This window comes from Cohnella baijiui (assembly GCF_020731285.1).
Taxonomy (GTDB): Bacteria; Bacillota; Bacilli; order Paenibacillales; family Paenibacillaceae; genus Cohnella.
Genome location: NZ_JAJFOW010000046.1, coordinates 1 through 51686, shown reverse-complemented (window position 1 = coordinate 51686; position 51686 = coordinate 1). Strand labels below are relative to the sequence as shown.

Below are 51686 nucleotides of genomic sequence, written 5' to 3'. Positions count from 1 at the left end.
GAGCGGTTTACTTGTAAAAGTACATCTAATTTAGCGGAAATCCGTCCTATTAGCAAAAATGGACGAATTAGTTGTACGATTGCAACTAAATGATCGTTTAGAAGGAATATAGCAAAATTAGATGTACATTTGCATCTAAATCATGGGATGCGGGATAGGCAATACGGAAAGCGGATTCCGGCGTTTGCTGCTTCGCGTCATGCGGAAGGTAAGCTTGGAGGTCGGATGGCTTTTGCTTGCCCATCATTTATTGAAGATAGTGGATAGAAAGCGAGAATTGGCGGTGCAGGGATCATTTCCCCAAACACCGCCATTGCTTCGTTTTCATACGTTTAGGGATGGAGGAGAGCTGTCTGTCGCGTGAACAGACTTACATTACATTTGAGACACCCTCTTTTTACTTGCGATGAAAATCGGTGCTGCGCGGGGCTCTTAAAAGTCACGGAATGACTTTGGGGCAGCCCCATTTTCGCGCTTCCCGCCGTTATTGGCCATCCGCCGCCGGCGCCGGAGGCGCGATGTATTTGCCCTGGGCGACGAACGCGCCTTTGGCGTCGATCAGCCCTTCGACATCGCCCTTGACCGCATGGGCGAGCCCGCGCTCGAACCGGTCGGCGATATCGAACTGCGCCGGGATGACGACCTGGCCTTTCTTGTTGATGTAGCCGTACTTGCCGCCTTGCTCGAAGGCCGCGAGGCCGTCGCCGAAGTCGCCTACGTCCGTATAAGCCGTCTGCAGCGCGACCTTGCCGGATTTGTCGATGTACGCGAAGCCGTCGTCCAGCTCGACTGCCGCCAGACCGTTGCTGAAGGCGTAGCCTTGGCTGTATTGGGCCGGGATGGCGAATTCGCCTTTCGCGTTCAGATAGCCGAAGACGCCCGTCGACTCCTCGACCGTCTCGCCCGGCTGGGTCAGCAGCGTCTGAACGAGCGCGAGGCCGTCCCTGAAGTCGGACACGGATTGATACTTCGCCGGGATGACCAGCTTTCCGGTTTTGTCTATATAGCCGTAGCTGCCGTCGATCTGCACAGCCGCGAGCCCGCCGCTGAAGTAGAACGCGTCTTCGTACTGCGCCGGTATGACCAGCTTGCCGGTCTTGTCGATGTAGCCGAAGCTGTCGCCCTGACGGACGAGCGCAAGCCCTTCGGAGAAATCGAACAATTCGTCATAGGCCGGGCTCAGGACGATTTGGCCGGTGCGGTCGATATAGGCCGGTTTGCCGTCCTTGTGCACGACCGCGAGGCCTTCGGAAAAGTCGTAGGCGTCGTCGAACTGGACGGGAATCGCCAGCTTGCCGCTGCGGTCCAGGTAGCCGTAGGCGTCGCCTTGCTTGATCCGGGCGAGTCCGCCGCTGAAGTCGCTGGCGATGCCGTAGGTCGAAGCGATGACCGACTCCCCGTACACGTTGACGAACGAGGTATGATCGCCATCCGCGAATGCGTGCAGGCGGGTATCGATCTCGTACGCGGGCTGGGCGGCGTTCCAGGCGAGGGAGGCGCCGAGCGACTCCGCGACGAAGCGCACCGGAACGTAAGGCGCCTTGTCGATCAGCAGCGCGGGAGACGCGAGTGCACTCTTCTCTCCGTTTACTTTGGCGCTCTTGACGCCGATCTGCAGGACGACGGTACGCTTGCCTTGCTGGATCGAGATCGTCTTGGCCGCGGCGTCGTATTTGCCCGTCGCGCCGAGGCTCGCGCTCAGGCCAGCCAGCGGCGCGTACAGGGCGCCGTCCTTCAAGACCGGCGTCCATCCGCTCTGGCTGACGCCGTCTACCGTGACGGCCGAGGCCGAGGCTTTGGCCGCCGCCAGCGCCGGCGGCGCGGCGCCGAAGGCGGCGATCTGCGCGCCGAGCGTCGCGGCAAGCGCGACTTGGAGAATGCGATGCTTCCAATTGCGTCTATGGGACATATTGGTTGCTCCTGTCAAAGGGGGGATTTTATCGCGCGTTTCGGCTTACTTTCTCAGATAGATCTGGTCGAAGGTGCCGCCGTCCGCGAAGTGGGTGGCCTGCGCTTTGTCCCAGCCGCCGAAGTCCTTAATGGTCACCAGATTCAGCTTGGGGAACTGCTTATCGAACTCCTTGGCGATTTTCGGGTTGATCGGGCGATAGAAGTTCTCCGCCGCGATGCGCTGGCCTTCCTCCGTGTAGAGATAGTCCAGATAGGCGGTAGCGACTTGCCGCGTATCGTGCTTTTGGACGTTTTTCGTCACGACGGCGACGGTGGGCTCCGCCAGAATGCTGAGCGAAGGCGTCACGATCTCGAACTTGTCGCCATATTCTTTTTTCGCCAAATACGCCTCGTTCTCCCAAGCCAGCAGCACGTCGCCGATCCCCTTCTCGACAAACGTCGTCGTGGCGCCGCGGGCGCCGGTATCGAGCACCGGAACGTGCGTGAACAGCTCTTTGACGAACGCCTTGGCCTTGTCTTCGCTGTTGTTGTTATGTTTGAGCGCGTAGGCCCACGCGGCCAAGTAGTTCCAGCGGGCGCCGCCGGACGTCTTCGGATTCGGCGTGACAACCTTGACGTCGGACTTGATCAGATCGTCCCAGTCCTGGATCTTTTTCGGGTTGCCTTTGCGTACCAGGAAGACGATCGTCGATTTGTACGGCGCGCTGTTGTTGGCGAGGCGATCCTGCCACCCCTTCGCGATAAGCCCCTTCTTCTCGATCGCGGTGACGTCGTATTCGAGGGCGAGCGTCACGACGTCCGCTTCGAGACCGTCGATGACGGAGCGGGCCTGCGCCCCGGAGCCTCCGTGCGACTGCTTGATGGTGACCGTTTGACCGGTTTTCTTTTTCCAGTACTTCGCGAACGCTTCGTTGTAGCTCACGTACAGCTCCCGCGTCGGATCGTAGGAGACGTTCAGCAGCGTGACGCTTTTCTTGTCGTTCTTTTTGGTTACAGCCGCGAATGCGCTCGTGGCGGACAGCGCGAATGCCAGAACCACGAGGACTGCCAGTTTGAATGTTTTCTTCAAAACCGCTCTCTCCCTTTGTGCTGCTCGATTTTGGGGCGGAACGCCGAAGAGGCCCGGGCCGTCCCCGCCGCGCGGCGCGCCTCGCCGGTTCGCGCCCCGGGGGGGTAGGGGCGAACGTTCCGGATGAGACCGATGCCGTGCGGCGGGTTCCAGCGGGCCTCCGGCTGTCCGGTAGGGTGTTGGAACCATTTCTTGGCATGATCATATCGCGCAGTTTTCCAACCTGTCAACTAGGAATATTTTTAAATCTTTTTCCATTTCGCTCTTGACACTCTCTCGGAGCGGTTGCTACAATCGCTGCATTAACCCTATTTTTCCAATTTGAAATTAAGTATTTGGTTGCACCGCCATTCCTCCACCGAAGGGGCGTTATCCCGATGTTCAAAAAGAAAACGACGGCCGCCGCCACCCTGCTCGCGTTTTCCCTCGCGCTGGCTGCCTGCGCGTCCGGCGACGGCAAGCCCATGGACGCGTCCGCGGACGATGGCGCCTCGCCCTCGGCAAGCTCCGACTATGCCAAGCCGATCGCCCTGACCGGAGCTTCGCCGGACGGGACGGCTCCGCTCTTTCAGGCGCTGAACGACGGATTCGTCTCGTTTTGGAAAGAGAAGACGGGCCAGTCGGTCACGATCGACCAGACCACAGGCGCGTCCGACCGGCAGGAAGCGGCGATCAATGACGGGAAGCTCCAGGCGGATTTGGTCACGCTCGGCATCGGGACCGATATCGACGCGATTCAGGCAAAGGGGTTGATCGGGGAAGGCTGGCAGCAGCGCTACGACTACAACAGCTCGCCCTTCTTCACGACGGTCGCCTTCGCGGTGCGGAGCGGCAATCCGAAGGGCATCAAGACGTGGGACGACCTCGCGAAGCCCGGCGTCAAAGTCGTCGTCGCCGATCCGAAATCTTACGGCGACGCCCGCTGGTTCTATGTCGGCGCCTGGGCGCATGCGCTGGGCAAAGACGGGGACGAGAACGCGGCCAAAGCGTTTGTCGGCGCCGTCTACAAGAACGCGCCCCGGCTCGAAGCGGACGAGGCGGCGGCCCGGGCGAGATTCGTAGATCGGGCCGACGGAGACGTCTGGATCACGACCGAGGCGGAGGCGCTCGCGCTCGCGAACGGCGACGCCAAGGGCAAGCTCGACGTCGTCGTGCCGCCGACGACGCTTGCGGTCGAGCCGATCGTCAGCGTTGTCGACCGGAACGCCGACGCCCACGGGACCCGCGAGGCGGCGAACGGCTACGCCGATTATCTGTTCACCGAGCAGGCGCAGAAGATCGCCGCCCAGCACTTTTACCGTCCGCGCTTCGCCTCCGTCGCGGAGCAGTTCGCGAGCCGGTTCCCGGAGACGACGCTGCTGACGGTGGACGACAGTCTGGACGGCTGGGAAGATCTGAACGCGCGGCAGTTCGCGGACGGCGGCAACTTCGACCAACTCGTCGGCGCCGGGCGCTGACGCCGATCGGCGAATGGCCGTCGGTCGAGAAGGAACGGTTCATGCCTGCAGCCAAGTAAAAACGGATCCGCCGTCTTCAAGGATGATGGCGGCACGTTTTTATCGGAGGTCATACAGAAATGGAGAAGGCTAAAATTTTACATTCTGTATGACAAAAAAGGGCGATTCCCTCTGCCGACGGATCGGCGGGGAATCGCCCTTTGCGCGTTTCTACCTGCGAGGGAGCGTCGCCCCTTCGAGTCCTTGCGCCTTCGTTCGCCGCTCCGCCCATTGCGCCAGTCGATGCGCGCAGCCGACGGTCGCGATCAATCCTGCCAACGCGCTCATCGCCCGCGTGACGAACAAATAGCCGAATGCGCCGATCGTCGGGAAGAACAGCATATGCATCCCCTCCTGATTGCCGGAGATCCAGTAGAGCAACCCGATATAGCAGCAGACGGCGATCGCTTTCATTTTCATAAGATCCGCTTTCCGTCTCGATGTACTTAACGGCACATTAGATTGGATTCACGCGTACCGCCACCTGCTTGCCGCTAACCTGGATGCCGGTCTCCCGCCGACCGACGGCGGCGAGATCCTTCAGCATCCGCTCGGTCAGCTCTTTGGCGCGCGGCCCCTCCTTCGCGCCGGTCAGCTTCACGACAAGCTGCACCGCGTCTCCCGACGCCAGCAGCTTCTCCGACTGGCGGAGCTTCGTCTCGTAGTCGTGGTCTTCGATATGAGCGGTCAGCCGGATTTCCTTTACCTTCATCGTCTGCGACGCTTTGCGCTCCGCCTGCTTCTCCTTCATCGCCTCCTGCTTCGCGCTGCCGCCCGCAACGAGCTTGCATGGCGGCGGGCTGCTGAAAAGCGACGTGCAGACGAGATCGGCCTTCAGCCGCTTGGCCATCTCCAAGGCTTCCGCGCGCGTCACGATGCCGAGATCCTCGCCGTCCAAGCCGGTTAACGCAACTTCCGCCGCTTTGATCTTTTCGTTCATGATGATCATGATTCCGTTCCCTCCATGCGCTTGCTCCCGCTCCCCGATTCCGCGCCGGCGCGAAGAGGCAGGCATAGGGAGCTGAGAGAATTGAAGTTCCAGACGAGCATACCACTCCCTCCCGCTTCCTAGCAAAGCCGAATGCGAAACCGAAGCCTACTCGCGTCCGTCCGGCAGGCCGGACCGGATGATCCCCGCGGTCAGCAGGAGGAGCGGCACGACGGCGCCCATCACGAGAATATAGGGAATATATACGGTAGCATCCCAATGCTGCATATAAACGACGTTAGGATAGACCACGAGGGAATACAACACCATCAGAATTCCCATCGGCCAAGTCAGCGACTTGTAGTCTTTGAGGTTCAGCATCTCGGCGACACCGGTCGCGAATCCATAGAAATAGAGACTCGTCTTGTAATAGGTTGAAACGAACCAGAGGCCCGCCATGATCACCTCGATACGCTGAAAAAAATTACCGATGTTGATCTTCTTGGCAAGCTCGTAGCTGGGAAACATGTTGCGCGACGTCACGTCGGCACCTAGGACCCCTATGCTGAACAACGTGACCAGAAAGACGCATAGTCCGCCCGCGACATGGACGATCAGCATCCCCTTCCGCGCTTGATCGGCCATTTGGACGCGCGGGAACAGCATGAACAGAAAGACCAGCGGCAGCGAAGCCGTTCCGGCAAACGAAAGGGCCGCTCCGATAATCTCATTCGGTCTAGCTTCCATCACGGGTTGGAACTGCTCGATCTTCAAATCCGGACTCAGCGACAAAATCAGGACAAAGAATAAGCCGATGAACCAGGGCAGGATGATCTCGGCAGATCGGGCGAGCGCTTCGGCTCCCATGCGGACCCCCATCACCACGATCACCGCAAAGAGCCCGTTAATGAATTGAATGGGTGTCTCCGGCATGATCTGCGTCGTAAAAAAGTTGCCGACGTAGTACAACACTGTGGTCGAGCCTATAAAGGCGTAAAAGACGAATGCCAACGTTACGGCTTTGCCGACAACCTTCCCGAGCACCCGCTCGCAGATCCCTGCGAAGGATAGATTCGGATATTTGCCCCATAGCGTTCGATACAGCGCCGCGACGCCGAGGCCGATCAGGACGCCGGCGAGCGCCCCGATCCAAGCATCTTGCCGCGCGACGGTTGCGAGGCCGGACGGAATGACCAGGATCGTCGTCCCGATGGTATACAGGAAAAGCAGGACCAAAAACTGTCGAGCGGATATTTTCCCGTCGTTCCCCATCGTTATCCCTTCCCTCCCAAGCTGTTCGACATCCACTCCCCCAGCGGCCCGAATATGGCGGCGATGCCGTCCAAAGGATTCGGGATCGTTGCATGATACACCTGCCGCGCGATATACAGACCGCACCCGGCGACGAGGAGCAGGATGAACAGGATCAACTCCTTTACGGCCCTTCGCTTGCGCAAAGACGGCATCTCTCCCGCGGTTATCGCGCCGGCCAGCACTGCAATTCCCAAAAACGTCCACATCCTGTCTACTCCTCCAGCTTGCTCAGAAAGGATTGGTTGATCGTACCTACGCGATCGATGACGGTCTTCACATCCAGCTTGACCTGCATGTCGGCGAAGTTTCGATCCCAATCGCGTTTCAACCGGCGCCACGCGGCGGGGTCCGCCCGGTGAATCGCCTGGCCGAACCCGAAGATATCCAGCTGGTACTCGGTCTGCATTTTCCGGATGGTCTTAGACATCGCCTCTCTTAGTCGATCCTCCGATCGTCTCTCCAATTCGTCAACGACGGCGGTCTTGTTCAAGTCGATTCGGCATTGAATTTCGCCCACGTTCTCCTCCACCCGCAGCCGAATCTCGACCTGGGGCTCCCCACGGCGCACATGCCCCTTAACATTCGCTTTCGTACGAATAATCTCGAGCGCCAATTCTCCGCCGTTCGGGCACGACTGGTTCTCCAACGTGCTGCGAACGTTCCCGAGAATGAAGTTGTAGGATTTGCTCTCTTCCTCGTTTAACCAGCCGACCAGCTTGTCCTTTCGGAACACCGCCATCCCGGAGAACTGCAATTCGGCAGCGGGACGAATCCGTTCCACATTGCGGGTATTGGATCCTTCCTCGGCGTCGCCGTTCAAGCCGATGCCGGTAATGACGGGTTGTTTGCCGTCGCTGCCCAGATCGGTGACGAACTTGCCCAGGGTGATCCCGAAGATGGGCGCCCAAGCCTTCTCGGCCGTGGCATTCGATGCATACAAGTCGTTGGCCGGGATGCGTTCCATCGGCGTCAGAACGTTTAGGATGCTGCTCGCGGTCGTCTCTTTGGCGACCATCAGATAAAAGTCGGAGCGGACTTGGTGGTCTCTTTGCAGAAAGTCCAAGGCCGTTCCGATCCCCTGCCTCGCCAGCGCCTCGCCGATGACGACAACCCGAAGATGGGATGCGTAAATTTTTCTGGGACTGACGGTGGTCATCTTGCGTAAAGCTTCGAAGATCGTGCGCCCGCTAGCTTCATACATGGCAACCGGAGAACGCAGGCTCTGTCCTCCGCTTTTCGCCGCCACTTCGCCTGGTTGAACGACTTGGACCGAGACGCGGAACCGGTCCCCGTCCCGATCGATTCCCATCGCGACCACAATGCCCAGTTCGTTGAGCTCCTGCCGGTTCCAGCAGCCGGTTGCGAGTAGGAGGAGGAGCGTTGCCGCCGCGAGGATCGCAAACCCTTTGATCCTCATCGGCGACCGCCCCCCCTTCTGCGCGATTGTCGGACCGGATTGCGCTTGCCCAGCAGACTCGGTCTCTTGCGCATGCTCGGATGAGGCGCCCGAAGAATGACGTCCTTGAGATCACCCGTATGAAAGGGACCTACCGGAGACATGTAGGGGACCCCGAACGATCTCAGCCCGGACAAGTGTAGCAGGAGGGCGAACCCCCCGATGAACAAGCCGAACATCCCGAAGGAAGCGGTTAGCGCCATGAGCGGGAAGCGCAGGATGCGGATGGAGATGGACATGTTGAATTGGGGAACGACGAAGCTGGAGATGGCCGTGATGGAGACGACGATGACCATGGCCGGCGACACGATCCCCGCCTCTACGGCCGCTTGGCCGATGACGAGCGTACCGACGATGGAGACGGCTTGGCCTACCGCCCGAGGCATGCGGATTCCGGCCTCCCGCAAAATCTCGTAGGTAATCTCCATCATAAGCCCTTCGATGAATGCCGGGAACGGCACGCCCTCTCTCTGCGCGGCCAGACTGATCAGCAGCTGCGTCGGCAGCATCTCCTGGTGGAACGTCGTAATGGCGATATACAAGGCGGGGCCGAACAAAGCGATGAAAAGGCCGATATAGCGAATGATCCGTATCAACGTGCCGATATCCGATCGCTGATAGTAATCTTCGGAGGCTTGCATGAACTGAATGAACAACGCGGGAACAACCAGTACGTGGGGCGTTCCGTCGACAATGAGGGCAACATGCCCTTCCAGCAGCGCTGCGGCGACCGAGTCCGGGCGTTCCGAATTTTGGACGGTCGGAAAGACGGTGATCTTCTCGTCCTGGATGAACTCCTCGATATAGCCGCTCTCCAGGATGGCATCCGTATCGATGCGATCGAGCCTTTGCCTGACTTCGCGAACGACGCTGTCGCTGGCGATGCCCTGGATGAACATCATCGCGACGGCCGTCTTCGTTCTGCGGCCGATCTTGCGCTCCTCCAGCGTCAATGCCGGATCCTTGATTTTGCGGCGGATGAGCGCGGTGTTCGTGCGCAAATTTTCGGTGAACGATTCCTTCGGCCCGCGGACGACCGTCTGGTTGGTGGGTTCGCTCACGTTGCGCCTCTCCCAGCCGGCCATCGCGATCTCGAAACCAAAGTCCCAGCCTTGAAGCAGCAGCGCCGCTTTTCCGCTCAAGATCGATTCCGCGAGCTCATCCAAGGACCGGATTTCGCCGATTTGACCGACCGTCAGCAGCGAATCCTTCAGCCGCCCGGGCAGCGATGCGCCGGACGCCATCGGCGAAGCGCCCTGCAACATCAGCGGCTCCAGGATGAACTGATGAATCGAGTGGGAATCGGCCAGCCCATCTATGAAGAAAAGCGCCGCGCCGGCAGGGGCGGAGCTTCCGATTAGAAATTCGCGAACGATCAGATCGCCGCTGTTGTTCAATTTTTCCCGTAGAGCCGCAATATTGGCTTCCAAAACGGCGTTCAGCGCTGTTGAATTCATGAACTCACTCGCCATTCTAAAAGTTTGTTACGTTCAGTTATCGGCCGCGAGCAAAGATCCTATACTTTTCGGGGCTGAAGAAGGGGGAAGCAGCGGTCGAATGGCGCATGAAAAACGAAAAACCGCCCGAAGGCGGTTTCGATTGGTCTCGTTATCATCCTTGACCCAGCACGGAATGCTGCGCGGCCGTGTGGAGATCGCGCCATGCCTTGTTGGCCGGCCGGTCCTCCATCAGCACCGACATGCCCAGATGCGGAAACGCCAGATGCGCCGAATCCACAGCCGTTCGCGCCGCTTCGCAGCTGGCGAGGCTCACGAGCCTGGCCTCTTCCTCCGTCAGCGCTCCCTCGCGCAAAAACGCGGTCCAAGTCGCGTCGATCGTGCGGTAAAAGCCTTCGACCGCCGCCGCAAGCCGCTCCTCGCCCGTCGCGATCGCCGCGATCGCCCGCTCGAACCGGCCCGAGCCCGAGGCGGTCCACTCCGCCTCTCGCGGCAGAACGAGCGCCCTCGCTTCCGCGAGAAACCGCCGGCCGATGCCGATGACGACGGGCGCGAACGATACCTGCGCAAACGCGAGGAACGGATACCGGTAAACCGGGTACCCGTAGCGCGGCTCCGTCCGGATGTCGAACGTGCGCGCCTCCGGGACGAAGACGTCCCGGACGACAATCGAATGGCTCTCCGTCGCCCGGAGGCCGAACGCCCGCCAGTCGCGGTCGATCGCTACCTCCTCCGGCAGAAACGCGAACGATCGGATCTCGGGCTCGTCCCCTTCTCCGCCATCGCCCTCGACGACGCAATTGGCCGTGAAGAACGTCGCGAACGTCGAGCCGCTGCAGTACTTCCACCTGCCGCTTACGACATATCCGCCCGGCGTCCGAATGGCCCGTCCGGACGGATGCCCGCTGCCCGCGACGAGCGCCTTGCGGTCCGTATAGAGGCGACGAGCCTCCGTCTCGGGCAGCGTCGCCGCGAAGAAGCCGCCGCCCGCCCCGATGGCGAGCAGCCAGCCGAACGTCCCGTCCGCCCAAGCGGCCCGCTCGAAAAGGCGGGCCGCCTCGGGGAGCGGGGTCATGCGCCCCTCCAGCTCGTCGGGAACGAACAGCTTGAACAAGCGTTCCTCGTAAATAAACGTCAGCAGCTCCTGCGAAGGCGTACCCTCCGCCTCGGTCCGCAGCGCTTCCGTCCGGATCCGGTCCACGACCGCTTCCGGAATGATTCGTTCCGCCAGCATGTGATCACCTTTGTCCTCTCAAGATCTCTCCATTGTACAGGGGAGATCCGCCGGAGGACAATCCGGGCAGAGACTTCTCCGTGCCTAATGCGTAGGCGCCTTGCCCGCGTCTTCGGGATGCTCCGCTCCCGTATCCGGCAGCTCCTCTGCCGCAGGACCGTCCGCCGCATCCGCCGCGACGTCCTCCTCCGCACGCTCCGCAGCGGGCTTTCCAGCCCCCGCAGCCGCTTCCTCAGCCGTGTCCCCGACAGTCTCCGCCGCCGCAGCCGCTTGGGCCGCCGCGTCCGCCTTTTTCCGGCGGCGCCTCTTCCGCAGCAGCAGGAACAACGCCAAGATCGGCAAAGCGCCGAGGAAGATATAAAGCGAGACGTCCTTCACCATGTGCTCCGCCGCGCGGCCGTACAGATAGAAGAGTAGACCGACGGCGTAAAACTTGACCGCGCGGCCCAAGGCCGCATACAGGATCAGCCGCCACAGCGGAAAGTTCAGGCAGCCGGACAGAATCGTGAACACTTTGAACGGTACGGGGGTAAACGATCCGATCAATATCGCGGTTTCCCCGTTTTTTTCGAACATGCGGTTCGCGGCGTCGATCCACGATTTCTTCAGCCATTTGTACAGGACGGCATTCCCCAGCACCTTGCCGATGCCGTACCCGACGGGGGTGCCGAGCAGGCACCCTACATAGCCGATGGTCGCCAGCCACAGCGCATTGGCAGGGTCGAGCAGACTGAGAGGCACTTGGAGAAACAGGGCGGGAATCGGGAAGATGACTGCGTCGGCGAACGCGTGGATGAACAAACCCAAGGCGCCGAAATCCATCAAATAATCGATGATATTCCCAAGCTTCGCACCTGCTCTCGTAACTTGATGTCAACCTACGTTTACGTGTCAGAAAAGGATTCGTTTCAAACGATCCGTCGCTCGACCCTTTGCTGATCGGCTTCCGCCTTCGTTTTCGGACCTCTTTGCGGAGCCGACGATGCCGCGTTTACTTAGGTTTAATCCCAGCTTACGCAATCCATGACGACTTCGCGAGAAGTGGAAGTCCAGTTTGCGCTTAGACCTAAGACCTGTTCGATTCACGCCGGGGGTCTATTCTCCTCCGCATGTCATCATATGTAAGCTGGTTCTATTCGGACTGCCCGTTTGCGCAGGCGCAAGCCCGCCGAAGATCGGCTGATGGAAGGAGGAAGAAGGATGCACCCGCTGGATTGGGTCGAGCTGTGGTTCGCCAAGTTTGGCTATCTCGTGCTGCTCGTCGGACTGCCGCTGGACGCGATCGCGCTCCCGCTGCCGCCCGGCAACACGACGTTAACTTATACGGGATACTTGGCCTCTCAAGGCGTTCTTCGCCTGCTGCCGGCCGTGCTCTGCGCCTATGCCGGCGCGATCGTCGGCATGACCGCCACCTACGCGATCGGGTACAAGCTTGGACAGCCGCTCCTCGTCCGATACGGCAAATGGCTGTTCCTGAAGCCGGAGCATTTGGACAAGGTCCGAGCCGCCTACGACAAATACGGCAACAAAATCTTGCTGTTCAACTATTTCATGCCGGGCGTCCGTCAGTTTATCGGTTACGGCGCGGGCATAATCCGGGTGCCCTACCGCACGTTCGCCTGCTACGCGTATACCGGCGCCGCCTTATGGGTGGCGGCTTTCGTCGGGATCGGCTATGCGTTCGGGGACCGTTGGCAGGATATTTTCCGCCTGGTAGAGCGGTACCTCAAGTTCGGGTGGATCGCGGCGGCGGCGATATTGATCGTCATATTGGCCCTTCAATGGCGAAGACGGCGCATCCGCCAAGCAGCGGACCGCCGTCTCCCTTAATCGTATCGCTTTGGCTAATCTTGTCAGATGAGCAGGTTGACGCCCTCCAACGCGAGGCCGATCAAAAACCCGCACACGGCGCCGTTCACGCGAATCCACTGCAGATCGGAGCCCACTTTTTCTTCCAGCATGCGGATCAGCGATTCGTTGTCGAGCTTGTCGATGTTTTCTTTGACCAGCTTGCCGATCTTCCAGTGATTATCCTCCACGAACTGCGCGATCTTGGCCTGAAGCCAGGTCTGGATGCGCTCCACGACTTCCGGCTCGTCCCGCAAGCGGGCCAGCAAGCTAGTCAACGCGGGCCGCACGAACCGTTCGGCGTAGGCGGGGTCCCGAACGAATGCCGCCGCCTTCGCCTTCAGCTCGGCCACCCAGTCGTACAGATACCCCTCCAGCTTCTCGCCGTCCGCCAGCTTCTCTTTCCAGCGATCCAGCTCCGCCAGGACGCCCGGCTGCTCCGACAGCCCTTGAATCGCGGCCCTCATCTCGCCCAGCAGCAGCTGCCGCAGCGGATGTTCCTCGTCCGCCCGCATCTCTCTCAACGTCGTGAGGATTGCGCCCTGGAGCATCGTTCCGAGCTTCTCTTCGCTCATGAAGCCGACGAACGCGTTCACGGCGAAGCCCATGAAGGCGCCGGCTTGCATATTGCCGAGCGCGGCCGCGGCCATCGATCCGAGCTGCTGCCGGATTTGCGGCCGGGAGACGAAGCCGTCGGCTTTGTCCAGCAGGAACGCGAGCGCCTGCTCTTCGTAGCCCCGGACGAGCGCCGTCTCCGCCGCCTTGCGCAGCGCCGCCGCGGTATCGATCGCTTCGATCCGTCCTCCGATCTCCCGCGCGACGAACGGCACGACCCGCTCCACGGGCACGTGCTCCACCAAATATTCGCTGACGCGAACGACGACGTTCGTCGCGTCGTCCAGATGAGACTCGACCATTCCGACCATCCGCTCGCCGATCCGGAACTCCGCCGTCTTTTGAAGGATGCTGTCCTTGGTGAGCAGCTCGTTCTCCATCGCGGAGACGAGCGAACGCACGACTTTGTCCCGATTGCGGGGCAGAAGCGCGGTATGCGGGATCGGGATGCCGAGCGGGTGGCGAAATAGCGCCGTCACGGCGAACCAGTCGGCGAGCCCGCCGACGAGGCCCGCCTCGAACCCGCCGTGCAGGAGGGCGCCCGGCCATCCCCCGAGCGGGAATGTCGCGAGGAAGCCCGCCCCCATGATGCCGAGCGAGATCGCAGCTGTATGTTTAGCTTGTCCAGGCATGGTTAGCTCCTCTAACTATGTATGATGATAAATACTTGCTATGTTTATTTTACCCTCGATGCAGCCGGAACAAAAGCGGACGGCCGGCAGCGCATCCGCCCTGTCCGGCCGTCCTTGATTTGCCGCTGTCTGGGCGCTTCTCGCCCGCTTACTCTTTTTTCGCTCCGTTCGCCGGTCCGGACGATTCCTGCAGCGCGGGCAGCTGCGTCGCATAGCTGTCCGACAGATTCAGCAGCTTGAGCGCCCGGTTGTATTCGTCCTCGGTGGAGCCGCCCTCCAGCACGCCGTTGTCGCGAACGTCGAAGTTCGTCCCGTCCTCGTAGGCGATGCCCGGCAAAAAGACGCTGCGGTCGTTGATAAACGATCCCGTCGGCAGAAAATGGCGCATCGGCAGCAGATTCGCATCCTGGTTGAGCAAATCCTCGCCGAAGTGAATCTGGTCCTTCAGCGATACGCCGAACAGATTGGCGACGGTCGGAAGGATATCGACCTGGCCGCCCGTCTTGTCGTAAACCGCCGGCGATGGCAAGTTCATGCTGGCGTGGTTCGGCCAAATGTTAAACACGCACAGGGCGGCCGAAACGAGAAACGTACCGAACAGCGCCGAGCGGTTCGCCTTGCGGCGCATGCCCAAATGCTTGAGCTTGGCGATCGTCTTCGGGCGGATCATAAAGAGGCCGAAGACGACGATGTCGATGAAAATCAGAAGATAATACGGATCGAGGAGGGAGTAGGTGCTCTCCCCGACCTGCGCGACTTTGTCCGCCTGCTCCAGCGCATGATACGTCACGATGATGCCATAATATTTGTAGTACATGAGGACGGCAAAATACAGGATCGTGATGAGCAGGTTGACGAGCATGTAATAAAGATACTTTCGCTTCGAGGCGAACCATTCGATGGCGATGAACACCAACAGGATAAACGGGATCTCCGTAAGCATCGTCATCCAAGAAGGACCGCCGTCGAAGATGACGAACCAGACCAATGCCCCCTTGAGGAGCAGAATCAGCGTGAAGGGAATGATGGGCCTGCCTCGAACGAATGACCAAATGCGCATGGCGAATCGCTTTCCTTTCCTTTCCTTTCCTTCCTTCCGCATCAAATAAAGGGCTGCCGCGAAGTCGATCAGCCCCCTCTGCAATCCCATGGCAAACCTGCCGCGAACGCTTGCGATATCACGTACGGAAACGATAGTGATCATTATGCAGGGAGGGTGCAGGGGTGTCAAAAGACACAAGATTGCTGATTTCGCCGCATCCGGCGATCAGTCGCCGCCCCGTTCGCACAGCGCTTGGGAATCTCCGAATTGCTTAGGGAGGCGGCGTTTTAGAGCTCATGATTCCTTACCCGTAAGAAAACGGGATGAAAATAGGCAAAAGCGGAATTTCCTGGTTTTGGATCGCCCGGACGGGTATAAAGTCACAAGACGGGAAAGGGGAGAGGCGAATGTACCGTAAACTGAAACAGGCGCTGAACGCCAGCGATCCCGCCGCGTTTACCGACTTCGTGACGAGGCTGCAGCCTTACGATCTGGCCGAGATATTCAAGCTGCTGGAGCCCGACGAGCAGGTCGAAGCGACCGGGCGACTCCCGACGCCGCTCGGGGCCGAGATTCTTGAGCACCTCGAGCCGGATTCGCAGTACCGCATTCTGAATCGGCTCAGCCATGAAACGGCCGCCGCCCTGCTGAACGAGATGTCGAGCGACAGCGTTGTCGACCTCTTGCTCGCCATCCACCCGCACCAAGCGGACAAGATGATGGACGCCCTCCCGCCGGATTACCGGGAGAAGATCAGCACCTTGATGACGTTTCCGCCGGATTCGGCGGGAAGCTTGGCCACGGTCGACTATCTCGCCGCGAGAAATGCCTGGACCGTCGATCAGACGCTTCAGCATATACGCAAGGTCGGCCATGAGGCGGAGCTTGTCTCTTACATCTATGTCCTGGACACGTACGGCAAGCTCGCCGGCGTCATCTCGCTCAAAGAGATGATCCTCGCCCAGCCGGAGACGCTGCTCGCGGAAATCATGCGGAAGGACGTCGTCGCCGTCCCCGCGGAGATGGACCAGCAGGAGGTCGCCTCGATTCTGTCCCGATACGACTTGTATGCGATCCCCGTCGTGACGCAGGATCGGCGGCTCATCGGCATCATCACCGTCGACGACCTGATCGACGTCATCCACGAGGAAGCGACCGAGGACATCCAGAAGCTCGGGGGGAGCCAGCCGCTGGATGTGCCCTATTTCAAAAACTCGATTTGGGGACTGTTCCGCAAGCGCATCGGGTGGCTGCTCGTGCTGTTCGTCGCGGAAGCTTATACGGGGAATGTGCTCCGGCATTACGAGACGACGCTGGAGGAAGTGGTGGCGCTGTCGTTTTTCATCCCGCTGCTGATCGGAACCGGGGGCAACTCGGGCACGCAGATCGTCACGACGCTCGTACGGGCGCTGGGCATCGGGGAAGTGAAGGTCCGAGATCTCTGGAGGGTGCTCCGCAAGGAGGTGCTCACCGGGCTTTTCCTCGGCCTTAGTATGGGCGCCATCGCTTTCTTGCGGGCGCAGCTGCTCGGCGTCGGCTTCGACATCGGCGCGGTAGTCGCCACTACGGCGCTCTTCATCGTCATCTGGTCTTCGATCGTCGCGGCGATCCTGCCACTTCTCCTTCATCAATTCAAGGTGGACCCCGCTGTCGTTTCCGGCCCCTTGATTACGACGCTCGTGGACGGCACCGGCCTGATCATCTACTTTACGATGGCACGAATGATTTTGCATATTGGGTAGCGATCGATAACGCATGGCCTAGCGCGAATGGATGAGTCCCTGTTGGCTTTATGGTCGCCCACCTAAAGCTTGCATCCTTCAATAGCGATCCCGAACTTTTGGAGATGTATCTCCTTCCGGTTGCTGATCCACCCCACAAAGTGATGTATCGCTCCGAAGCGGTATCTGATACTTTGCGGGGACCCCGGGATGCCGCCACGAAATCCGAAATGGCAACCCCGTCATAAGGGGATTTCGCGGCGGCAAAAGGCAAACGCTTCGCTCCTCCAGGAGATACATCCCTTCTTTTTCTCATCGCTACTTCGAGAATGAATATCCAGGGCTAACCTAATAGAGCCTTTTTGCGCTAATCCATACGATGTATACGATTTTTCGAATACAAAGGCACCCTTTACGGCAATCGAGCTGGTTTTTATTCGATTTTTCATATATCTTTTGCGATCTTTCGTCGTCGGCACTCCTTTCTGTATGAAATTTCGAATACAATCCACGCTTCGACTTCAAGTCGGGGCTCGGCCAATCCGTGGCCGTCTGTTCTTCACCGGTCAGAGAGGGGAGCGGCCAGACACGCGACGTATCCAAAAAACGGACCGTCCCTATCGGAACGGCCCATTCGGGCAAAACGGCGGCGGTTACAGCACCTTGGAGAGGAACAGCTTGGTCCGCTCTTGCTTCGGCTCCGCGAATATCTCGCGCGGGACACCCTCCTCGACGATGGCGCCCTGCTCCATGAACAGGAGGCGGTCGCCAGCCTCGCGCGCGAAGCCCATCTCGTGGGTGATGACGACCATCGTCATCCCTTCCGCGGCGAGCGTCTTCATGACGGCGAGCACCTCGCCGACCATTTCGGGGTCGAACGCGGAGGTCGGCTCGTCGAACAGCAGAATCTCCGGCTCCATCGCCAGCGCGCGGGCGATCGCGACGCGCTGCGCCTGGCCGCGCGCCAAAAACCCCCTGCGGCCTTCCTCGGAAGGGCAGGGGGTTCGGCATTACGCGTCTCCTATTCGTCCTGGAACAACGGGGTGGACAAGTACCGTTCGCCCGTATCGGGCAGCAGCGTCACAATCGTCTTGCCCTTGTACGCCGGCTGTTTGGCGAGCTGAACGGCCGCGTACGCGGCGGCGCCCGAGGAGATGCCGACGAGCAGCCCCTCCGATTTGGCCAAGGCGCGCGCCGTTTCGAAGGCATCCTTGTTTTTCACCTTGTAAACCTCGTCGACGACGGACGGATCGTAATTGTCGGGCACGAATCCGGCGCCGATGCCCTGGATCGCGTGCATCCCTTTGACGCCGCCCGACAGCACCGGGGAGTCGATCGGCTCGACGGCCACGATCCGAATCGCCGGATTGCGCGACTTGAGCGCGGAGCCGACGCCGGAGATGGTGCCGCCCGTCCCGACGCCCGCCACGAAGACGTCGACCCGACCTTCGGTATCCCGCCAGATCTCCTCCGCGGTCGTCGTCCGGTGAATGTCCGGATTCGCCGGATTGCTGAATTGCTGGGGAATATACGAGCCGGGGATTTTGGCGGCGAGCTCCTCCGCTCGCCGGATCGCGCCCGCCATCCCCTCCGTCGCGGGCGTCAGCACCAGCTCGGCGCCGAGGGCGGTCATGAGCTTGCGGCGCTCGACGCTGAAGCTCTCGGGGAGCGCGATGATGAGCCGGTAACCTAGGGCGGCTGCCGCGAAGGCGAGCCCGATGCCCGTATTGCCGCTGGTCGGCTCGATGATGACGGAGCCCGGTCCGATGAGCCCCTTCTCCTCCGCGTCCTTGATCAAAGCATAGCCCAGCCGGTCCTTGACGCTGCCCGCCGGATTGAAGTGCTCCAGCTTGGCGATCAGACCGCTTTCGCTCTCCACGCCCTGCTCCCGGGCGAACCGCGAGAGGGCGAGCAGCGGGGTATTGCCGATCAGTTCGGTCAAATTTCCCGCGATTTTCATCGCATGGCACTCCTTTCGCACCTTCGGAATTCCAATCAATTTAATGGGGAATATTCCTCTATCCTACTTGGAATGGATTGGAAATGCAACCGAACGCGGCACCGGCAGCCTCCTCGGACGATGCTATGGAAGGAGCCGATCGACAATCGGGGCGAGCTCGCGCAACTGCCGAATCGTCCAATCGGCATCGGCCGGCGGCTCGCCGTAGGCGTTCTCTTTCCAAATGGCACCAAGGCCCGCCTGCCGCGCCGCTTGGACGTCGTTTTCCGCATGATCGCCTATCATGAGCGCCTCTTCGGGCCGCGCACCCAGACGCCGCAGCGCCAGATCGAAGATCAAGGGGTCCGGCTTGCGCAGCCCTTCCCGCTCCGAGATGACGATGTCGTCGAAGTACGCATGCAGGCCCAGCGCGCGGATATTGCCGTCCTGAAAAGCAGTGAAGCCGTTCGTGACGATGCCGAGCTTCAGCCCCTTGCCCCGCAGATGCTTCAGCATCTCGTACAGTCCGGAGAAACCGACGCAGTGGCGGGAGAATGACGTGACATAGTCCGCGAGCAGCGCCTCCCAGTCACCCTCCACGCCGAACTCGTGCAAGAGCGACTGGTAGACGCGATCCTTCCACACATAGCCGCGCTCGTCCAATTCGAGAAATCGGCGCACGAAAACCGGCTTGTCCACATGATGGAAAGCCGGCGTTCGGTCGTATTGGTCTGCCGCATAGGCCCGCAGCGAAGCGTCGCGATCGAGCAGCGTGCCGTCGAGGTCGAACAGAATCGCCTTGAGCATGGAGTTCCTCCCTGGGGTCGAGATTTGCTTGCTTATGTATGTACGCGCCTTCATCCTACCGCCGGGAATTGCATCGCTACCTGCGTCCCTTTCCCCTTCTCGCTTTGGTACGTAATTTTGCCCCCCATCGACTCGACGATCCGAAACACGACCATCGTGCCGAGTCCGGTCCCTTTCTCTTTCGCGGAAAAATACGGCGTCCCGAGCCGTCCAAGCTGCTCCGGAGTCATGCCCTCGCCGTCGTCCAGCACCTTCACGATGACTTCGGCTTCCTGCCGGAACGATTGGACCTCGATGATCCCGCCTTCCGGCATCGCTTCGATCGCGTTTTTCACGACGTTAATGATCGCCTGCTTGAACCTGACGGTATCGCCAAGGACGAAATGCCCCGGTTCGCACAACGCTCTCAGCTCGATGTTCTGCATCGTCGCGAACGGCGTCATCGTCTGCACGGCCGTCTCGATCAAGTTGCTGACGTCGAGCGGTTCCCGATGCTCCTCCGGTTGGCCCTTGGCCATGTTTAGATAGTCGCTGATGATGAATTCCGCCCGGTCGAGCTCGGCAATCGAGGTCGTCATGTAGAGTCGGGTCCGCTCGTCCTTGGAGGTGCTTAACAGCTGCAGGAAACCTTTGACGACGGTGAGCGGATTGCGGACCTCGTGCGCGATGGACGCGGCCATCTCGCCGATCATATTCAGCCGCTCCGCCTCTCTCAGACGCTCTTGATAGGTCGATAAAATGTACATCTGCTCGATGAGGAATGAGACGATGGGCAGCGTAATGATCGTGACAACCTGGAACACGATGAACGTCCATCGGTCTTCGCTGAGATTGGCATCGAACGTATGCGACAAATACAGCACCAGATTCAGCGTCACGAAGTAATGGGCGATCGAAGTCCCGAGCCCCCCTATCAGCTTGAGCGTCAGCGACGAGCGCTCATAGCGGCGGGCCCAGCCAAACGGGTACGCCAAGGCGGATGCGAGGGAAAGCATCTCGGCCCCGAACTGCCCTTCCGCGCCGGAGATGCTGAACGCCGCATAGATGACCGCCGCCATCGCTCCGGGCAGCCGGCCTCCGTACAGGATCGCGACGACGATCGGAATCGCGCCCAGATCCCACCGGAAGCCGCCCGCGTTCACGACCGGGAGCGTCATGCAAAGCACGGCGGCGCCCCCGCAGACGAGCGCGATCGCGTACCGATATAACGGCATCTCCGGCCGAATGCGATATCCAGAATATAGTAGCAGAATCGCAAAGAAAACAACCGGAATCTTGATGATTATTAGGTTAAGAAGCAGGTTTTGCAGCAACCGTTACACCTCGCTTACCGCGCATAGTCCTTATGGTCCAAGCTATTTTTACTATAAAAGATATGGTGATTATTTACAACGAAACACACGGCTTAATCGGCGGTTTCGAAAACAAAAAAAGGCTTCCCGCGGTCGGTCGGAACCGCGGAAAGCCATGGCAAACGATCACACGAGGAACATGCAGACGACGGTCGTCGCGTCAAGGCCGATCGGCACCGGCTTCGGACTGCGCCGCGCCGACGCTGATCGCGGCACGGAACACGCGAGCGCGTCGCCTCAACCGCATTAACGCTGCCGGGTAGTGAAAATTTGAAAGGTAACGCCGAACTTGTCCGTTACCACGCCGTAGGCAGGACTAAAATAAACCTCTTGCAGCGGCATGTTCACTTGACCGCCTGGCTGTAATGCTTCAAAAAACCGTTTTGATTTTTCAAGATCGTCCGTCGTCATGCAGATGGAAACTTGATTTCCGCCCTGATGGGGCTGTCCGGGCACAATATCGGCGACAAAAAGCTCACCTTCGCCTGCCTTCAGTACGGCGTGTGCAATACGTTCCTTCGCATGTGCCGGCAAAGGATGATTGGGATCGTTAGGCGCATCTCCAAAAGTTTGCTTAAAGACCACTTTAGCATCCAACGATTTTTCGTAAAACGAAATCGCTTCGCCGGCATTTCCGTCCAAGAATACGAACGGAATCAATTGTACAGTCAACCTAACCAGCTCCTTTGGTTTTTTCTCATGCTTTAGACTTCAACTGAATTGTAATCGTTAATAGTGACAAGTATTGTCATAAAATCGCAGCAAATTGACGGTTGAAACTTTCGGCGAAATGGTTATACTATTTAGAAAATACTGCACATTCGATGACGGGGACAGTAGCGATTGACAGAAGTTCAAGCGAGCCGGGAGGGTGGGAGCCGGTACGGCGTCAACCCGCGAAGCGCACCTCCGAGAAGGACTTCCGAACGCGATCAGTAGGAAGCCCCGGCCCCGGCCGTTAACCGGCGAGCGGCTAGACCCTTCCGTCTAGCAACGAGAGTGGTACCGCGAAGATCAGCCTTCGTCTCTTTGACAGAGACGAAGGCTTTTTTGATTTCCGAAGGAGGCGCAATCATGATTAGTCAAACGCTTGTCGCGCACATCGAGCAGTCCGTAAAAGGCTGGCTGCGCGAGCTCGGCCTGGAATACCCCGGCCATCTGACCGTCTATGTCGAACAGCCCGCGCATCTGGAGCACGGCGACTATGCGACCAATATCGCCATGCAGCTCGCCAAGGTGATGCGCCGGCCCCCGCTTCAGATCGCCGAAGGTCTGAAGGAGCGGCTGGAAAAGAACGGCCTGCTGGGCGGACTGGCGCGGTCCGTCGAAGCGGCACCCCCCGGCTTTCTCAATCTGCGTCTGGATTGGGGGCAATGGGCGCGTACCGCATTTTCGCTGCCCGCGAACCCGGACGGCAAGGCGGTCGTGGAGCATACGTCGATCAACCCGAACAAATCGGCCCATATCGGCCATCTCCGGAACGCCTGCATCGGCGATACGCTCGTGCGTCTCCTAAGGCGCGTCGGACACGAGGTGGAGGTGCACAACTACATCGACGACCTCGGCAACCAGCTCGCGGACACCGTGGTGGGCCTGCTGCACGTCCCGCTCCAACGGACGCATACCCGTTTCGGCGACTACTGCTGGGATCTCTATGCCCAGGTGAACAAGGCGTACGAAACCGACACGGAGTTGGCCGGCCGAAGAGCTGAAGTGCTGCACGCGCTCGAAGAGGGAGACGGAAATGTATCCTGGGTCGGTCTTACGGTCGCCGAGCGGATCGTCAGAGAGCATCTGGAGGAGATGGAGGCGTTCGGCATCCGCTACGACCTGCTCGTCTGGGAGAGCAGCATCGTGAGGGAGGGTTTCTGGGCTTCGGCATTCGAATTGCTGAAGTCGACGCCGCAGTTTTACCGGGAAACGTCCGGCAAGCTCGAGGGGTGCTGGGTACTGCGTCAACCTGATAGCGAAGCGGAGGATCGGGAGGCCGAGCATCAGACGGACAAGGTGCTCGTCCGCTCGAACGGCATATTGACGTATACCGCCAAAGACATCGCCTATCATCTGTGGAAATTCGGCCTGCTGAACAAGGATTTCCGGTACAAACGCTTCTCGGACGCCCTGTCTTCCACGCACCTGACGGGGACCGAAGCCGCGTACGGCCATGCGGATCTCGTCATCAACGTCATCGATTACCGGCAGCAGTATCCGCAGGCGATGGTCAAGCAGGCGCTCGAGGTGCTCGGGTACCCCGAGCAAGCGGGCAAGCTTCGGCATGTCAGCTATGGCGTCGTGTCGCTGAGCCCATCCGCCGCCGAGGAGCTCGGCATCGACACCTCCTCCGGCAAAGCCTCCTATGCGATGTCCGGCAGACAGGGCATCGGGATCAAAGTCGCCGAGCTGCTGGACTTGATGGAGGGCGTCATCGAAGACAAGCGTCCGGAGCGGGAAGGCCTGCCCGGCAGGCAAATCGCGGCGGCGGCGATCCGCTATTACCTGCTGCGCTTCGCCCTGTCGACGGAGGTCGTCTTCGACATTCAGCAGGCGACGGAGATTACCGGCAATACCGGGGTTTATCTGATGTACGCGCACGCGCGGGCGGCGAGCATTCTGAGCAGGGCAGAAGCGGATGGCGTCGATGCGTTCGCGCCCGGAGCGCTCGATCGGATCGAGAAGGCCGAGTATGCACTGCTGCGGCACGTGGCGAACTGGCAGGATGAATTGCTGGCCGCCTCGCGCGACTTGGCCCCGAACGCCATTTGCAACTACGCGCACGAGCTGGCCACGCTGTTCAACAACTTCTACGCCGCTTGCCCGATCCTCAAAGCGGAGGGAGACATCCGTGCCGCTCGTCTCTGGTTGACCTCCCGCTTCCGGGAAACGATAGCCGACGCGCTGGACGTGCTGGGCCTGCCTGCGCCGATCCGGATGTAAAGGGCTACGGTGTCGGCTAGGGAGATCGGGAACGAATGGTTCCTTCCGCACTCCCGGGCTGACGCTCGGTCCAGCCCAAATCGAAAGGCCTGCCTTCGCGCATTTGCAGCTAAGGCAGGCCTCTTCATTTTAGAATCCCATGCGCTCCGCTAGTCCTCGTAGGTTAGCAGCAACGATTGGAGGTCGATTTTCTATCGGGATCGCTTACCATCTCGCCTTCACGCTTCCGCGACGGACAGCCTTGCCTCCGCCTCCGAAGCCGCTTTGCCGAACCATTCCTCCGCCTCGCGAATTCGTACCGCGATGTCCGCCGTCGTCGTCACGCCGTACAAATGCGCCAGGGTGGCCGCCGTTTCGGGCGGAAAATCCCGCGAAGCATGTACCAGCCACGCGTCCGCTTGGATGGGCGTATGCAGGATGCGCAGAACCTCTACCAGAGGATCCAGCACGTATTTTTGATAATAGATGAGCGATTCCAGGAAAAGCCCGCGGGCCGTATACTTCACCGCCCGGCTCCGCTGGCCGTACAAGCCTCGGGCATGAAACAGCCGCTCGAGCAATTCCTGGCGAAGCGCCTCCCGATCGACATTCCGGTACTTCACGATTCCCGCTTTATCGAACAAGACGACAGGGACGACCGTGATGTCCTCTATAACGAACGGCGCAGGGATACCCTCGCTCTGAACCGTCACGTCCAGAAAGAGATGCGCAGGCGAATTCTCCAGGTGGTAAACCTTATAACGATTGTCCGCCGGTCGGCCAGGCTGCTCGTAAGCGAAGTCCAAGGAACCCATTTGTTTCAGACATGCCTCCAGCAGCCCAAACGCTTCGTCGGCACAGCCTTCGCGCGTGCAAATCACCAGATCGATGTCCGAATACGGGTCCACGCTCCCGGTCCCGTCGGCGCCTTCCAGCCACAGGGCGAGCATGCGCGGCTCTTTTTCGAGCGCAGGCACGATTGCGCTTAAGATTCGTTCCCGGCCGATCGTCATCCCGACCACCTGGACGATTCGGCGATGTAAAGCAGCGGGTTAAAATACTCCTGCTTGGCGGCCGTCGCTCCGAATGGCTCGATGTCCGTGCTGAATGCCGTAAAACCGGGCCTGCTCCTCCATTCCTCCATGACTGTCGTCTTGCCGGCTCCGCTCGCTCCCGCATCGACAAACAAAGGCAGCAAATGCGCCAATCGGAACCCCTCCCCCTCCACTTCTTCTGGTCTCCATCGTATACGGCGCAGGAACGGAACGTAAAGGGAAAGAACCGCTATAGCCGTTCGGAACTTCGGGCGCATCGTCTGTGCGGCCGCCCGGCAGCGCCGCCGGGAACGCCGACGCCGGCTTCGGCGCCGTCCCCCCCCTTCGTCCGGACCGTGCGTCTCCTTCGCGCGGCGCAAGTCGCGCCACAGCAGCCAGAACATCCACGCCAGCAGCGCCACGTTGACGGCGGCCACCCACGTATAGCCGTCGCCCAGGACGTTGCTGCTCGCTTGGCCCCCGCGAAAGCCGCCGAATCTCCCGATTGCATCCCAGCCGCGGCCTCCGCCGTCGGGAGGCGCGCCACCGCCCCCCTGCCACCCGCCGCTTCCGCCGCCGCTGCCGAAGCCGTTCCTGTGCGTTTGCTGAATGCCACCTCAGGCTGAAAAGCCGGGAAGCGAGGCACGGCGGTTTCGCGTCGGGAGTTGAAAAGAGGCAGGCGAACGTTTATCGTAATCTCATAATAAAACAGCGCGCGCGGTTCCCCGCTCGCCAGCAACGGACGAAGGAGCACGACAAAAATGGCCATCAACCGCAGACTCACGACGGACCCCGACTTCCAGGAAGCGCTGGACAAGCAGCTGCGCGTCCGGGTTTTTCAAGACGACCACATCATCGAAGCCGGCGGCATCCTCCTGCGCTTCGACGAAGATACCGTCGTCATCCAATCCGGCGTCAGCGATATCGCCTACCATGCCCGGAAGGCTTGCGAGTTTTTTGAACTCAAACGGCGTTAAGGCTCCCCCGGACGGGCCGACGCAGATTTAAGCCCATTTTGATCCATACCCGGCTCTGCCTCCGCATATTTATGTGCTATGACAAGGAGGCGAGCAACATCAGGAAAGCCATGGCACTGTACGCGATGATCGCGCTGCTGCTTCTTTTTTCGTTCCCTTCGGGCGCCAGGGCGGCTGCCGCATCCGGGCACAAGCTGGAGGCCAAGTATGCGAGCGAAGCCCAGTTCATCGTGATCGACAAGTCGGACAATACGCTCTCGTACTACGAGAAGGGCAAACTGATCAAGACGTTCCCCGTCGGGACGGGCAAGAAATCCTCCTACACGCCGGAAGGGCTTTTCACGATTCACGAGAAGATCAAAAACCGCCCCTACTACAAAGAGAAGATCAAAGGAGGCGACCCGAAAAACCCGCTCGGCGACCGCTGGCTGGGACTTCTGGTCACGCTCAAGAACGGCTCCGTCTCCTACGCCTACGGCATCCACGGCACGAACAACGAGAAATCGATCGGAAAATACGTCTCGGCCGGCTGCATCCGCATGCATAACAAGGACGTCCGTTGGCTGTACGACAAGGTCGAGACCGAAACCGCCGTGCTCATCCGCAAATAGCGTATTTATAGGCTTTTCTAGGCCTAATGCAGGCTTTGTTAGGACTTCTTTTTTTTGATCCGACCCGCTTGACGCCCCTCGAAAGGGTGGTGTATAGTTGACGCACATCGATCGTATTCCATACTTGCTCGACAGTGGGAAGCACCCGCGAGCGAGGCCTTCGGCCTCGGCTTGCCGGGTGCTTTTTTGCGCTGTCGACCCCATTCCCCGCAAAGGAGAGATTCGCAATGAGAAAGGCATGGAAGTGGAGTTGGATGGTGCTGTTGATCTGGATGTTCGCGCTGCCCGGAACGGCGGGCGCGGCCACGTACGAGCTGAGCGCGACCGCGAAGACGAACTTCGCCAAGATGAAGGCGGCTGCGGCGGCTCCGCTCGCCGCCAAGCTGCAGTCACAGTACGACGAGCTGCTCGCGCTGCAGAAGCAGGCGGACCAGTGGGACGCGCAGATCAAGGCGCTGCACGACCGCAACGAGGCGGCCGCGGCCGACGTTCGCAAGCGCGCCGCCGCGATCGACGCGGACAAGGTCGCGAAGCTCGACGCGCAGGTTAAGCAGGCCAAGGAGAAGTACAAGCCCTTGTTCGCGAGCTATGCCGCCTTGAACGACAAAATTTCGGCCGTCCGCCCGCTGAAGAACAAGGAGCTGAACGCGCTGCTGAAGCTGCAGGCAAGCACCATGAAGGTGACCGTGCAGCTCGCGCGGGAGGAGATCCGGGCCAAGGAAGCCGCGCTCAAGGCGGCCAAGACGACCGCTGCCGCCAGCGCCAAGAAGGTGCGGGCCGCCCTCGCCGAGACCGATCCGCTGAAGACGCGCATTCAGGCGGAGAAGAGCGCCTCCAGCACCGCGAAGAAGTCGCTAGCCGCCGTCTGGAAGACGTTCAACGCCGCCGTCAAGCAGCAGGACGCGAAGGGCGCGAGCGACACGCTCGCCACCTTGGGGACGCTGGCCCGACAGACGAACGACGCCAAGGCGAAGCAGCATGGGCTGGAGCAGAAGATCGCCGATGTCGTCGCCAAGTCCAAGTCGCTTCTCGCTTGACGCAGCAAGGCCGCCCGCTCCTGCGCATGCGGAGCGGGCGGCCTGTTGGAAAACGCCGAGATCGGACGCGGGACCTTAGTTGTATGGTACAATATTGTACTATACAACTTTTAGGGTGAGGAACAATTCCTATTTTTTGGTTGCATACGACAAAGCCAACCAGTAAGCTGTAGAAAAGCAAGACAAGACCGGAGGGTACGCCACATGACCGACCAAGATTCGGAGGCCGTCTTTCGCTCGCTGGAACGGGAGATCGCCGTCTTCGTTCGGCAGGCCGAGGCGGCGCGCATCGCGCATCTGAACTACAAAGACTTCGACCGTTCGACCTATTTGCTGCTCAGCTATTTGGAGGAGCGGGGGCCGCTCGGCATCAAGGCGCTCGCCGACGCGTGCCAGCTGGACGTCTCGACCGCGAGCCGGCAGACCGCCGCTCTGGAGGCAAAAGGATACGTCGAGCGCAAGACCGATCCGAAGGACGCCCGCATCAATCTGCTGCAGATCACGACTCCGGTTCCCGCTCTTCTGCAAGAGATCCGAGAAGCGCGGGCCGCCTTTTACGGAAATCTGCTCGAGGGCTGGCCGGAGGCGGACTGCCGGGCGTTCGCGGAGCTGCTCCGGCAGTTCAACCGGACGACCGAACGCCGCATCCAGCGCAAGAACGGCGGATGATTCAGCGCCCCCCACTGCGGCGGCAGCCGGACGCTACCGCCATTCTCCGCGTTCCCGCGCCATCACCTGCTCGACGAACCGCTCCATGAGCTGCGGATACGCTCGATGCGTCTTCCGCCCGAGCGTCAAGCCGTACAGCCAGCCGAGCGGGCCTCGAAAATCCAGCACGTGCGCGATTTCCAAGCCGTTCCCCTCCGTTTCGCGGAACGTCCTGCGAAATTCCAATCTTGCCCCAGGCAGCGGCACGATGCATGTATAGCCCCTAGCCGGCTCGATGCTCGCAATTCGGAACCCGGTCCACCTGCCGCCATTCTTCGCCTTCATCCTGCCCTCGGCGCCGACGGCAAACGCGCCGTCCAGTACCGCCTCTTCCAGCTCCGTATCCCACTGCGGCCAGGCGGACACGTCCGCCCAAGCTTCCCACAACGCCCGCTTCGAGGCGACAACGTTCGCTTTTGTCGTAAATTTCATCTCATGCTGCCTTCTTTCGTAAGAAATCGTGTGGGGACGGAAGACGCGGCCGTGCCGAACGCTTCAACCCGGTACGTATTGGGCAAGGATTCGCATAGCTCCGCGCATCTCCATTTTTTCCTTCGGCTTGTCCATCCTCGCTGCAGGTCGTATGATGGAGGGATAACTACGAAGCCTACAGGAGATTTGGACAAGCATGCGCATCCGCAACTGGGATACCAACCTGAAAATCCGCCTTGGCGGAGAGTTTGCGATTAACGTTTTATTTTGGACTTTCTTTCCTTTTCTCGCAATCTACTTCAGCGAAGCGTTCGGCAAAGGGCCGGCCGGCATGCTGCTGATCCTGTCGCAGGTCTTGTCCGTCGTGGCCAATCTGCTCGGCGGCTACTGCGCGGACCGCTTCGGACGCAAGCGCATGATGGTCGTCGCAACGTTCGTGCAGGCTGCGGGATACGGCCTGTTCGCCGTCGCCGCGACGCCATTGCTGCACGCGCCCGCGCTCGCCTTCGCCGGCTTCAGCGCGGCCAGCGTCGCCAGCTCTCTCTATTGGCCGGCGAGCCAGGCGATGGTGGCCGACGTGGTCGAGCCACAGCATCAATCACAAGTTTTCGCCGTCTTCTATTCTTCGCTCAACATGGCCGTCGTCATCGGTCCGCTGCTGGGATCCCTGTTCTTTTTGGACCACCCGGCGATCGTCCTCGCGGCCGCGGGCGTCTGCTGCGTCGGCCTGGCGGCGCTGCTCTCGGGCAAGCTCCGGGAAACCGCGCCTACGGCGAAGCGGCAGTCGCCCGAGACGAGCGGCCCGTGGTACCGATTCGTGCTGAAAGAACTGGGCCAATATCGCATTATCGCGTCGGACCGCGTATTCCTTCTGTTCATTGTCGCCGGCGTGCTGGTCGGGCAAACCTTCTTGCAGCTCGATCTGCTTTTCCCCGTCTTTATCAAGGAGACCGTCGCGCGTACGACAGTCTTCGCGTTCGGGGACTGGTCGTGGGAGCTGACCGGCCAGCAGCTGTTCGGCGCGATCGTGTCGCTGAACGGACTCCTGGTTGCGCTGTTCACCGTCGCCGTGACGAAGGGACTCGAGAAGCTGCGGGACCGGTATGTCTTCGTATTCGGAACGGCGATCTATGCCGTCAGCATCGTGCTGTTCGGCCAGATGACGACCTTCTGGGGCTTTGCCTCCGTGATCGCGCTCTTCACGCTGGCCGAACTCATGTCGGCCGGGCCGCAGCAGACGTTCATCTCCCGGCTCGCGCCGGAGGACATGCGCGGACAGTATTTCGCGGCTTCGAGCCTCCGCTACACGTTGGGCCGCACGATCGCCCCGCTGTCGATCCCGCTTAGCGAATGGATCGGCTATAAGTGGACCTTCGGGCTCCTCGCGATTCTCGCCTTGTTGGCCGCCGCGATTTACTACCTGATGTTCAACTGGTACGAGCGGCCGGCTAAGCGAGCAGCGTAACGCCGGACAGATCGGCACCGGCGGCTTGAAGCTGCGCGAAAGTCGCCTCGTCTATTCGCGCGCCGTCAAAATCGGCCTGATCCGCCCGGGGATCGAACCGGGCGACGACGAGGCCTTTGCTGCGCCGCACAAACAGGTGCCCGTGACGCCGCAAAAAGCGAAACGTCACGTGCAGCAGCGTCGCGCCGCGAAAGGTGGCGCCCATCAGTCCGGCGTGCTCGAAGACGGCGCCCGTCAGCGTCTGGCCGTCGAAGCGGACCCCGCTCAGATCGGAAAAGATGAACTGCGTCCGGTCCAGCCGACTGCCCTCGAAAATCGCCCCCTTCAGGCTCGACCGCACGAAATGCGCCGCGGTCAGATCGGCTCCGCCGAAATTCGCGCCGCGCAGGTTGGAGCCGTAAAAGGTCCCTTCCGCGAGGTGCCGCCCGGCGAAGTCCGTGCCCTCGAGATTGAGGCGATGGTAGATGCGCTCCAAAGCCCCGGCTTCCGGGCCTCCGTCCCGGGACGAGCCCGGCGCCGGAGGATGTGCCGGAAGGCGGAGCAGGCTTTCTCTCGCCCGCCCAGGCAGCTCGTTCATCGTGGGTTCCACCTTTCTGTGCGTACGATCTGGCTGAAGAATTCTCCTAAAGTATACTACTTCGCGGCGCCATGAAGCCGCTTTCGCAAGCTTTTGGGACTATTTAGCTACGGATTCCCCGGCTTTCATCCGTTAGGATAAGAAAAGAATAGGCCATACGAAAGGATAGGAAGATGAGCAAGCAACGCACTCTATCATCGATGTTCACGGCAGTCGTGCTTGGAGCCGGCTGCCTCCTGTTTGCGGCGGCGCTCGCCGCCTCCTTCGTGAACGGCGCCTCCGCGTGGGGCTCGCCGCTCAAGATCGGCTCCGCCGTCATTGCCGCAGCGGGCGTAATGCTCTTGGCCGGCTACGCGGCCGACCGTTATCTGAGCCGGCGGCAGTATCTCGCGCTGCTGGCGGCGTTGGGTTTCGGCTTGCGGCTAGTCTGGGTGCTCTGGATCGATACGCCCCCCGCCTCGGACTTCGCCTTCATGCATGCCGCCGCGCTGAACGCGGCGCACGGCGATTTCTCGTTCGGCGCGGACGAGTACTTCCGCGGCTGGGTTTACCAGCTTGGATTCACAATGTACGAAGCCCTGGTCATCAAGCTGTTCGGCGGCTCGCTGCTCGTACTGAAGCTGCTGAATGTCTTGTACGGCGTCGGAACGTCCTTGCTCGTCTACGCGATCGCCGGCAAGCTGTTCAACGAATTCAGCGCCAGGGCGGCCGGACTCCTATATGCGTGCTATATCCCCCACGTCCTGATGAGTTCCGTGCTGACCAATCAGCATCTGTCGATTTTCCTGTACCTGCTCGGCTGCTGGCTGCTCCTGAATCGCGGGCTGGCGGCGAAGTGGCGCTGGATCGGCATCGGTCTCGCCTTCGGGCTCGGCCATATCATCCGCCCGCTCGGCCCGATCTTCCTGATCGGCTTCGCCTTGTACGTACTAATCTTCGAGCTGATCCCGGCCTTTCGTCTGCGAGCCCGCCCGCCGATCGCCAAGGCGATCGGCGTGTTCGCGGCATTCTATCTCGTGCAGCTGGTCGTAAGCTACGCGCTCATCGCGGGCGGCGTCACGACGTACAAGCTGTCCAACCGCGAGCCCTACTGGAAGTTCATGGTCGGCCTGAATGCCGCTACGGACGGCAATTGGTCGGTGGAGGATGCCAAGCTGGCTGCCCGGTACCCGCTCGGACCGGAACGGGACGAGGCGGAGCTCGCCGTCGTGAAGGAGCGATTGGCGGACAAGGGCGAAGTAGCAGCGCTCATGGCGCGCAAGCTCGTACTGCTCTGGGGCGGCGCGGACTCGGCGACGATGTGGAGCCTCGGAGAGATGGGCAAGCCGGAGCTGTCCCGGCTGCTGGATCGGTGGGAGCGGTCGATGTACGTTACGCTGAGCGCCTTCGGACTCGTTTCGCTGATCGCGCTGCTTCGGCGCGGAGGGGGTCGCGAGCCGATCTTGCCTCTGCTGCTCTGGCTGGGGTACGCAGCGGTCCACCTCGCCATCGAAGTGCAAACCCGCTATCGCCTCGACTTCATGCCGGTGCTGATCCTTCTGCAAAGCTACGGCATCTATGTCCTTTACGAGAGGATGCGTCCTTTCTTCGCGCTGCATGAGCCATCGCAGACGGGACGCGACGTTTCCATGTAAGGCTCGTCCGGACGCAGCGATCTCTTAGACTCGCGGCATTCCCCGGAAAAAGCGAAAAACCCGACCGCAAGCGGTCGGGTTTTCCTTTTGTAGCGGAATTACAGTTTAACGACGTTTTCGGCTTGCGGGCCGCGGTTGCCTTGAACGACGTTGAATTCTACGCGTTGACCTTCGTCAAGCGTCTTGAAGCCTTCGCCGACGATTGCGGAGAAGTGAACGAATACGTCGTTGCCGCCTTCGACTTCGATGAAGCCGAAACCTTTTTCTGCGTTAAACCATTTCACGGTACCTTGTTGCATGTGGAATACCTCCAAAAATGTTTTTCTACATGATCTTTTATTTTGCTTGGAAAATAAAATTCACATATTGTACAAGGTTATTACGCCTCAAAATAATAACCCTCTACAATATGTGAACTCAGGTCAAGATTTGAAGTAATTAGCGTCATCTTAACACATCTTGTCCGAGAACGCAAACATGGATTATTTGGCAGAGGCATGGCCAAGATTGAAAAGCCGTCGGCTATGACGCGCCGAATCGAACGGCTCGCGGGCACACACAACATTACTTTCCCCACAACGAGCCGTTTTTAAACACCTTTCCTCAAAAAAGGAGGAAGGCGTCCCGTTAAAATCCAGCGTATACGTCAAGATCATCTCGATCAGCACGACGGCTCCCAGCAAAATCGCCAGGCTGGTCCGGCCGGAGGCGTACAAGGCGGCCACGCTCAACGCGAACACGAGGAATTGGAGCAGCGCGCGCACCGGAACCGATACCGGGAAGGTGGCTTTGGGCGCGACGACCCCCCCCCAGAAAATAGCAGTCAAAAGCGGAGCGCCAAGGCCGGCCAAAATTTGGACCCAGAGACTCCGGTCGAGATGAAATCCCCAGTACCCCAGCGCTCCCAGCGAAGCCAGCTCCATCAGAAAAAAGACAGCCAAAATTGTACCGCGCAAAATCGTCATCGCGTTCTCCTCCGTTAACTAATGTCGTTAGTTTTATAATAACTAATGTGATTAGTTTTTGCAAGCAAAACATGGAGAAGAGCCGACCCGCTAACGGACTAGCTCCCTCCCGCTTCATCCGTGCGGGTTAGCAGGCCGCGCAGCTCGCGCCGATGCGTGTAGAGCATGAGCAGAAAATTGCCCAGCCAGAGCACCAGGATGTCGCCGGGATACCCCCGTGCGGCCAAGTAAAGGCCGACGGGAAGCAGGCCGCTCGCGACTTGGACGGCATCGGCCCGGGATGATGGCGGGAAGCGGCGGCGCAGGCCACGGTGAAGGGCCATCGCGATCGCCAGGACGACGGCATAGACCAGCGAGGCTTCGAAATCGGTCGCGGCGCTCCAAACGCCGAAGGTGACCGCGATCGCTTTGCCTCCCTTTCCTTTCAGGAACGGAGAAAAGGCATGCCCCAGCACGGGAGCGAGGGCGACGGGTACGAGGGCGTAACCATGCGCGGCGGGCGACCCGAGGAACAGCAGCACGGGCAAGTATCCCTTCAGAAAATCCAGCGCGATGCCGGCCAGCCCGAGCGGCATGCCCGCGGCGCGCCACAGATTCAAGCCCCCGGGGTTACCGTCTCCCACTTCCCTCAAGTTCCGGCGGACCAGCTTCCCCAGCGCGTACGAGAACATGAGCGACCCGGACAAAAACGAGGCGAGCGTCCACAATAGAATCATCGGCTTGACTTGCCTCCCACTTCGATCTGTCTGCCTTTCCATGTGACATGTCCCCGAAAGACGACGCGGTAGGCGGAATAAGCCATGACGTACAGAAAGGACAACGTGGACAGCAGGTGCACGAGCGGCACCGCGACGCCGAACTTTCCGACATAGCGGATAAAGTAGGCGAGCTGCAGCGTATAGAGGAGATAGCCCGTCGCGAGGAGGACGGCTCCGCCGCTTGGGGCAAGGACGGCGAAAATGAGTCCCAGCTCAGCCGCGATCAGCCCGACGACCCACAGGGCGACGAGCAGGATGGTATAGCCGCTCAGCTTGGAGGTGCTGAGGAGCGCGCCTTTGCTGAACCCTTGGACGGCGCTGCGGATGCCGTGCGGATACATGCGGAAGGAAACCATGCCGGCGCCCAGGAAATTCGTCACCGAAATGCCGGACCTCCCGTATTGGACCCCCAAGCTGAGGTCCTCCAGCACTTCGGACCGTACGCCGTCGTGTCCGCCGGCTCGCTCGTAGTCCTCCCGCGTCGTCAAAATGCAAGATCCGTAGAGGCCGGTCGGATGGCGCCGCTCCAGGAACGAAGTGAAAGCGAACACTCCCAGGACGTTCAAGATGAGCGCGAGCCGCTCGTAAAAGCGGCCGGCCGTATGATAGGGAACGACGGAAACGACGCCGCCCGCCCGCTCCCGCGCCTGTACGAGCGAGGCCAGCGCCGCCGGGGCTAAGCGAATGTCGGCGTCAAGGAAGGCGATCAGGTCGCCGGCAGCATGCGCGTACCCGGTGCGCAGCGCCCAGTTCTTGCCGGTCCAGCCCGGCGGGAGAGGCGTCTCGTGGGTCACGACGGTCGCGCCGTACCGCCGGGCGATGTCGGCTGTGCCATCGGAGGAGTCGTCGTCCACGACGATGACCTCGAACGGCCGCAGCGTCTGCTCGCGAAGCGAGGCGAGCAGGCCCGGCAAGTTAAACGCCTCGTTGCGCGCCGGAATGATGACCGACAGCTTTCTTGGTTGTCCCTGCTCGGCAGGCCCGGGCGCTTCGCAGGAAACGATCGTACGGCGGCGGAACAGCGCAAACCCGGCCAGCACGCCCGCGGCCAGCAGGGCGAAGATCCATCCGATCCACATGAGACACCCTCCCCCGAACTCCTCCGTCTCCCGCCACGAAGCCGGCTCGGCAGACGTTTCCCGGCAACCGGTCGCAGGCGGGGTACTCCATTGTATTCGGACAATGCTCCGTTCGATGCCATAGGTGCCGCCTAAGGTGCATCATGGAGCTCTAGGGAGGAAATTCGTCGTTGCGGGTGGAAATCCCTTCCTGGGATTTTTCGACTATCTCCCCGGCCAACACGGCTCTTCCCCCTCCCGCCGCGGCGAAATCGCAAAAAACACCGCCCCCCCGTCGGATCAAGAAGGGGGCGGTGTTGTTTCAGAGCAGCGAACGATGAACGGGAGATTACAAACGGGGCAGCGTCACGGTAAAGGCGGTCCCCCGACCGGGCTCGCTGCGGACGAGGATGTCGCCGCCGTGCAGCGCGACGATCTTGTGCGCGATGGAGAGCCCGAGACCGCTGCCGGAGGCGGATCGGTCCCGCGAGGGATCGGCCTTGTGGAACCGCTCGAAGATGTAGGGGAGCTCGGCGGCGGGGATGCCGACGCCCGTGTCCGCAATCTCGACCGCCACGGACCCTTTGGGCCCGTCCGCGATTCGAACGGCGATCGTCCCCTCCGGATTCGAAAACTTGATGCTGTTGGCGATCAGGTTCAGCCACACCTCGTAAAGCAGCGAGCGGTCGCCCGAGATCTCGGTATCCGGCAAGACCAGCTCCAGGGCGAGCGATTTCTCCGACCATTGCCATTCCAGCAGAATGAGCGCCTGCCGGATCTGCTCGTCGAGGCGGAACGTCGTCTTGTCCAGGTCGGCGCCGTCCTTGTCCAGGAAAGCGAGCGTCAGCAGCTGCTTGCCGAGGGCGGACAGCCGCCCGCTCTCTTCCTCGATGACGGCCAGGTACCGGTCCCGCTCCTCCGGCGTCCCCTCTCCCTCGCGCACGGCGCGGGCGAAGCCTTGGATCGAAGTAAGCGGGGACTGGATCTCGTGGGAGACGTTGGCCACGAACGCCTGCCTGCGCTCGTCCAGCTGACGGATTGCCTCGGCCATCCGGGAGAAATGCTGCGCCAGATCGCCGATCTCGTCCCGTCGTCCGACCGACAGCCGGATCTCGTAATCCCCTTCGACGATCCGCCGCGTGGCGCGGGTGAGCGCCTTGACCGGCCGGACGATGTAGCGGGACAGCACTGCGATCAGGAGCAGGCTCACGACGAAGGTGCCGCCCAGTAGAACCGCCACGATGACCCGGACCTCTCCAGTCTGCTGGGCGAGATCCGGGCGGATGAACAGCGCCGCCGGCCCCGCCGGCGTCCGTATCGGAACGCCTACCGTATTGCGCACGCTGTTTTCGAAGTAGGCGAGCAGCTCCAGCTTCCGGTTCTCCTCGGCCATGCCGCGGTACGATCCGCCGCTCAGAACGGCTTGCACCTGCTCCGCGGTCAGTTGACCGCGTTTGAACGGGGAACCGTACGTCCGGTGCCGCCCGTCGGGAAAGACGGCGTAGATTTGGAGGCCGAGGGCCGCCACGCGCGACAGATAGCCGTCCAGATCCGACACCGGCCTTTGCTCGTAGAGCGCTTGCACGTTCTCTGCGACGGCCGCGACTTTGCGCTCGTTGTCCGGGCGAACCAGAAACTCGTAATACACGCTGGTGAGAAGCAATCCCACGATGCCGCTGGCCAGGGCGACGAGGACGAAGGTGACGACGATGCGGAAATAGAGCGTCTTCATGTTTCCGGCACCTCCAGCTTGTATCCGAGGCCGCGGATCGTCGTGATGACGAAATCATCCTGACGGTGGGCGAACCGTTCCCGCAGGCGCTTGACATGCACGTCTACGGTCCGGCTGTCGCCGGCAAAGTCGGCTCCCCATACGAGCCGGATGAGCTGCTCCCGCGTATAGATCCGGCCGGGATTGCTTGCGAGCTGCGCCAGCAGCTCGAACTCCCGAAGGGGCAGCGTGAGCGTCTCTCCGTCGATCCGCACCTCGTAGCCCTTGCGGTCGATTTGCACGCCGCCGAGAGAGATCGTCTCCGAAGAGACGAGGCGATACCGCCGGAGCAGGGCGCGGATGCGGAAGAGCAGCTCCTGCGGCTCGAAAGGCTTGACCAGATAGTCGTCCGTCCCGGCGGCGAAGCCGTGCTCCTTGTCCTCGATCGCGCCTTTCGCGGTCAATAAAATGACGGGGATGTCGTAGTTCTCCCGGATTTCCCGGCACAGCTCGATCCCGCTCATGCCCGGCATCATGACGTCGACGATGGCCAGGTGCGCCTGCTCCCGCTCGAGCAGCCGCGAAGCGGATTCGCCGTCGCCGGCTTCGAGAACGACGTAGCCCTCCCTCCGCAGGACGAGCCGCAGCAGCTCGCGAATATGGGGGTCGTCGTCCGCGACGACAATGTGGATTCTCATAGACAGCACCGCTTTCCTGCGGCGCGCGCGTTCGCCAAAAAGACACCGACCGGCCTGCCGGTCAGTGTCTTTGGCCAATCGCGCTTAGGCGCCGATCCGTCTTAGGGGACGATCATGCTTTGGCTTGAGCGGGACTCGTGTTGACGAGCGCGGGCAGCATCTTCTCGCCCTTCTCCATCTCGGATCCGCACAGCAAGCATTGCGGATGGTCGGCGAACGAGAAGTTATCGCGAATCCACCCGTTGCAGTCCTCGCTCGTACATGACCAGATGGTCGTCGGCTCCAGCGCGACTTCCTCCGGAGGCTTCTTCCGTGAATGGTACATAGCGGACCCTTCTTTCTCCTATCGATAGGCAACCCTAATACGATACCCGAAACGAAGACGAGCGATGTACGGACCCAAATAAAAAATCACATGCCGCACAAGGCTGTCCGGAAAAAGGTATTCGCCTTGGGCAATATGTGACTTTCCGTTTGGGTCATTACGTCCATGATAGTATATCGGCCTGAGGATAGCAATCCCGTACTGCGTCAGACCGGCGAGAATCCCTCGTCAGACAGGTAGTCCCTCGCTTCGTCGTAAGTCTCGAACGCCGCGTCCAGATTCAGTCCGGCAAAGATATACCACATGCCGTCCTCCTTGTCGAACCTCAACGTCAGCGTCTGCCGCTTGGCGTTGCGCCACTGCTCCTCGGCCTCGGGTCCGTCCGCTCCCGTCTCGCGCTCGCCTGTCAGCGACCGGATCGAAGCGGCGACGATGTCGCGGAATTCCGCTTCTTCGTAGTCCGAAACGTTGACGTAGCCTTTGTCGTCGGTCGGATAACCCTCCAGTCGGCCTGCGTAAACGAAGCCGAAGCCCTTCGGATGCAAATGGTAGATGACCGTCTTCTTCTCGAAGGCGCTCTGCTCGAAATGGTAGTTTACCCTGCCCATGGAGACGTCATTACGCGTCAGCTCGGGAAACGATTCCGCGATCGCGATCTTCTGTTCGAAGCTTAGCATGTCCTAGGTCCACCCCCAGAAAAATCCGTCCCGATCCCAAGCTACCCGGCCTCCGTGCAGCTTGCGGAACGCCTTTACGACCTCCCGGTCGAGGGAGATGTTTCCCCGTTCGTTGACGAAGACGAATCGCTCGCCGAAGTGCTCCCGGATATAGGCCACCGCGTCGCTCTGGCTGAGCTTCGACCGGAACTCGATCTCCTTCACCATCCAGGCGGCGACGTCCTGCGCGGTTGCTTCCATTCTTGTCCCTCCTGCTTTGTTTCCCCCTATCGTATCACAAGCGGACGCAGATGCTAAATGACGCCCCGCCCCGTCGGCGTCGCCCTCCTCGTCATGCATCCATTCGAAGTCGTGCTCCAGCGCGTCGGGCGAGCCGTATACGAGCCGTCCCGAGCGGTCGAATACGATCGCCCCGCGCGAGATCCGGTTCTTGTAGTAGAACCGATCCTCCCGGCTGCCCATGAATGTCAGATACCGTTGGATCCGATCGGCTTCGTCCTGCCGATGCGTCCGCAAGTAGTTCCTTAACGGGGTAAATGCTTGCTCCAGCCAGCTGCGCGACAGGCGCTCCGGCTTGATAGGTTCGTTCATTGTCAGGCCTCCGATCGAAAACTTATACATTCTGCATGACAAAAAAAGCACCGCGGCAGCGGAAATGACCTTCCGCCGCACGGTGCTTCCGTCGCGCCTAACCGAACTGGATATGACATCCATTATAGCATGCCGCCGAATCGCAATCAATTCCGCAGGCCGCTAATGCGATTTCATTTGTCTCCATTTATATTCCTTCGCGCTGCAACCGGCATATCCCCTGAACTTCTTGTAGAACCAATCGAGCTGACGGTATCCGACCTCGCACGCGATCTCGTAGATCCGTTTGTCCGTCGTCATCAGCAGCTCCTTGGCCTTCTCCATCCGGACCTGGACCAGTCTACGAAAGGATGGCTTCCCGCCGTGCCCTCCGTTTTCGCTTCGATCGCCTGCATGGCCTGATCTTCAAGGATGTTCGGCGCGGCGAACGAGTCTCCTCATCCCGCTGCGTCTGCAAGCAAGCGCCGGATTCCGGCCCTACTCCCGGCGGAAGCCGGGCACGTGACGGATGCTCGGCCCGAATCAAAATGCCTCGTATGGATGCCATTCCAGGCAGACATCGCCCGCGCAAAAAACAAACGGCACAAGGACGAGATCCCTTGCACCGTTTGTTTTTGATAGGTTTGATTATCGCATTGCTGCCGCCTGGATCGCCCCATACGCCCAATGCGTTGCCGGCACATCCGCGTAGCGTGGTTCTCCGGCGGCCTCGGACGGGCGTCCGATCAGCTTGTTCAGGACGACGGCCGCCTCGGCCCGGTTGAGCGGCCGTTCGGGATGGAACGTGCCGTCCAGATAGCCGGTCATCAGGCCAGCGGCACGCACCTTGCGAATGTCCGCCTGCGCCCAGTGCCCGACCGTATCGGAGAAATCTTCGGCGGACGCGTTAGGGCTAGCAGACGTGAGCAGCCGCGAAAGGATCGCCGCCGTCTCCGCGCGGGTGATCGGCCGATCCGGACGGAACGCGCCGATCGTGTCGCCGTTCAGGATGCCCAGCGCGACGGTGCGGCGGATCGCCTCGCCGGCCCAGTGGCCGTCCGGGACGTCGGAGAAGCTTGTCTTGGCGCTACCGGCCGTCCCGTCGACCAGCCGCGAGACGATCGCTGCCATCTCGGCGCGGGTCAGGCTCGCGTTCGGCTTGAACAGCCGGCCGGCGTAGCCGGACAAGTAGGGTACGTTAAGCAGCTGCAAGGCCGACGGTTCCGGCTTTACCGCCGCATCGTTGCGCACGATCGCGAAGGTGCCGCCAACAGATGCGTCGAAGCCGAGATAACGTACGCTCGCTTCCGGCTCCTGTACGCGGCCGTTGACGAGCTCCGCCTGACCATCGCCATGTTCGAAATAGAGGCTCGCTCCGGTCGCGTCCGCCGGCAAGGGCAGCGCCACCGCGTAAGAGCGTTTGGGAGGCGCGGCGACCGTGACGGGGACGCCGATCAGCGCGCGCGGGCCTGCCGTCGTTCCCGTTGCCTGCGCGCCGTTCGCGCGACGCTCGAGATTAGACCGTTCGTTTGCGTCCCGCACGGGCGCGACCGTGAACGTCAGCGCTTCCGACGCCTCTCCGAGCGAGGCGGCCGGCACGGACAGCCGCGCTTCGGCGGTGCGGATCTCGAGCGCGATGCCCGCGCCCGAAATCCGGTTCGCCGCCGCGGCCGGCAGGACGACCGACAACCGCTGAGCCGTCTTGTGCTTGTCGGGCATGACGATCGTTAGCCGGCTCCATCCCGACTGCTTCAGCAGCGCGGCGGCTTGCTCGGCGAACGTCTCCGAGAGCGCGACGGTATCCTGCACCCGCCCGTCGGCGGCCGTCTTTCGCACGACCTGCAGCGTGCGTGTTTGCCCTTCGCCTACCGGCACGTCGATCGCGTAAGTTTCATCTTGCGTCTGGACGCCGCCGTTGCCGTCTCCGCCAGGCGTACCTCCCCCAGGCGTACCTCCCCCAGGCGTACCTCCTCCAGGCGTCTCTCCGCCCGGTGTACCTCCCCCAGGCGTCTCTCCCCCCGGTGTACCTCCCCCAGGCGTCTCTCCGCCCGGCGTCTCGCCTTCGCCGTTTTTCTTCGCCTCGAAGGCGAGCACGGCTTCGCTCAGGGCCGTGACGGCCGCGTTCACCTGCGGCTGCGTCGATGCGGCGTCGTCGCGCACCGCTTGAGCCGCGTCGATCGCCTCTTTCAGCGCCGCCTTGGCGCCCGGCGCATACTGCCCGTTCGCGCCGCCTTCCGTTGCGGCGTCGTGCGTCGCTTGCGCGTCCGCGATCACCTTCGTCAGCTCCGTCAGATCGATGTCGACGCGCTGACCGTCAAATGCGGCGACCGCCTCTTCCAGCGCATCCAGCGCCGCATCGACGTCCTCCTGCTCCAGCCATGGCTTGTCCAGCTCCGCCGCCGCGGCATCGATCGCCGCCTGCAGCACCGCTTTGGCGCCCGGCGCGTATTGGCCGTTCGCGGCGCCTTCCGTCGCGGCGTCGTGTTTATCCTGCGCGGCGCGGACCGCCTCGAGCAGCGCGTCGAAATCGGCCGGCGTCTTCTCGACCAACGTCACGTCTTCGAATTCGTATTCGTCGAGAAGACCGGGACTGGCGTTCCGGCCAAACAAAGCCAGATAGGCGTACGCGCTCGTCGTCGGCTCTTCGGGCATGACGAATTCGTCGCCCCCCGCGCTCTCCGACATAGCCAATTCATAGGTATGTCCTTTGGACAGGCTCGTCTCGGACGGCAGCACCACATCGACCCGATAGATATCCGGGTCCTGGCTGCTCCTCACGAATACCCCGTCGGGGCGAATGACCGATTCTCCGTCCACCTCCCGGATCACGAAGTCGCTCTTTTGAATGTTCTCTGTCCGAAATTCAGGCGGATTCAGCGATTCGAACGGCCAATCGAATATCAACTCCGTCCCGCCGTCGCTTGTAGGCGTAAAGCGGACGATTCCCTCGCCGGGCCGAAGCTTGTGCCCCGCCTCCAACTTCATGCGCAGCGTAGGCGGTTCCGCAAACGTTCCCGGCGTCTGGTTGACGACGGGGAACGGATCCTTGACGACCTCGTTCCCGACTTCGTCGGTCAGCGTCGAATCCGCCGCGAACGCCACGGTCACCTCGTCGAATTGGGTAACCGGGGTTGGCAGCTGTGCAATGGCTTGCGGCTCGTTTTGAACCGGGATCGCGAGCAAAAGCGGCACGGAGTCGCCGTTAACGCGCACGTCGAGGTCCGCAACCGTCAAATCTTCGGGCTGCTTCAGCGGTTCGGTCCAGGTCAAGATGAGCCAATCTTCATTTACGGTCGCCTCCGAAATGCTCGGCCCGGTTCGGTCGATCGTAAACCGGACGGGCTTCGTGCTACTCGTCGTAGCCGTCCCATCCGAATAGTCGACCTGATAAAAGATTTCGTACGTTCCGTCCTCCTGCACCGCCTCCGTCTGCCACGCGGCCAGGTCTTCGTGGTACGTGCCGCCCCCGTCGTCCGTCAGCGGAGTGTCGACCGGGAGTCCGTCCGTCCACGGGTTTGCCGGATCGTCCGTCAAATACCGGCCGTCGCCGAGCCTTTGAATGCGGTAAGTCGCATCCTCGAGCGAGTCGCCGTCCGGATTCTGCACGGAGATCTCCAGTCTCTCAAGCGCCTGAAGCACGCTTCCGTCGGTCGGCGCAACGCCAACGATCGCAACGCTGCCGGCCGCCGCCTTCGCCGACGGCGGGACGCCGACCGCGGCGAGCGACGCCGCGAGCAGCCATGCCGACGCGATCTTAAGCGTCCGCCATGAGCAGATGTCCCGCCGAGTGCCTTTTCCTTCCGTTCGGTCTTTCTTATTCATTTACCTTACGCTCCTTCGACAAAATCGTCTAACGTGTCGGAGCGTAACATGCGCCGCTCTCAAATCGCTCTCAAAAGCGCGGCGCCCGATTCCCTTTCTGGCATTTTCAACGGTAGAGGACGGCTAGTCGAGATGGGCATCCCGTGCCTGCCCGTCCGATTGTGCGGGAACCTTTACCGCCTTGCTCCCTCTCCGCGCCGGGCTTTAACCGAACTAATCCATAAAAAAAAGGCCCTCGAAGAGAGCCTCCCGCTTGCTATTCAGATCGTGCCGCCCCGGGCCGTCCGCCTCCGCGACAGTTCCCGGTCGAGGCTCTCCAAGCCTTTGCGCATCGCCCAATCGTGATTCGAGCGGAAGATCGGCTTCATGAGCCACGACAGCCGCTTGAGCAGCGGCTTCTCGGCGTTGACGTACCAGTCGAAGCGGGCGATAACGTACTCCCCGTCCTGCTCGAACCTCCACGTCCCCCGGCCGGCCAGGTCGCCGGAAGCTTTGAGCGATAGCGTGCGGGGAGCGTCTTCGTGCGTCTTGCACGAGGTCCATCTCAGCTTGTAGGGCAGCCTGCCTCTCGTGAGCAGCGCATACCGCTCGCTCTTCGTCTCCTCGTCGATTCCCGCCGGCTGAATGTTCAGGTACACCTCGGGCCACCAGCGTTGATAATCCAGAAAGTCGGAGCAAATGTCGTAGACCTCCTGAACGCTGCCCCGAACCCGCCATTCCGTCGGCATGTAATATTCGTTCGTTCGCATGTGCCGCACCTCGTTTCGTTATCTCATCTGCCGGGCCCATTCCCGCAGCTCGGCAGACGGCGCAAGATCAAGCTCATCCGCGAGGAGGCGTTCGTAGGCGTCGAAATGACGCAAATACGACGCCTTCTCCCCGGCCGCCGCGAACATCCGAAGCAGCTTCTCGTGCATCTGCTCGTCCAGTGGCGCCTGGATCAAATAGCGGCGCAGCGTCTCCTTCGCGGATGCGAGATCGCCCTTCTCCTCCTGCCAGACCGCCAGCATGCGAGCCAGCGACGCATACTGTCCGGCGGCTTCGGAGGCCCGGCTGGCGCTCCACGAATAGTCTTTTCCGCCATACAGGGGACCTTGATAGGCGCGGAACAGCCGCTCCGCCTCCGCGGCGTTTGGCCCGTCGACCCGCGCCTCGCGCGCCAGAAAGCCGCCGAGCTGTCCCAAATCCGACAGCCCCGGGGAAGCCGCGAAGACGTAGCCTTCGTTCGTATGGTTCAATTCGATGGAGATGTCCGCTTCCTTCAACGCCTTTTTCAGCCGGTAAATCGTATTGTGCAGGTTGTGCAGACTTCGCGTCTCCTCCAGATCCGGCCACAGCAGGTCGGCCAGCGTCCATTTGTCCGTCAGCCGGTTGGGGTAGGCGAGGAAGTACGCGAACAGCTCCTCCGTCTTGCGGGTCGGCCAGTTCATCAGCGTCCCGTCCGCCCGCCGCGCCTCGAACGTGCCCAGGCAGCGGATCGATGGCTCCGCCGCGGGCGCGGGCGGCTTCAGGGCGGCGCGCATCTCGCGGTTTCGTTCGAGCCGGACCACCACCCGCTCCAGATCCTCCGGCGTCACCGGCTTCAGCAGGTAATCGACCGCATTGACCCGGAACGCGTCGACCGCATAGTTCGGATAAGCCGTCGTGAACACCACCAGCAGCTCCTCGTCGATTTCCTTGAGCTTTTGTGCCAGCTCGATGCCGCCCATCTTCGGCATTTCCACGTCCAGAAACGCGACCTCGGGCTTCAGCTCCGCGAAGCGATCCAACGCCTCATGCGGCCGCGTGAACGCGCCCGTCACCTCCAGCGCCGGGTGGCGAACCACAAGCCGCTGCATCAAATCCAAAGTCGGTCTCTCGTCCTCGACGATCATGACGCGCATATGCGGCGCCTCCTTTGCCATCCTCGCGCGTCAGCCGCTTGGGTGCCCTCCCGCTACGACGGCGGACCTCCGAGCTTCGGCAGATACACGGTAATCTTCGTCCCTTGCTCCAGCGCCGACTCGATCGTGACGCTTGCGCCGGGCAGCGTCGCGAGGCGCTTGCGTACATTGGTCATGCCGATGCCCGACAAGTCCGGGCGCTCGCCGGCACGGAGCCGGAACAGCACGTCGTCCGGCATGCCGACGCCGTCGTCGACGATCTCGAACCGCAGGTAGCCGTCTCCGTCCGCGACGGACAGCGTGACGGTGCCCGGGCCCTCCTTCTCGAACAGACCGTGGCGAATGGCGTTCTCGACGAACGGCTGGATCGTCAGGGAAGGAACCAGGTACGTCTCGAGATCCGGATCGACGTGAAGCCGATAAGCGAGCCGATCGCCGAATCGCGCTTTTTCGATTTCCACGTACGCCCGAATCAGCTCGAGTTCCGTCTTCAGCGCGACCTGCTGCGTCCGGCTGTCCCGGTCGAACACCATGCGCAAGTAGCGGCTCAGCACGGACAGCAGATGCGCGGCCTTCTCCCCGTCGGTGTAGCAGAAGGACACGATGCTGCTGATGGCATTGTAAAGAAAATGCGGCTTGATCTGCGCTTGGAGGAACGCCATCTCGCTCTCCACCGCCTGATCCATCGACGTCTTCATGACGAGCAGCGTGCGGACCCTCGCGGCGAGCGTTTTCGGATCGAACGGCTTGGCGATGAAGTCGTTGCCCCCGGCGCGGAAGCAGAGCTCGACGTCGTGCAGCGAGTCCTTGACCGTCGCGAACAGGACCGGCAGATCGAGTACGGATCGGTTCTCCCGGACGGCGCGGCACAGGTCGATGCCGGACATCTCCGGCATCATGACGTCGAGGACGAGCAGGTCGATCTCAGGGTACCGCTCCAGCTTGTCCAGCGCCTCCCTGGCGGAAAAAGCCGACAGCACGTTGTACTCGTCGCCCAGCAAATTCAGCAGAATCCGCACGTTGGCGGCTTCGTCGTCGACGACGAGTACGGTGTGCGCGCGGCCTTCGTCGATGCGTTCGAGCTGCGTCGGGATACGCGTGCCGCTCTCCGACGCGGCGGCCGCCTCCGCCTCGCCCGTCGTGGCCGAGGGCGGCTCTGCGGCCGGCAGCGTAAACGCCATCCGCGTACCCTGACCCAGCGCGGACCGGTCGACCCAGATGCGTCCGTCCATCCGCTCCATCAGCTGGCGGCTGATGTAGAGGCCAAGTCCCATGCCCGTGTAGCCGTCCTGCGGCAGCTCCCGGTCGACCTGCTCGAAGTAGCCGAATACCTCCTCGTGACTGCCCGGAGCCATCCCGACGCCGGTATCCTCCACCCATACTTCAACGAACCCGTCCGCCGCCCGCGCGCCGATCGAGATCCGGCCGGCCTTCGTGTGCTTGATCGCGTTGTGGATCAGGTTGTACAACACCTGCCGAAGCCGGTTCTCGTCCGCTAGGACGCGGGTGCCGGGCGCGATTTCGTTGTCCCAGCGCACGTCTTTGCCCGCCAGCTCGAACTCCAGCACCTGAAACGCCGTCTGCGCCGCGACGCGCAGATCGAGCGCCGACGACGCGAGCCGCAGGTCGCCGTGCTTCAGCCGGACGACGTCCACCAGATCGTTCACGAGCGCCGACAGCTTCGTCGACGTGTCCTGGATCAGCGACAGCTCGCTACGCTGCCGGTCGTTGAGCTCGCCCGCCTTTTCGCCCAGCAAAAACGCGGCGATATTTTGAATGCCGTGCAGCGGCGTCTTCAGCTCGTGCGACGTGTTCGCGAGGAATTCGTCCTTGAGCTTGTCGCGCAGGATCAATTGGTCCGTCAGTTGCTCGCTTCGGTCCGTCGCATTCGCGAGCCGCAGCGCGAGCAGCGCGTTCATAAATGCCAATACCGCGAGGAACGCGATCCGCCGGCCGATATCCGTCTCCACGAGGCTGAGCGAATAGAGGATCCCGAACAGCTGGATCAACGCGACGGAGACGAGCACCCCGACGAGCAGGGCGGTCTCTTGGCGGCCCAGCCGGCCGTCCCCTTTGACGAACAGCCGAATGACCCGGTACAGGTAAAAAAGAGACACGAGCCCCGCATAGTCCCAGGGCAGATCCCCGAGCGCGCGGTACTCCGGGTACGGAACGGCGACGATCGCGGCCAGATAGACGACGATCGGCGCCAGCAGCACGAGGAGATGCTTGCGATGGAGCAGCTTGACGTCCAGTTGATAAAGGAAAATCCCGAGCAGCGCGATATTGGAGAAGCCTCCGAAATCGTACAGCTTTCTCGACGCCCAATAAGGCAATCCCGGCAGCAGCTGCAGCGTCAGCTTTTCGCCGCTCGTCACCATGAGCACCAGCATCGTCAAAAAGTAGAGCGCACTGTATAAATAGGCTTTGTCCTTTAACCGCAGCACGTACAGGGCCATATGGTACCCGCCGAACAGCAGCAGGATGAACAGGCCGGAAAACTCGACCGCGAACTGAATCCGGTCGATCAGCAGCATATCGGATTGGAGGCCGAGCTGCACGCCTTCAAAGCCGCCGCCGATCGGATTGTTGAAGTTCGCCGATTGCAGGACGAGCTCCAGCCGGCCGCCTTCGGGCCGGACGAACGTCGCGTACGGCTTGTTTTCCTTCACGTAATCCCGTTCGTTGTCGGAGACGCGTCCTTCTTCCCCGACGAGATGGCCGTTTACGTAGAGACGGTGAGCCCCGTTCACGTTCGGCAGACGGATGCCGTAGCCCACGTCTTCGTCCTTCAGCTTGACCGTCAGCCGATAGGTGCCGTACACAGTGCCGCTCGCTTCGTCCGGGGGGTTGCCGTCGTAAAAGGTGTTCGGAATGTCGGCATAAGGCGCGGACGGCGGCGGCACCCGACCGGCTTGGAAATCCTCCGGCGAATACAGATGCATCGGGTAAAAGGCCCATTCGCCGTTCAGCAGCACCGTATGCTTCGTCCCGAATGTCCAATCGCCGAGGTCAATGACGCCCGCCCGCGCTTGCGGCGCCGACTTGTCCGGTACCGTATAGGCGTTGATCGCCGCCAGCAGCGCGAACGACAGCATCGGGATCCCCATCAGCCCGAGCGCCCGATACAAGAAGCGCAGCCTTTTCCGCTTATTCGTCATGCCCGCATCCGCCGAACCTCTCGCCATTTCCGCGCCTCGTCTCTCGTTTTCATGGATCCCGTTTCGACAGCTTAGCCAACGCCGCTCTCAAAACGCTCTCAAACGCTATTATGACAAAAAGAAGGCGGCCCGCCTATCGAAAATGTCGGCGGTTATCACCCGCGCTGTCGGGCCTCTAAAAATCCCGCCTCCCCAAGCAAAAGCCGCACCGGCGGCAGAGGCGCTCTGCGAGCCGATGCGGCTTATTCCCTTGCGCTATCTCGTCTTGGCGTACCACTCCCGCAGCACGCGCTCGGCTTTTTTCCCGTAGATGTCGAAGCCCGTGTCTGCGCTCGCCTGTTCGAGCGGGTAGAGCCGAACGCTCCAATCCCACCAGAAGAAGCCGCCGAACCACGGCTCGTCCCAGAACGCCCGCAGCACCGAGCCGTAGAAATTCGCCTGCTCCTCCTCGCTGGCCGGCAGCTCCGTGCGCAGGTAATCCCACGGCATCGACGCGCAGCCGAGCGCGCTGCGGCATCCGATCTTCATGAAGACGATCGGCTTGCCGAACTTCTCGTGCAGTCGGCGCAGCTTGGCCCGCACCGGCTGCCAATTCGCGAGCATGGCGTCCTCGCCGTCCCCCGGCTTCCGGGCGACCGGATAGTACGCGCTCGTCCCGATCACATCGACTTGATCGAACCAGGCGACGCCTTCCTCCGAGCCATGGTTGGCGTTGTAGACGAGCGGTCCGCCATAGATCGACCGCACTCGCTCGATCAGCGCGTGCCACTCCGCCTTCCGGGACTCCGTCTTCGCCATCTCGCAGCCGATGCAGAACATTTCGCAGCCGAGCTCCTCGGCGATTTCCGCGTAGTGGCAAAGGAAGTTGCCGTACGATTCGAACCAGGCGTCCCAGTAAGGCTGAGCGGCCTCCTCGTCGGGGAAGCCGATATGCGCGCGCCAGATGCCGTCCCTGGAATTGACGACCGGCTTGAGGCACACCTTGAGCCCCAACGCCTTGGACTGATTGACCGCGAATTCGATATCGCGATCGGTCATCGTATGCCCGTAGTCGAACGGGATTTCCGTCGCGTGCGTATTCGCTTGATAGGTATAAAACGACAGGGCGATCCACTCGCTGCCCGTCTCCTTCAGCTTGCGCAAAGAATCCAGCGCATAAGGCTGGCGGTAAGCGCCTCTTTGGCTGTCCCAGCCGTGCGTCATCCCTTTCATGAATGCGGTGCTGTTCAATTCTTTCCCTCCGTTCTCCTATCGGCCCCTTCCGAGACGAAGAGGTCCGACGAATGTGAGCCGCCTCGCAGGTCCGGCGACCGGGCACGTTCGGGCCGCTACTTGCCGTACTTGCTCCAATCGGGCAGTTCGTCGAGCGTCACGACGCGCTCGTGGTTGTATACCCGGACGAGATGTTCCAGGCTGTTCTTTTTGCCGTCGGTCAGAAAGTCGCCTTCCCAGGTGCAGAACCAGCGCCAGCCGGCTCCGTACGCCTCCACCAGATCCGGGTCGGGAATCGGCCCGTTCTCGGTCATGGCGATCAGCTTGCGGCCGTCGCCCAGCGCGGCCAGACGGTCGTACGAAGCGATCACCGGCCCGTAGTCGCCGTCGGCGGGATAAGGCGGCCGCGTAAAAATGGAATTGTCATCCGCGCGGCGTTGTGTTAGAATCGGCTTACTTTGAGGAACGGAGGGTTACGTGTGATAGACTTTGTCCGAGTTCGCACTTTGCGCGCCTAATGGTTAGCGCCGAAGCTCTGCCTGCGTGCAGGGAACTCAGATTAGGTCTGTCCGCATAGGGGCATACGCGGCTTCGTTTTCCGATCCCGGAGGCGATACGCCCGTCGTCCCGTAGGTAACCGCCGTTAACGGCGGCAGGCAGCGCGCGCGAATCGTTCTCGCCCGCTCGGCCATGCCTTGCAGTGGATCGTCCATGCGAACGGCTCGCCGGTTGGCGAGACCTCGTCCTTGATCTGAAGACCTTGAGCGCAGGCGGAAGACGCCTGCGTTTTTTTGCGCTTACAGGTTCTATTAGAGAGAGGATGATGGTAATTGACAACCCTTCACGAGCATAATCGAATGGCCAACGCGATCGTTGTCGGGGTTCACTTGCAGAACCAGCCCGGCTTCGAATACGCGATGGAGGAGCTGCGCAATTTGGCGGACGCGTGCGACATCGAGGTCGTCGGCGAGCTGACCCAAAAGGCGGAGCGCGTAAATCCCGCCCACTACATCGGAGCGGGCAAGCTGCAGGAGTTGAAGGGGCTGGCCGAAGGGCTGGACGCTTCGACGATCATTTTTAACGACGAGCTGTCGCCGTCGCAAATCCGCAATCTCGAGAAGACGCTCGAGCGCCGGGTCATCGACCGCACGATCCTCATCCTCGACATTTTCGCGGAACGCGCCCAAACCAAGGAGGCGCAGCTTCAAGTCGAGGTCGCCAAGCTGCAATACATGCTCCCGCGGCTGGTCGGACTGCGCGAGTCGCTCGGGCGGCAAGGCGGCGGAGCCGGCCTGAAAAACCGCGGCGCGGGCGAAACCAAGCTGGAGCTGGACCGGCGGCGCATCGAGGAGCGGATCGTGCATTTGCAGCACGATCTGGAGAAGCTCGTCGCGCGGCGCCAGGTCCAGCGCAAGCAGCGTCGCAAAAACGAGGTCCCCGTCGTCTGTCTCGTCGGCTATACGAACGCGGGCAAGTCCAGCCTCCTGAACGCCGTGATGGAGACATACCAGCCCGGCTCGAGCAAGATGGTGCTGGCCAAGGATATGCTGTTCGCCACGCTCGAAACGTCGGTCCGCAGCATCTCGCTGCCCGACCGCAAGACGTTTCTGCTCGCGGATACGGTCGGCTTCGTCAGCCAGCTGCCGCACCATCTGGTCAAGGCATTCCGCTCCACCCTGGAGGAGGTTGCGGAGGCCGATCTGCTCATCCACGTCGTCGACTGCGCCAACCCGGAGCACGAGCAGCATATCGCCGTGACCCAGGCCACGCTCAAGGATTTGGGCGCGGACGGCATTCCGGCCGTCTACGCGTTCAACAAGGCGGATCTGACGGATCAGGCGTATCCCCGCATCGAAGACAATACCGTCTATCTCTCCGCCGGCCGCCGCGAAGGCATCGAGGAGCTGATCCGGCTCATCCGGGATCGCGTCTTCGGCGATTACGTAGAGGGAGAGATCGTCATCCCTTACGATCAGGGGCGTCTGGTCGCCTACTTCAATGAGCACGCTCACGTGCAAGCGACGGAGTACGAGCCGGAGGGGACGCGTCTGAAGCTGACGTGCAAGCTGGCCGATTACGAGAAGCACAAGGAATTGTTCGCGCCGCAGTAAACGGCGTTAATCATTTAGGCGGTTTAGGAGAGGCGGCCGCTTCGCGACGGGCAGGCATGTCCGGTGCGAAGCGGCCGTTTGTCTGTCTTGAGCGTGCTGTCTAGGGGATGGCTGCATTCGGCAGCGTAAAGAAGCTTCGAACGCGAGTGGCGGGGAATGTTGCCGCGGGGTCCGGCCATCCTATTGTCATCCCGACTCTCAGGCCTCATCGCGTCATTCTGCTTCCTCCCGACTTCCGGGCCCCATCGCCATGCCGCGCGACGGACGAGCCTTAATGGAATGTTGTTTTCGGTATGACGTGATGTTGGTGACGGTGTGTTGGTGACGGTGTGTTGGTGGCGGTGTTTGGTGACGGGATGTTGGTGGCGGGATGTTGGTGACGGTGTGCTGGTGGCGGGATGTTGGTGACGGTGTGTTGGTGACGGTGTGTTGGTGACGGTGTGTTGGTGGCGGTGTTTGGTGGCGGGATGTTGGTGGCGGGATGTTGGTGACGGGATGTTGGTGACGGTGTGTTGGTGACGGTGTG

General features: G+C 61.1%; 49 protein-coding genes, 2 pseudogenes and 1 other annotated feature. Of the genes and pseudogenes, 12 read left to right on the top strand and 39 right to left on the bottom strand.

Annotated features, from left to right (window positions below; all coding sequences use genetic code 11):
- Positions 1 to 484: 484 nt before the first annotated feature.
- The gene (locus tag LKX83_RS27635; RefSeq protein ID WP_227886065.1) at positions 485 to 1909 is read right to left on the bottom strand and encodes a WG repeat-containing protein; all 1425 of its coding nucleotides are present in this window, start codon (positions 1907 to 1909) and stop codon (positions 485 to 487) included.
- A gap of 45 nt (positions 1910 to 1954) precedes the next feature.
- On the bottom strand, positions 1955 to 2980 hold the full coding sequence (locus tag LKX83_RS27630) for a sulfate ABC transporter substrate-binding protein (protein ID WP_370639142.1): 1026 nt from the start codon (positions 2978 to 2980) through the stop codon (positions 1955 to 1957).
- Positions 2981 to 3357: 377 nt separating this feature from the next.
- On the opposite strand from LKX83_RS27630, the gene LKX83_RS27625 reads away from it, so the two are divergent.
- On the top strand, positions 3358 to 4437 hold the full coding sequence (locus LKX83_RS27625; protein ID WP_227886064.1) for a sulfate ABC transporter substrate-binding protein: 1080 nt from the start codon (positions 3358 to 3360) through the stop codon (positions 4435 to 4437).
- Positions 4438 to 4647: 210 nt separating this feature from the next.
- Here the strand turns inward: LKX83_RS27625 and LKX83_RS27620 are convergent, their stop codons facing one another.
- The 8 genes and pseudogenes from LKX83_RS27620 to LKX83_RS27585 all read right to left on the bottom strand — a co-directional run.
- On the bottom strand, positions 4648 to 4896 hold the full coding sequence (locus LKX83_RS27620; protein WP_227886063.1) for a hypothetical protein: 249 nt from the start codon (positions 4894 to 4896) through the stop codon (positions 4648 to 4650).
- Between the two features lie 37 nt (positions 4897 to 4933).
- Entirely contained in the window at positions 4934 to 5425 is a 492-nt protein-coding gene (infC, locus tag LKX83_RS27615; protein WP_227886062.1) for a translation initiation factor IF-3, read from the bottom strand.
- Positions 5426 to 5572: 147 nt separating this feature from the next.
- Positions 5573 to 6676, bottom strand: coding sequence for a GerAB/ArcD/ProY family transporter (locus tag LKX83_RS27610; protein WP_227886061.1), 1104 nt, complete (start codon positions 6674 to 6676; stop codon positions 5573 to 5575).
- 2 nt (positions 6677 to 6678) lie between these two features.
- Complete coding sequence (locus LKX83_RS27605) at positions 6679 to 6924, bottom strand: hypothetical protein (RefSeq protein WP_227886060.1); 246 nt, start codon at positions 6922 to 6924, stop codon at positions 6679 to 6681.
- 5 nt (positions 6925 to 6929) lie between these two features.
- Positions 6930 to 8135, bottom strand: a complete 1206-nt coding sequence (locus LKX83_RS27600; protein WP_227886059.1) for a Ger(x)C family spore germination protein — start codon at positions 8133 to 8135, stop codon at positions 6930 to 6932.
- Positions 8132 to 9631, bottom strand: coding sequence for a spore germination protein (locus LKX83_RS27595; protein WP_227886058.1), 1500 nt, complete (start codon positions 9629 to 9631; stop codon positions 8132 to 8134). The genes LKX83_RS27600 and LKX83_RS27595 overlap by 4 nt, the downstream gene beginning before the upstream one ends.
- A 154-nt stretch (positions 9632 to 9785) precedes the next feature.
- Complete coding sequence (locus LKX83_RS27590; protein ID WP_227886057.1) at positions 9786 to 10865, bottom strand: acyl-CoA dehydrogenase family protein; 1080 nt, start codon at positions 10863 to 10865, stop codon at positions 9786 to 9788.
- Between the two features lie 335 nt (positions 10866 to 11200).
- Positions 11201 to 11687, bottom strand: a pseudogene (locus tag LKX83_RS27585) (YqaA family protein); the annotation flags it as partial.
- Between the two features lie 378 nt (positions 11688 to 12065).
- Between LKX83_RS27585 and LKX83_RS27580 the strand changes: the two are divergent.
- Positions 12066 to 12695: a DedA family protein gene (locus LKX83_RS27580; RefSeq protein ID WP_227886056.1), complete on the top strand. Its 630-nt coding sequence runs from the start codon at positions 12066 to 12068 to the stop codon at positions 12693 to 12695.
- Positions 12696 to 12718: 23 nt separating this feature from the next.
- Here LKX83_RS27580 and LKX83_RS27575 read toward each other — a convergent pair whose 3' ends face one another.
- Both LKX83_RS27575 and LKX83_RS27570 read right to left on the bottom strand, forming a co-directional pair.
- Positions 12719 to 13960 (bottom strand): DUF445 domain-containing protein, encoded by a 1242-nt coding sequence (locus LKX83_RS27575; RefSeq protein ID WP_227886055.1) that lies wholly within the window; start codon positions 13958 to 13960, stop codon positions 12719 to 12721.
- Between the two features lie 148 nt (positions 13961 to 14108).
- On the bottom strand, positions 14109 to 15020 hold the full coding sequence (locus LKX83_RS27570; RefSeq protein ID WP_227886054.1) for an LTA synthase family protein: 912 nt from the start codon (positions 15018 to 15020) through the stop codon (positions 14109 to 14111).
- 389 nt (positions 15021 to 15409) lie between these two features.
- On the opposite strand from LKX83_RS27570, the gene mgtE reads away from it, so the two are divergent.
- Entirely contained in the window at positions 15410 to 16744 is a 1335-nt protein-coding gene (gene mgtE, locus LKX83_RS27565) for a magnesium transporter (protein WP_227886053.1), read from the top strand.
- A gap of 632 nt (positions 16745 to 17376) precedes the next feature.
- Here mgtE and LKX83_RS27560 read toward each other — a convergent pair.
- From LKX83_RS27560 to LKX83_RS27545, 4 genes and pseudogenes are all read right to left on the bottom strand, one after another.
- A pseudogene (locus tag LKX83_RS27560) lies at positions 17377 to 17691 on the bottom strand (ATP-binding cassette domain-containing protein); the annotation flags it as partial.
- 53 nt (positions 17692 to 17744) lie between these two features.
- Positions 17745 to 18683, bottom strand: coding sequence for a cysteine synthase A (gene cysK / locus LKX83_RS27555; RefSeq protein ID WP_227886052.1), 939 nt, complete (start codon positions 18681 to 18683; stop codon positions 17745 to 17747).
- Positions 18684 to 18806: 123 nt separating this feature from the next.
- Positions 18807 to 19469, bottom strand: coding sequence for an HAD family hydrolase (locus tag LKX83_RS27550; RefSeq protein WP_227886051.1), 663 nt, complete (start codon positions 19467 to 19469; stop codon positions 18807 to 18809).
- 50 nt (positions 19470 to 19519) lie between these two features.
- Positions 19520 to 20683, bottom strand: coding sequence for a sensor histidine kinase (locus tag LKX83_RS27545; RefSeq protein ID WP_227886050.1), 1164 nt, complete (start codon positions 20681 to 20683; stop codon positions 19520 to 19522).
- 253 nt (positions 20684 to 20936) lie between these two features.
- Here LKX83_RS27545 and LKX83_RS34040 point away from each other — a divergent pair, with 253 nt between their 5' ends.
- Positions 20937 to 21071, top strand: coding sequence for a hypothetical protein (locus LKX83_RS34040; protein WP_255654936.1), 135 nt, complete (start codon positions 20937 to 20939; stop codon positions 21069 to 21071).
- On the opposite strand, the gene LKX83_RS27540 is transcribed toward LKX83_RS34040, so the two are convergent.
- Complete coding sequence (locus tag LKX83_RS27540; protein WP_227886049.1) at positions 21068 to 21493, bottom strand: VOC family protein; 426 nt, start codon at positions 21491 to 21493, stop codon at positions 21068 to 21070. The two genes, LKX83_RS34040 and LKX83_RS27540, sit on opposite strands and share 4 nt — an antisense overlap.
- Positions 21494 to 21636: 143 nt before the next feature.
- Positions 21637 to 21853: a binding site (T-box leader), on the top strand.
- Between the two features lie 42 nt (positions 21854 to 21895).
- Between LKX83_RS27540 and LKX83_RS27535 the strand changes: the two genes are divergently transcribed.
- Positions 21896 to 23755, top strand: coding sequence for an arginine--tRNA ligase (locus LKX83_RS27535; RefSeq protein ID WP_227886048.1), 1860 nt, complete (start codon positions 21896 to 21898; stop codon positions 23753 to 23755).
- Between the two features lie 218 nt (positions 23756 to 23973).
- Here LKX83_RS27535 and LKX83_RS27530 read toward each other — a convergent pair whose 3' ends face one another.
- Both LKX83_RS27530 and LKX83_RS27525 read right to left on the bottom strand, forming a co-directional pair.
- Positions 23974 to 24747, bottom strand: a complete 774-nt coding sequence (locus LKX83_RS27530) for a hypothetical protein (RefSeq protein ID WP_227886047.1) — start codon at positions 24745 to 24747, stop codon at positions 23974 to 23976.
- Positions 24744 to 25190, bottom strand: coding sequence for a hypothetical protein (locus tag LKX83_RS27525; protein WP_227886046.1), 447 nt, complete (start codon positions 25188 to 25190; stop codon positions 24744 to 24746). Before LKX83_RS27525 ends, LKX83_RS27530 begins: the two co-directional genes overlap by 4 nt.
- A gap of 339 nt (positions 25191 to 25529) precedes the next feature.
- Here LKX83_RS27525 and LKX83_RS27520 point away from each other — a divergent pair, with 339 nt between their 5' ends.
- The 4 genes from LKX83_RS27520 to LKX83_RS27505 all read left to right on the top strand — a co-directional run bounded on the left by LKX83_RS27520 (position 25530) and on the right by LKX83_RS27505 (position 28062).
- On the top strand, positions 25530 to 25745 hold the full coding sequence (locus tag LKX83_RS27520) for a hypothetical protein (RefSeq protein WP_227886045.1): 216 nt from the start codon (positions 25530 to 25532) through the stop codon (positions 25743 to 25745).
- 110 nt (positions 25746 to 25855) lie between these two features.
- Positions 25856 to 26356, top strand: a complete 501-nt coding sequence (locus LKX83_RS27515; RefSeq protein WP_227886044.1) for a L,D-transpeptidase — start codon at positions 25856 to 25858, stop codon at positions 26354 to 26356.
- Positions 26357 to 26583: 227 nt separating this feature from the next.
- On the top strand, positions 26584 to 27393 hold the full coding sequence (locus LKX83_RS27510; protein ID WP_227886043.1) for a coiled-coil domain-containing protein: 810 nt from the start codon (positions 26584 to 26586) through the stop codon (positions 27391 to 27393).
- A 204-nt stretch (positions 27394 to 27597) separates the two neighbouring features.
- The gene (locus LKX83_RS27505; RefSeq protein ID WP_227886042.1) at positions 27598 to 28062 is read left to right on the top strand and encodes a MarR family winged helix-turn-helix transcriptional regulator; all 465 of its coding nucleotides are present in this window, start codon (positions 27598 to 27600) and stop codon (positions 28060 to 28062) included.
- A 33-nt stretch (positions 28063 to 28095) separates the two neighbouring features.
- Here LKX83_RS27505 and LKX83_RS27500 read toward each other — a convergent pair whose 3' ends face one another.
- Positions 28096 to 28533, bottom strand: coding sequence for an SRPBCC family protein (locus tag LKX83_RS27500; protein ID WP_227886041.1), 438 nt, complete (start codon positions 28531 to 28533; stop codon positions 28096 to 28098).
- A 196-nt stretch (positions 28534 to 28729) separates the two neighbouring features.
- On the opposite strand from LKX83_RS27500, the gene LKX83_RS27495 reads away from it, so the two are divergent.
- The gene (locus LKX83_RS27495) at positions 28730 to 29998 is read left to right on the top strand and encodes an MDR family MFS transporter (protein ID WP_227886040.1); all 1269 of its coding nucleotides are present in this window, start codon (positions 28730 to 28732) and stop codon (positions 29996 to 29998) included.
- Here LKX83_RS27495 and LKX83_RS27490 read toward each other — a convergent pair.
- Positions 29982 to 30575, bottom strand: coding sequence for a pentapeptide repeat-containing protein (locus LKX83_RS27490; protein WP_227886039.1), 594 nt, complete (start codon positions 30573 to 30575; stop codon positions 29982 to 29984). The two genes, LKX83_RS27495 and LKX83_RS27490, sit on opposite strands and share 17 nt — an antisense overlap.
- Before the next feature lie 173 nt (positions 30576 to 30748).
- Here LKX83_RS27490 and LKX83_RS27485 point away from each other — a divergent pair, with 173 nt between their 5' ends.
- Positions 30749 to 32209, top strand: a complete 1461-nt coding sequence (locus tag LKX83_RS27485) for a glycosyltransferase family 39 protein (RefSeq protein WP_227886038.1) — start codon at positions 30749 to 30751, stop codon at positions 32207 to 32209.
- A gap of 98 nt (positions 32210 to 32307) precedes the next feature.
- On the opposite strand, the gene LKX83_RS27480 is transcribed toward LKX83_RS27485, so the two are convergent.
- The 17 genes from LKX83_RS27480 to LKX83_RS27400 form a co-directional block, all read right to left on the bottom strand.
- A complete protein-coding gene (locus tag LKX83_RS27480; RefSeq protein WP_090575021.1) occupies positions 32308 to 32508 on the bottom strand; it encodes a cold-shock protein in 201 nt (66 codons plus the stop codon).
- A gap of 183 nt (positions 32509 to 32691) precedes the next feature.
- Positions 32692 to 33174 (bottom strand): YrdB family protein, encoded by a 483-nt coding sequence (locus LKX83_RS27475; protein WP_227886037.1) that lies wholly within the window; start codon positions 33172 to 33174, stop codon positions 32692 to 32694.
- 98 nt (positions 33175 to 33272) lie between these two features.
- A complete protein-coding gene (locus LKX83_RS27470; protein WP_227886036.1) occupies positions 33273 to 33890 on the bottom strand; it encodes a glycerol-3-phosphate acyltransferase in 618 nt (205 codons plus the stop codon).
- Positions 33887 to 35011, bottom strand: a complete 1125-nt coding sequence (locus LKX83_RS27465) for a glycosyltransferase family 2 protein (protein ID WP_227886035.1) — start codon at positions 35009 to 35011, stop codon at positions 33887 to 33889. The genes LKX83_RS27470 and LKX83_RS27465 overlap by 4 nt, the downstream gene beginning before the upstream one ends.
- A 328-nt stretch (positions 35012 to 35339) precedes the next feature.
- On the bottom strand, positions 35340 to 36722 hold the full coding sequence (locus LKX83_RS27460) for a sensor histidine kinase (RefSeq protein ID WP_227886034.1): 1383 nt from the start codon (positions 36720 to 36722) through the stop codon (positions 35340 to 35342).
- Complete coding sequence (locus LKX83_RS27455) at positions 36719 to 37399, bottom strand: response regulator transcription factor (protein WP_227886033.1); 681 nt, start codon at positions 37397 to 37399, stop codon at positions 36719 to 36721. Before LKX83_RS27455 ends, LKX83_RS27460 begins: the two co-directional genes overlap by 4 nt.
- Positions 37400 to 37511: 112 nt before the next feature.
- Positions 37512 to 37724, bottom strand: a complete 213-nt coding sequence (locus tag LKX83_RS27450) for a cold-shock protein (RefSeq protein ID WP_227886032.1) — start codon at positions 37722 to 37724, stop codon at positions 37512 to 37514.
- 206 nt (positions 37725 to 37930) lie between these two features.
- A complete protein-coding gene (locus LKX83_RS27445; RefSeq protein ID WP_227886031.1) occupies positions 37931 to 38401 on the bottom strand; it encodes a hypothetical protein in 471 nt (156 codons plus the stop codon).
- A gap of 3 nt (positions 38402 to 38404) precedes the next feature.
- Positions 38405 to 38641: a DUF6953 family protein gene (locus LKX83_RS27440; protein ID WP_227886067.1), complete on the bottom strand. Its 237-nt coding sequence runs from the start codon at positions 38639 to 38641 to the stop codon at positions 38405 to 38407.
- Between the two features lie 513 nt (positions 38642 to 39154).
- Positions 39155 to 39331 carry a helix-turn-helix domain-containing protein gene (locus LKX83_RS27435; RefSeq protein WP_370639143.1) on the bottom strand — a complete coding sequence of 59 codons (177 nt, stop codon included), beginning with the start codon at positions 39329 to 39331 and terminating at the stop codon, positions 39155 to 39157.
- A gap of 288 nt (positions 39332 to 39619) precedes the next feature.
- Positions 39620 to 42793 (bottom strand): S-layer homology domain-containing protein, encoded by a 3174-nt coding sequence (locus LKX83_RS27430; RefSeq protein WP_227886030.1) that lies wholly within the window; start codon positions 42791 to 42793, stop codon positions 39620 to 39622.
- A 260-nt stretch (positions 42794 to 43053) separates the two neighbouring features.
- Positions 43054 to 43542, bottom strand: coding sequence for an SRPBCC family protein (locus tag LKX83_RS27425; protein ID WP_227886029.1), 489 nt, complete (start codon positions 43540 to 43542; stop codon positions 43054 to 43056).
- An 18-nt stretch (positions 43543 to 43560) separates the two neighbouring features.
- Entirely contained in the window at positions 43561 to 44676 is a 1116-nt protein-coding gene (locus LKX83_RS27420) for a response regulator (protein ID WP_227886028.1), read from the bottom strand.
- A 53-nt stretch (positions 44677 to 44729) separates the two neighbouring features.
- Positions 44730 to 47864, bottom strand: coding sequence for an ATP-binding protein (locus LKX83_RS27415; RefSeq protein ID WP_227886027.1), 3135 nt, complete (start codon positions 47862 to 47864; stop codon positions 44730 to 44732).
- A gap of 228 nt (positions 47865 to 48092) precedes the next feature.
- Positions 48093 to 49067, bottom strand: a complete 975-nt coding sequence (locus tag LKX83_RS27410) for a glycoside hydrolase family 113 (RefSeq protein WP_465249354.1) — start codon at positions 49065 to 49067, stop codon at positions 48093 to 48095.
- Between the two features lie 98 nt (positions 49068 to 49165).
- Complete coding sequence (locus LKX83_RS27405) at positions 49166 to 49420, bottom strand: glycosyl hydrolase (RefSeq protein ID WP_370639141.1); 255 nt, start codon at positions 49418 to 49420, stop codon at positions 49166 to 49168.
- A gap of 183 nt (positions 49421 to 49603) precedes the next feature.
- On the bottom strand, positions 49604 to 49762 hold the full coding sequence (locus LKX83_RS27400) for a hypothetical protein (protein ID WP_227886026.1): 159 nt from the start codon (positions 49760 to 49762) through the stop codon (positions 49604 to 49606).
- Positions 49763 to 49906: 144 nt separating this feature from the next.
- Between LKX83_RS27400 and hflX the strand changes: the two genes are divergently transcribed.
- Positions 49907 to 51160 (top strand): GTPase HflX, encoded by a 1254-nt coding sequence (gene hflX, locus LKX83_RS27395; RefSeq protein ID WP_227886025.1) that lies wholly within the window; start codon positions 49907 to 49909, stop codon positions 51158 to 51160.
- Positions 51161 to 51431: 271 nt separating this feature from the next.
- Here hflX and LKX83_RS27390 read toward each other — a convergent pair.
- On the bottom strand, positions 51432 to 51686 hold a 255-nt coding region (locus tag LKX83_RS27390), incomplete at its 5' end, for a hypothetical protein (protein WP_227886024.1).

Coding starts and splice junctions, on each gene's coding strand:
- LKX83_RS27490 (WP_227886039.1), bottom strand. CDS start 30,575: ATGAACGAGCTGCCTGGGCGGGCGAGAGAAAGCCTGCTCCGCCTTCCG.
- LKX83_RS27605 (WP_227886060.1), bottom strand. CDS start 6,924: ATGTGGACGTTTTTGGGAATTGCAGTGCTGGCCGGCGCGATAACCGCG.
- LKX83_RS27535 (WP_227886048.1), top strand. CDS start 21,896: ATGATTAGTCAAACGCTTGTCGCGCACATCGAGCAGTCCGTAAAAGGC.
- LKX83_RS27420 (WP_227886028.1), bottom strand. CDS start 44,676: ATGCGCGTCATGATCGTCGAGGACGAGAGACCGACTTTGGATTTGATG.
- LKX83_RS27400 (WP_227886026.1), bottom strand. CDS start 49,762: ATGGACGATCCACTGCAAGGCATGGCCGAGCGGGCGAGAACGATTCGC.
- hflX (WP_227886025.1), top strand. CDS start 49,907: ATGGCCAACGCGATCGTTGTCGGGGTTCACTTGCAGAACCAGCCCGGC.
- LKX83_RS27575 (WP_227886055.1), bottom strand. CDS start 13,960: ATGCCTGGACAAGCTAAACATACAGCTGCGATCTCGCTCGGCATCATG.
- LKX83_RS27515 (WP_227886044.1), top strand. CDS start 25,856: ATGGCACTGTACGCGATGATCGCGCTGCTGCTTCTTTTTTCGTTCCCT.
- LKX83_RS27635 (WP_227886065.1), bottom strand. CDS start 1,909: ATGTCCCATAGACGCAATTGGAAGCATCGCATTCTCCAAGTCGCGCTT.
- LKX83_RS27475 (WP_227886037.1), bottom strand. CDS start 33,174: ATGACGATTTTGCGCGGTACAATTTTGGCTGTCTTTTTTCTGATGGAG.
- LKX83_RS27505 (WP_227886042.1), top strand. CDS start 27,598: ATGACCGACCAAGATTCGGAGGCCGTCTTTCGCTCGCTGGAACGGGAG.
- LKX83_RS27510 (WP_227886043.1), top strand. CDS start 26,584: ATGAGAAAGGCATGGAAGTGGAGTTGGATGGTGCTGTTGATCTGGATG.
- LKX83_RS27600 (WP_227886059.1), bottom strand. CDS start 8,135: ATGAGGATCAAAGGGTTTGCGATCCTCGCGGCGGCAACGCTCCTCCTC.
- LKX83_RS27415 (WP_227886027.1), bottom strand. CDS start 47,864: ATGGCGAGAGGTTCGGCGGATGCGGGCATGACGAATAAGCGGAAAAGG.
- LKX83_RS27595 (WP_227886058.1), bottom strand. CDS start 9,631: ATGAATTCAACAGCGCTGAACGCCGTTTTGGAAGCCAATATTGCGGCT.
- LKX83_RS27530 (WP_227886047.1), bottom strand. CDS start 24,747: ATGACGATCGGCCGGGAACGAATCTTAAGCGCAATCGTGCCTGCGCTC.
- LKX83_RS27610 (WP_227886061.1), bottom strand. CDS start 6,676: ATGGGGAACGACGGGAAAATATCCGCTCGACAGTTTTTGGTCCTGCTT.
- cysK (WP_227886052.1), bottom strand. CDS start 18,683: ATGAAAATCGCGGGAAATTTGACCGAACTGATCGGCAATACCCCGCTG.
- LKX83_RS34040 (WP_255654936.1), top strand. CDS start 20,937: ATGGCAAACGATCACACGAGGAACATGCAGACGACGGTCGTCGCGTCA.
- infC (WP_227886062.1), bottom strand. CDS start 5,425: ATGATCATCATGAACGAAAAGATCAAAGCGGCGGAAGTTGCGTTAACC.
- LKX83_RS27590 (WP_227886057.1), bottom strand. CDS start 10,865: ATGCTGGCGGAACGAATCATTCCGGAAGCGGTCGTGGACCGGATCCGG.
- LKX83_RS27450 (WP_227886032.1), bottom strand. CDS start 37,724: ATGTACCATTCACGGAAGAAGCCTCCGGAGGAAGTCGCGCTGGAGCCG.
- LKX83_RS27620 (WP_227886063.1), bottom strand. CDS start 4,896: ATGAAAATGAAAGCGATCGCCGTCTGCTGCTATATCGGGTTGCTCTAC.
- LKX83_RS27545 (WP_227886050.1), bottom strand. CDS start 20,683: ATGCCGTTATATCGGTACGCGATCGCGCTCGTCTGCGGGGGCGCCGCC.
- LKX83_RS27445 (WP_227886031.1), bottom strand. CDS start 38,401: ATGCTAAGCTTCGAACAGAAGATCGCGATCGCGGAATCGTTTCCCGAG.
- LKX83_RS27520 (WP_227886045.1), top strand. CDS start 25,530: ATGGCCATCAACCGCAGACTCACGACGGACCCCGACTTCCAGGAAGCG.
- LKX83_RS27625 (WP_227886064.1), top strand. CDS start 3,358: ATGTTCAAAAAGAAAACGACGGCCGCCGCCACCCTGCTCGCGTTTTCC.
- mgtE (WP_227886053.1), top strand. CDS start 15,410: ATGTACCGTAAACTGAAACAGGCGCTGAACGCCAGCGATCCCGCCGCG.
- LKX83_RS27485 (WP_227886038.1), top strand. CDS start 30,749: ATGAGCAAGCAACGCACTCTATCATCGATGTTCACGGCAGTCGTGCTT.
- LKX83_RS27460 (WP_227886034.1), bottom strand. CDS start 36,722: ATGAAGACGCTCTATTTCCGCATCGTCGTCACCTTCGTCCTCGTCGCC.
- LKX83_RS27440 (WP_227886067.1), bottom strand. CDS start 38,641: ATGGAAGCAACCGCGCAGGACGTCGCCGCCTGGATGGTGAAGGAGATC.
- LKX83_RS27570 (WP_227886054.1), bottom strand. CDS start 15,020: ATGCGCATTTGGTCATTCGTTCGAGGCAGGCCCATCATTCCCTTCACG.
- LKX83_RS27580 (WP_227886056.1), top strand. CDS start 12,066: ATGCACCCGCTGGATTGGGTCGAGCTGTGGTTCGCCAAGTTTGGCTAT.
- LKX83_RS27470 (WP_227886036.1), bottom strand. CDS start 33,890: ATGATTCTATTGTGGACGCTCGCCTCGTTTTTGTCCGGGTCGCTCATG.
- LKX83_RS27500 (WP_227886041.1), bottom strand. CDS start 28,533: ATGAAATTTACGACAAAAGCGAACGTTGTCGCCTCGAAGCGGGCGTTG.
- LKX83_RS27480 (WP_090575021.1), bottom strand. CDS start 32,508: ATGCAACAAGGTACCGTGAAATGGTTTAACGCAGAAAAAGGTTTCGGC.
- LKX83_RS27430 (WP_227886030.1), bottom strand. CDS start 42,793: ATGAATAAGAAAGACCGAACGGAAGGAAAAGGCACTCGGCGGGACATC.
- LKX83_RS27465 (WP_227886035.1), bottom strand. CDS start 35,011: ATGTGGATCGGATGGATCTTCGCCCTGCTGGCCGCGGGCGTGCTGGCC.
- LKX83_RS27455 (WP_227886033.1), bottom strand. CDS start 37,399: ATGAGAATCCACATTGTCGTCGCGGACGACGACCCCCATATTCGCGAG.
- LKX83_RS27495 (WP_227886040.1), top strand. CDS start 28,730: ATGCGCATCCGCAACTGGGATACCAACCTGAAAATCCGCCTTGGCGGA.
- LKX83_RS27425 (WP_227886029.1), bottom strand. CDS start 43,542: ATGCGAACGAACGAATATTACATGCCGACGGAATGGCGGGTTCGGGGC.
- LKX83_RS27550 (WP_227886051.1), bottom strand. CDS start 19,469: ATGCTCAAGGCGATTCTGTTCGACCTCGACGGCACGCTGCTCGATCGC.